Origin of the sequence: Clostridium sp. DL-VIII, assembly GCF_000230835.1 — a bacterium.
GTDB lineage: Bacteria > Bacillota > Clostridia > Clostridiales > Clostridiaceae > Clostridium.
The window spans coordinates 5,646,965-5,704,635 of the sequence record NZ_CM001240.1 but is presented as its reverse complement, the minus strand read 5'-3'; the positions used below and the strand labels follow the sequence as shown (position 1 = coordinate 5,704,635).

46 protein-coding genes, 1 other RNA gene, 2 riboswitches and 1 other annotated feature (2 of these 50 running past the window's edge) are annotated in these 57,671 nt (G+C 28.6%); of the genes, 41 read left to right on the top strand and 6 right to left on the bottom strand.

Going from position 1 to position 57,671, the window contains the following annotated elements; all coding sequences use genetic code 11:
- The 12 genes from rnr to clpB form a co-directional block, all read left to right on the top strand.
- Nucleotides 1-545: the final stretch of a ribonuclease R gene (rnr, locus tag CDLVIII_RS25955; protein ID WP_009172465.1), read on the top strand. 1,639 nt of this gene lie to the left of the window's left edge; only the last 545 of its 2,184 coding nucleotides appear in the window; its start codon lies beyond the left edge, outside the window; the stop codon is at nucleotides 543-545.
- A gap of 295 nt (nucleotides 546-840) precedes the next feature.
- Complete coding sequence (gene smpB, locus CDLVIII_RS25950; RefSeq protein WP_009172464.1) at nucleotides 841-1,308, top strand: SsrA-binding protein SmpB; 468 nt, start codon at nucleotides 841-843, stop codon at nucleotides 1,306-1,308.
- A gap of 420 nt (nucleotides 1,309-1,728) precedes the next feature.
- Nucleotides 1,729-4,989: a 5'-nucleotidase C-terminal domain-containing protein gene (locus CDLVIII_RS25945; RefSeq protein WP_009172463.1), complete on the top strand. Its 3,261-nt coding sequence runs from the start codon at nucleotides 1,729-1,731 to the stop codon at nucleotides 4,987-4,989.
- 311 nt (nucleotides 4,990-5,300) lie between these two features.
- Nucleotides 5,301-5,415, top strand: a riboswitch (SAM riboswitch).
- A 149-nt stretch (nucleotides 5,416-5,564) separates the two neighbouring features.
- Nucleotides 5,565-6,530, top strand: coding sequence for a methionine ABC transporter ATP-binding protein (locus tag CDLVIII_RS25940; protein WP_009172462.1), 966 nt, complete (start codon nucleotides 5,565-5,567; stop codon nucleotides 6,528-6,530).
- Complete coding sequence (locus CDLVIII_RS25935; protein ID WP_009172461.1) at nucleotides 6,530-7,168, top strand: methionine ABC transporter permease; 639 nt, start codon at nucleotides 6,530-6,532, stop codon at nucleotides 7,166-7,168. Before CDLVIII_RS25940 ends, CDLVIII_RS25935 begins: the two co-directional genes overlap by 1 nt.
- A gap of 12 nt (nucleotides 7,169-7,180) precedes the next feature.
- A complete protein-coding gene (locus CDLVIII_RS25930) occupies nucleotides 7,181-8,011 on the top strand; it encodes a MetQ/NlpA family ABC transporter substrate-binding protein (protein WP_009172460.1) in 831 nt (276 codons plus the stop codon).
- Between the two features lie 355 nt (nucleotides 8,012-8,366).
- Nucleotides 8,367-9,329, top strand: coding sequence for a DUF1232 domain-containing protein (locus tag CDLVIII_RS25925; RefSeq protein ID WP_009172459.1), 963 nt, complete (start codon nucleotides 8,367-8,369; stop codon nucleotides 9,327-9,329).
- A 65-nt stretch (nucleotides 9,330-9,394) separates the two neighbouring features.
- Nucleotides 9,395-10,339 (top strand): ribonuclease H family protein, encoded by a 945-nt coding sequence (locus CDLVIII_RS25920; protein ID WP_009172458.1) that lies wholly within the window; start codon nucleotides 9,395-9,397, stop codon nucleotides 10,337-10,339.
- 120 nt (nucleotides 10,340-10,459) lie between these two features.
- Entirely contained in the window at nucleotides 10,460-10,636 is a 177-nt protein-coding gene (locus CDLVIII_RS30925; RefSeq protein ID WP_009172457.1) for a hypothetical protein, read from the top strand.
- A gap of 257 nt (nucleotides 10,637-10,893) precedes the next feature.
- Nucleotides 10,894-12,195, top strand: a complete 1,302-nt coding sequence (locus CDLVIII_RS25915; protein WP_009172456.1) for a tetratricopeptide repeat protein — start codon at nucleotides 10,894-10,896, stop codon at nucleotides 12,193-12,195.
- Nucleotides 12,196-12,230: 35 nt separating this feature from the next.
- The gene (locus CDLVIII_RS25910; RefSeq protein WP_009172455.1) at nucleotides 12,231-13,493 is read left to right on the top strand and encodes a helix-turn-helix transcriptional regulator; all 1,263 of its coding nucleotides are present in this window, start codon (nucleotides 12,231-12,233) and stop codon (nucleotides 13,491-13,493) included.
- 464 nt (nucleotides 13,494-13,957) lie between these two features.
- Nucleotides 13,958-16,567 carry an ATP-dependent chaperone ClpB gene (gene clpB, locus CDLVIII_RS25905; protein ID WP_009172454.1) on the top strand — a complete coding sequence of 870 codons (2,610 nt, stop codon included), beginning with the start codon at nucleotides 13,958-13,960 and terminating at the stop codon, nucleotides 16,565-16,567.
- 61 nt (nucleotides 16,568-16,628) lie between these two features.
- Here clpB and CDLVIII_RS25900 read toward each other — a convergent pair whose 3' ends face one another.
- The 3 genes from CDLVIII_RS25900 to CDLVIII_RS25890 form a co-directional block, all read right to left on the bottom strand.
- Nucleotides 16,629-17,597, bottom strand: coding sequence for a P1 family peptidase (locus tag CDLVIII_RS25900; protein WP_009172453.1), 969 nt, complete (start codon nucleotides 17,595-17,597; stop codon nucleotides 16,629-16,631).
- 110 nt (nucleotides 17,598-17,707) lie between these two features.
- Nucleotides 17,708-18,298 (bottom strand): ECF transporter S component, encoded by a 591-nt coding sequence (locus tag CDLVIII_RS25895; protein ID WP_009172452.1) that lies wholly within the window; start codon nucleotides 18,296-18,298, stop codon nucleotides 17,708-17,710.
- Between the two features lie 141 nt (nucleotides 18,299-18,439).
- A complete protein-coding gene (locus CDLVIII_RS25890; RefSeq protein ID WP_009172451.1) occupies nucleotides 18,440-18,664 on the bottom strand; it encodes a PspC domain-containing protein in 225 nt (74 codons plus the stop codon).
- Nucleotides 18,665-18,880: 216 nt separating this feature from the next.
- Nucleotides 18,881-18,990, top strand: a riboswitch (TPP riboswitch).
- 171 nt (nucleotides 18,991-19,161) lie between these two features.
- Here CDLVIII_RS25890 and thiF point away from each other — a divergent pair.
- The 5 genes from thiF (at nucleotide 19,162) to CDLVIII_RS25865 (ending at nucleotide 23,403) form a co-directional block, all read left to right on the top strand.
- Nucleotides 19,162-19,968: a sulfur carrier protein ThiS adenylyltransferase ThiF gene (thiF, locus tag CDLVIII_RS25885; RefSeq protein ID WP_009172450.1), complete on the top strand. Its 807-nt coding sequence runs from the start codon at nucleotides 19,162-19,164 to the stop codon at nucleotides 19,966-19,968.
- Between the two features lie 217 nt (nucleotides 19,969-20,185).
- Nucleotides 20,186-20,836, top strand: a complete 651-nt coding sequence (locus CDLVIII_RS25880) for a thiamine phosphate synthase (RefSeq protein ID WP_009172449.1) — start codon at nucleotides 20,186-20,188, stop codon at nucleotides 20,834-20,836.
- A gap of 231 nt (nucleotides 20,837-21,067) precedes the next feature.
- A complete protein-coding gene (locus tag CDLVIII_RS25875; protein ID WP_009172448.1) occupies nucleotides 21,068-21,934 on the top strand; it encodes a tRNA 2-thiocytidine(32) synthetase TtcA in 867 nt (288 codons plus the stop codon).
- 85 nt (nucleotides 21,935-22,019) lie between these two features.
- Nucleotides 22,020-22,208 carry a DUF4250 domain-containing protein gene (locus tag CDLVIII_RS25870; protein WP_009172447.1) on the top strand — a complete coding sequence of 63 codons (189 nt, stop codon included), beginning with the start codon at nucleotides 22,020-22,022 and terminating at the stop codon, nucleotides 22,206-22,208.
- A 320-nt stretch (nucleotides 22,209-22,528) separates the two neighbouring features.
- Nucleotides 22,529-22,761, top strand: a binding site (T-box leader).
- A gap of 120 nt (nucleotides 22,762-22,881) precedes the next feature.
- The gene (locus tag CDLVIII_RS25865; RefSeq protein ID WP_009172445.1) at nucleotides 22,882-23,403 is read left to right on the top strand and encodes a tryptophan transporter; all 522 of its coding nucleotides are present in this window, start codon (nucleotides 22,882-22,884) and stop codon (nucleotides 23,401-23,403) included.
- 64 nt (nucleotides 23,404-23,467) lie between these two features.
- Here the strand turns inward: CDLVIII_RS25865 and CDLVIII_RS25860 are convergent, their stop codons facing one another.
- A complete protein-coding gene (locus CDLVIII_RS25860; RefSeq protein ID WP_009172444.1) occupies nucleotides 23,468-24,190 on the bottom strand; it encodes a polysaccharide deacetylase family protein in 723 nt (240 codons plus the stop codon).
- A 258-nt stretch (nucleotides 24,191-24,448) separates the two neighbouring features.
- On the opposite strand from CDLVIII_RS25860, the gene CDLVIII_RS25855 reads away from it, so the two are divergent.
- The 3 genes from CDLVIII_RS25855 (at nucleotide 24,449) to dut (ending at nucleotide 30,824) form a co-directional block, all read left to right on the top strand.
- On the top strand, nucleotides 24,449-29,737 hold the full coding sequence (locus CDLVIII_RS25855) for a diguanylate cyclase (RefSeq protein ID WP_009172443.1): 5,289 nt from the start codon (nucleotides 24,449-24,451) through the stop codon (nucleotides 29,735-29,737).
- 88 nt (nucleotides 29,738-29,825) lie between these two features.
- Complete coding sequence (locus tag CDLVIII_RS25850; RefSeq protein ID WP_009172442.1) at nucleotides 29,826-30,248, top strand: prealbumin-like fold domain-containing protein; 423 nt, start codon at nucleotides 29,826-29,828, stop codon at nucleotides 30,246-30,248.
- 135 nt (nucleotides 30,249-30,383) lie between these two features.
- Nucleotides 30,384-30,824, top strand: a complete 441-nt coding sequence (gene dut / locus CDLVIII_RS25845; protein ID WP_009172441.1) for a dUTP diphosphatase — start codon at nucleotides 30,384-30,386, stop codon at nucleotides 30,822-30,824.
- Between the two features lie 666 nt (nucleotides 30,825-31,490).
- Here dut and CDLVIII_RS25840 read toward each other — a convergent pair.
- Nucleotides 31,491-32,048: a class I SAM-dependent methyltransferase gene (locus tag CDLVIII_RS25840; RefSeq protein ID WP_009172440.1), complete on the bottom strand. Its 558-nt coding sequence runs from the start codon at nucleotides 32,046-32,048 to the stop codon at nucleotides 31,491-31,493.
- A gap of 313 nt (nucleotides 32,049-32,361) precedes the next feature.
- Here CDLVIII_RS25840 and CDLVIII_RS25835 point away from each other — a divergent pair, with 313 nt between their 5' ends.
- The 10 genes from CDLVIII_RS25835 (at nucleotide 32,362) to ssrA (ending at nucleotide 43,806) form a co-directional block, all read left to right on the top strand.
- A complete protein-coding gene (locus CDLVIII_RS25835) occupies nucleotides 32,362-32,919 on the top strand; it encodes an accessory gene regulator B family protein (protein ID WP_009172439.1) in 558 nt (185 codons plus the stop codon).
- 191 nt (nucleotides 32,920-33,110) lie between these two features.
- Entirely contained in the window at nucleotides 33,111-34,367 is a 1,257-nt protein-coding gene (locus CDLVIII_RS25830) for an ATP-binding protein (protein ID WP_009172438.1), read from the top strand.
- A gap of 239 nt (nucleotides 34,368-34,606) precedes the next feature.
- Nucleotides 34,607-35,497: a sulfide/dihydroorotate dehydrogenase-like FAD/NAD-binding protein gene (locus CDLVIII_RS25825; protein WP_009172437.1), complete on the top strand. Its 891-nt coding sequence runs from the start codon at nucleotides 34,607-34,609 to the stop codon at nucleotides 35,495-35,497.
- Nucleotides 35,497-36,888 (top strand): NADPH-dependent glutamate synthase, encoded by a 1,392-nt coding sequence (gene gltA / locus CDLVIII_RS25820; RefSeq protein ID WP_009172436.1) that lies wholly within the window; start codon nucleotides 35,497-35,499, stop codon nucleotides 36,886-36,888. The genes CDLVIII_RS25825 and gltA overlap by 1 nt, the downstream gene beginning before the upstream one ends.
- Nucleotides 36,889-37,414: 526 nt before the next feature.
- A complete protein-coding gene (locus CDLVIII_RS25815) occupies nucleotides 37,415-38,149 on the top strand; it encodes a membrane protein (RefSeq protein ID WP_009172435.1) in 735 nt (244 codons plus the stop codon).
- 482 nt (nucleotides 38,150-38,631) lie between these two features.
- The gene (locus CDLVIII_RS25810) at nucleotides 38,632-39,018 is read left to right on the top strand and encodes an ATP-binding protein (RefSeq protein WP_009172434.1); all 387 of its coding nucleotides are present in this window, start codon (nucleotides 38,632-38,634) and stop codon (nucleotides 39,016-39,018) included.
- Nucleotides 39,019-39,066: 48 nt separating this feature from the next.
- A complete protein-coding gene (locus CDLVIII_RS25805) occupies nucleotides 39,067-41,052 on the top strand; it encodes a methyl-accepting chemotaxis protein (RefSeq protein WP_009172433.1) in 1,986 nt (661 codons plus the stop codon).
- A 10-nt stretch (nucleotides 41,053-41,062) separates the two neighbouring features.
- Nucleotides 41,063-41,347: an STAS domain-containing protein gene (locus CDLVIII_RS25800; protein WP_035301933.1), complete on the top strand. Its 285-nt coding sequence runs from the start codon at nucleotides 41,063-41,065 to the stop codon at nucleotides 41,345-41,347.
- A gap of 472 nt (nucleotides 41,348-41,819) precedes the next feature.
- Entirely contained in the window at nucleotides 41,820-43,325 is a 1,506-nt protein-coding gene (locus tag CDLVIII_RS25795) for a SpoIIE family protein phosphatase (RefSeq protein WP_009172431.1), read from the top strand.
- Nucleotides 43,326-43,450: 125 nt separating this feature from the next.
- Nucleotides 43,451-43,806: a transfer-messenger RNA gene (gene ssrA / locus CDLVIII_RS30290) on the top strand.
- 539 nt (nucleotides 43,807-44,345) lie between these two features.
- Here ssrA and CDLVIII_RS25790 read toward each other — a convergent pair.
- Nucleotides 44,346-45,818 (bottom strand): IS66 family transposase, encoded by a 1,473-nt coding sequence (locus CDLVIII_RS25790; RefSeq protein WP_009172430.1) that lies wholly within the window; start codon nucleotides 45,816-45,818, stop codon nucleotides 44,346-44,348.
- Nucleotides 45,819-46,153: 335 nt separating this feature from the next.
- Between CDLVIII_RS25790 and CDLVIII_RS25785 the strand changes: the two genes are divergently transcribed.
- The 11 genes from CDLVIII_RS25785 to CDLVIII_RS25735 all read left to right on the top strand — a co-directional run.
- Nucleotides 46,154-47,509 (top strand): radical SAM protein, encoded by a 1,356-nt coding sequence (locus CDLVIII_RS25785; RefSeq protein ID WP_009172429.1) that lies wholly within the window; start codon nucleotides 46,154-46,156, stop codon nucleotides 47,507-47,509.
- Nucleotides 47,510-48,024: 515 nt separating this feature from the next.
- Nucleotides 48,025-49,050, top strand: a complete 1,026-nt coding sequence (locus CDLVIII_RS25780; RefSeq protein WP_009172427.1) for a radical SAM protein — start codon at nucleotides 48,025-48,027, stop codon at nucleotides 49,048-49,050.
- A gap of 5 nt (nucleotides 49,051-49,055) precedes the next feature.
- Nucleotides 49,056-49,550, top strand: a complete 495-nt coding sequence (locus CDLVIII_RS25775) for a hypothetical protein (RefSeq protein WP_009172426.1) — start codon at nucleotides 49,056-49,058, stop codon at nucleotides 49,548-49,550.
- Entirely contained in the window at nucleotides 49,550-50,398 is an 849-nt protein-coding gene (locus CDLVIII_RS25770) for a PqqD family protein (RefSeq protein WP_009172425.1), read from the top strand. The genes CDLVIII_RS25775 and CDLVIII_RS25770 overlap by 1 nt, the downstream gene beginning before the upstream one ends.
- Nucleotides 50,399-50,427: 29 nt before the next feature.
- On the top strand, nucleotides 50,428-51,801 hold the full coding sequence (locus CDLVIII_RS25765) for a radical SAM protein (protein WP_009172424.1): 1,374 nt from the start codon (nucleotides 50,428-50,430) through the stop codon (nucleotides 51,799-51,801).
- A 219-nt stretch (nucleotides 51,802-52,020) separates the two neighbouring features.
- The gene (locus CDLVIII_RS25760) at nucleotides 52,021-52,827 is read left to right on the top strand and encodes a TraX family protein (protein ID WP_009172423.1); all 807 of its coding nucleotides are present in this window, start codon (nucleotides 52,021-52,023) and stop codon (nucleotides 52,825-52,827) included.
- Nucleotides 52,828-53,028: 201 nt separating this feature from the next.
- Nucleotides 53,029-53,739 (top strand): ABC transporter ATP-binding protein, encoded by a 711-nt coding sequence (locus CDLVIII_RS25755; protein WP_035302572.1) that lies wholly within the window; start codon nucleotides 53,029-53,031, stop codon nucleotides 53,737-53,739.
- The gene (locus CDLVIII_RS25750) at nucleotides 53,736-55,313 is read left to right on the top strand and encodes a hypothetical protein (RefSeq protein ID WP_009172421.1); all 1,578 of its coding nucleotides are present in this window, start codon (nucleotides 53,736-53,738) and stop codon (nucleotides 55,311-55,313) included. Before CDLVIII_RS25755 ends, CDLVIII_RS25750 begins: the two co-directional genes overlap by 4 nt.
- Nucleotides 55,314-55,779: 466 nt before the next feature.
- Complete coding sequence (locus tag CDLVIII_RS29495) at nucleotides 55,780-56,835, top strand: ThiF family adenylyltransferase (protein WP_009172420.1); 1,056 nt, start codon at nucleotides 55,780-55,782, stop codon at nucleotides 56,833-56,835.
- A 14-nt stretch (nucleotides 56,836-56,849) separates the two neighbouring features.
- Nucleotides 56,850-57,278, top strand: coding sequence for a hypothetical protein (locus CDLVIII_RS25740; protein ID WP_144005393.1), 429 nt, complete (start codon nucleotides 56,850-56,852; stop codon nucleotides 57,276-57,278).
- A gap of 352 nt (nucleotides 57,279-57,630) precedes the next feature.
- Nucleotides 57,631-57,671: the 5' portion of a DUF6119 family protein gene (locus tag CDLVIII_RS25735; protein ID WP_009172418.1), read on the top strand. It continues 1,552 nt past the right edge of the window; the window shows 41 of its 1,593 coding nt (coding positions 1-41); its start codon is at nucleotides 57,631-57,633; its stop codon lies beyond the right edge, outside the window.

The window sequence follows — 57,671 nt, the reverse complement described above, 5'->3', positions numbered from 1 at the left end:
GACTTGCAGCACAGTACTATTGTCACTTTACGTCTCCAATTAGAAGGTATCCTGATTTACAAATTCATAGAATTATCAAAGAATACCTTCATGGAGAAATGGATGAGAAGAGGATAAATAAGTTAAAGAATATAGTTGGATATGCAGCAAAGCAATCATCAGAAATGGAAAGAAAAGCTCAGGATGCAGAAAGAGAAGTTGATGATCTTAAAAAGGCTGAATATATGCAAGAGCGAATTGGTGAAGAATTTGAAGGAGTTATATCTTCAGTTACATCTTTTGGTGTATTTGTTGAATTGCCTAATACAATTGAAGGTTTAGTTCACATCACTGACTTAGATGATGATTATTATATCTTTAATGAAGCACACTTAAGCCTTATTGGTGAAAGAACTAAAAAGTTATATAAGCTTGGAGATAAAGTAAAAGTAGAATGTGTTCATGTAGATATAACAAATAGAGAAGTATTCTTTAAGATTACTCAGGAGCCTGAAAGAGAAGCAGTAGAAGATGAATCAAAAGATCAAGTGCTAGAATTAGTATAATTTAATCCACAAATATTAATTCTGATTGATTTGCAAAGATATGTATAATATAATTTTGTTATATTAATGTTATAAGCTAAATTTATAATATATAAGTACTAATTAATAAATTTAATTAGTACTTATGAGTTAAATATTTTAGAAATTCTGAAGGAAAAAGTGAGATAAGTGAGATTCCAATGATAGTTATTCGAATTTTCTCTTTCAGAGCTTCAGCATAAACTGTTAACTGTAAATTGTCCACAGGATACCCTAAAGGGCATGAACTGTTAACTGAACAAAGTGGGTGAGTAAAATGGCAAGAAAAAAGAATGAGAATTCATTAGCTGAAAATAGAAAAGCAAGACATGATTATTTTGTTGAAGAAGCAATGGAAGCAGGCTTAGTTTTAGTTGGAACAGAAGTTAAATCTATAAGAAACGGGAGAGTAAATCTTAAAGATTGTTATGCAGATATATATAATGGTGAAATATTTATAAAAAATATGCATATTTCACCATATGAACAAGGAAATATATTTAATGTAGATCCGCTTCGTGAAAGAAAATTATTATTGCATAGAGATCAAATACGAAGGCTTGATGGTTTAGTATCTCAAGATGGATATACATTAGTACCGTTATCACTATATCTAAAAGAAGGTAAAGTTAAAGTGGCTCTTGGAGTGTGCAGAGGTAAGAAGAATTACGACAAGAGAGATTCAATGCTTGAAAAAGCACACAAAAGAGATATTGATAGAGCAATGAAGGAAAAATATAAATAGTAATTATGCACATGAAAATAAATAACGAGTCCAAAATAGCCTTGCAAGGTGACGTTATATTTATTTGATAGTGCCTAAGTCTGAAGTTGGTATAGATATTTTATATCTGACAGGAGACAAATTTACTTAAAAGAAGTATATATACAGTTAAGCTATCTAGGAAATTCATAAAATTGATTTCTAGGTAGTTTTTTAATTGTTAATAAATTTTACTGTAATAGAATATAGAAAAGTGATATTTACATTATAACCCAATCAATATGATAAATAATAACCATATTAGAGCAATTGTTCATAAATTTAAGAATTATATTACACAATGTTAAAAGTGAAGTATAAAGTTTTAATGAATATTTTATATAATTCATAATATAGAAAAATATACATATTATGTAATAATAAAATTAGGAGGGGTTATTATTGAAAAAATTATTAAAGGGGAAAAAATGTATAGCTTTTTTAACTAGCTTATTCTTAGCAATTACATTATTTACAGCTTTTCCATCAGTGGGATATGCTGCAAATACTGAAAAAAACTTTGATATTATTGAGGTTACAGATTTTCATGGAACCTTAAATGATACTTCAGGAAATCCAGTTGCAGGAGTTTTGGCAGATAGATTAAGCAACGTAAAAAAATCTAATCCTGATAGAACCTTAATATTAGGAGGCGGGGATTTATATCAGGGATCTGCAACATCCAACATTATGAAAGGAGTCCCAGTTCAGGAAGTCATGTCTAAAATAGGCATGGAGGTAACTACTCTAGGTAATCATGAATTTGACTGGGGATTAGACACAACTTTAAATACAACTATGAAGGGTGCAGCATATTCAATAGTGTGCAGCAATTTATATGATAAACAAAGTGGGAAGAGAGTATTTGATCCGTATAAAATTATAAATAAAGATGGAATCAAGATTGCAATTATCGGAGGAATAACACTAGAAACAGAAACAAGTGTATCACCTAAGTATGTGAAAGATTATGAATTTAAAGATTTGGCAAGTGAAATTAATTCAGTTGCAGCACAAATAAAACAAAGTAAATTAGCAGATGTAATAATAGCGTTAGTACATGAAGGTGATAAAGGTGACAATGCTACAGGACCAGTATTTGATTTAGCCAATAAACTTCAAAATGTAGATGCGGTGTTTGGAGGTCATAGCCATACTAAAACTGCAGCAATAGCTCAAACTACTAAAATTCCAGTTTATATTGGCGGTTCTAATGGGAAAGGATATATAGATGCAAAATTTGAAATAACTGGTGATAAAAAAGTTGTATTTGATACACCAAAACTTGAATCAAGTTACGTAGCTTTAGATAATGAACAAGGATATAAGGCTGCTAAACCACAAACTGATAGCGATGTTGATAAAATTGTTAAACAGGCTAACAAAGAGATAGAGCCCATGACTAGTGAAGTTATTGGATATAATACAGAAAGCGATTTAACAAGAACATTGGATGTATCTCCTTATGGATCATCAATACTTGGAAATTGGGCATCTGATGTTACAAGGAATGCAGTTAAAGCTGATGTAGGCTTTCAAAATAATGGAGGCCTTAGAATAGATATACCTAAAGGAAATATTACAGTAGGTACTATGTGGCAGTTTATGCCTTTTGATAATACGATATATAAATTAAGCATGACAAAGTCTCAATTAATAGAAGTTTTAGAACAGGCAGTTGCAGATAACAGTAAGGGGTTACAAGTATCAGGTATTAAGTTTACTTATGATTCAAAACTTCCATCAGGGCAAAGGGTTAAATCTATAACAAAAGAAGATGGAAGTGAAATTAGTGATACTGAAAAGCTAACTGTAGCAGTTCCAGATTTCGTGGCTCAAGGTGGAGATTCATTTACAGCATTTACAAAGTACGGCGGATTAGATGTGGCAAATGACACTCATACTTTGGTAAGAGATGCATTTATAGACTGGTGCAAAGCTAATAAAGATAAAAATGATAAGAATACAATATCTAATGTGGATATTCCAAGAATGATTAACACATCTAGTTCAATAACTTTGCTCGCAACAACAGATGTTCATGGCACAGTTTTAAATTATGATTATGCAACAGGAAAAGCACCAGCTAAGGCACAGGGCTTAGCTAAAGTTTCAACATATGTTAAAAGTGTAAGACAAAATAATAAGAACGTTATGTTAATTGATAATGGTGATACAATTCAGGGAACACCACTTTCGTATTATTACGATATAATGGATACAAGCTCAGAATATCCAATGGCTAAAGTCATGGGAGCAATGAAATATGATTCTTGGACTTTAGGAAATCATGAATTTAATTATGGCTTAGACGTATTAAATAGAGTGATTGGAGATTATAAAAAAGAAGGAATAGCAGTACTTGGAGCTAATATATATAAGCAGGATGAAACAAATTTTGTACAACCATATATAATTAAAAGTTTTAATATTAATGGAAAAGATATAAAAGTTGCAGTTATAGGATTGGAAAATAAGTGCATACCAAGCTGGGAAGATCAAAAGCACTACGAAGGCTTACATTTTAATGACCTTGTAGATGAAGCTAAGAAATGGGTAAATGAAGTAAAAGGAAAAGGAGCAGATGTAATTATAGTTTCAGCACATAGTGGTCAAGAAAGTGCTGCAGATGTTTTGCCAGAAAATGAAGTTAATGCAATAGCAACTCAAGTTAGCGGTATAGATGCAATTGTTGCAGGGCATACTCATCTAAAGGTTAATGACTTAACTAAAAAGAATCCTGAAGGTAAAATCGTTCCAATAGTTGAATCAACTAAAGGGGCAACAGGAATTGCACAAATAAATATCAATGTTGATTCAAATGGGAAAGTTTCTGGGCTTTCAACAAAGAATGTTGATATAGATAATAGTATACAAGATGATCCAGACATAGTTAATTTAATCAATCCATATGAAGATGCTACAATAAAATATGTAAACACAAAGATTGGAACTTCAACTGGAGAATTTACTGGAAAGGATCAAACTAGTAAGCCGACAGCAATTATGGAATTAATTAATGAAGTTCAAAAAGAAAGTGCAGGAACACAATTGTCTATAGCAGCACCATTAAGTGAAACTGCATATATACCAAGTGGTGATATTACCATTAAAGATATGATGGCGGTTTATGTTTTTGAAAACTTTTTATATGGAGTTAAGATGAACGGCAGACAGTTAAAAGATTGGATGGAATATTCAGTTAGGTATTATGCCCAAACAAGTGGAAATAATTCAGCAATAACTAAAGATTCAGTATTAAATATTCCTGATTATAACTTAGATCAACTATATGGTGCAACTTATGATATAGATTTAACTCAGCCTGCATGTACTGTTGATAAAGAAACTGGAAGAGTTATTTCAGGAAATAGAATAAAGAACTTAAAAGTCAATGGAGTAGAGGTAAAAGATTCAGATGAATTTACTGTTGCAATCAATAATTACAGATATAATGGCGGTGGCGGTTTTATGAAGGCAGCAGGATTGAGCAATACTGATCCAAGCATAGTAACTTATGATTCTGGCAAGGCTCTTGGTGATGATGGACAGGTAAGAAGCTTAATGACAGCATATATAAAAAAACATGTAGAAATATCTCCTAAATGTTCAGCAAATTGGAGCACAGTAACAAGTATAGCCAAAGAAAAAAATGTAGCTTAAATCACATGAAACAATAAAAAAGATGATAGAATAGAAAGCCATGCATAAACAGATTTCTCTAGTATATGCATGGTTCTATTTTAGAAATTTATAAGTATTTACTTTGAAATAATCGTTTGTATTGGAAATTATTTTAAATTAGGAAAAAGTTCTTGCAAAATAATTACAGAATATATATAATAATTATAGTAATCCGAGCATAATGCTTTGAATTGAATAAATTAATTGGATTTTGTGGTTGGTTTTTAGATGTTGACAAATGAAAAAATTGTTTATATAATCATTTAAGAAACTAAATTAAATAATCTGATGTCTTATCAAGAGTGGTGGAGGGACTGGCCCTATGAAACCCGGCAACCGAAATATTGTTTATCTCAATATTTATATGGTGCTAATTCCAGCAGCAGAGTAGCTGAAAGATGAGAGGATAAATTTGAGTGGTATTTATGCGCTGGAGATTTATTCTCTGGCGCTTTTGTTTTGAGGTGCATTATTAAAGTGATTAATAATTATTTTATTTTGCTGCCTTAGTTATCCGGAAACTAACAAAACAAAGTCAAAGGAGGAAATGTGTTTTGATAGAAATTAAACACGTAATTAAAAATTTTGGGGAAGCACAAGTTATAAAAGATGTATCGCTAAACATTAAAGAAGGCGAAATTTATGGAATAATAGGTCATAGTGGTGCAGGAAAATCTACATTACTTAGATGCATTAACGGTCTTGAATCTTATGATGGAGGATCAATAAATGTAATGGGGAAAGAAGTTTCTTCATTAGATGGCAGAAGTTTAAGGGAATTTAGAAAAGATTTGGGGATGATTTTTCAAAATTTCAATCTTATGCAGAGAAAGAATGTTTTTGATAATGTAGCTCTTCCACTTGAAGTGTGGGGATATAATAAAAACGAAATCAAGGACAAGGTATCAAGATTACTGGATTTAGTTGGATTAAAAGATAAAAAATTAAGCAAGCCATCCGAGCTTAGTGGTGGTCAGAAACAAAGAGTAGCAATAGCAAGAGCATTAGCATTAGATCCTAAGGTATTACTTTGTGACGAAGCGACATCAGCTTTAGATCCTAAGATTACAAAAGATATTTTGGCATTACTTTCTAAGATAAATAAAGAACTAGGAATTACAATAGTCATGGTTACTCATCAAATGGAAGTAATAAAAGAAATATGTGAAAAAGTTGCATTATTAGATGGTGGAGAAATAAAAGCAGAAGGAAGAGCAGAAGATTTATTCTTAAAGCCTGGAAAGTCTCTTAAGAAATTCTTGGGTGAAGAAGATGATGAATTATTACCTGATGAGGGAGTTAATATTAAGCTATTCTTCCCAAGTGATTCATCAGAAAATGCGCTTATAACCAAAATGGCAAGAGAACTCGAAATAGATTTTTCAATAGTTTGGGGTAAGCTTGAAAGATTTAGAAGTGAAGTACTAGGGGGGCTTGTAATAAATATTAAAGAAGAAGATAAGGACAAGGTTATAAAATATCTTGAAAATAGAGATATCTTATTGGAGGTAATTGAATAATGAATGCGATAATAGTAAAAGCTTTAATAGAAACATTAGAGATGGTTTTTGCATCAACTATTGGTTCACTTATTTTAGGATTCATACCTGCAATAATCTTAACAGTTACTGCAAAGGATGGATTAAAACCTAATAAAGTTGTTTATACTGTTTTAGATTTAATAATTAATATATTAAGAAGTTTTCCAGTTATCATATTAATGGTTGCAATAATACCTTTAACTAGATTTATTGCTGGAAAATCAATAGGGACAGAGGCAGCTATTGTTCCACTTACGATTGCAGCAGCTCCATTTGTAGCAAGAATAATAGAATCAGCACTTAGAGAAGTTGATAAAGGAATGATTGAGGCAGCAAAATCCTTTGGGGCATCAAATACTCAAATTATATTTAAGGTTATGCTTAAAGAAGCAATTCCTTCAATAGCATCTGGAATAACACTTACAATAATAAGTATTGTTGGGTATTCAGCAATGGCAGGAACAATTGGAGGCGGAGGACTTGGTCAAGTAGCGATAAGCTATGGTTATCAAAGATTCCAAACAGATTATATGGTAGTAACATGTATTGTCTTAATTATAGTGGTACAAGGACTACAGCTTATAGGCAATTATTTTTACAATAAATTATCAAAGTAGGGGGAAATAAACATGAAGAAAAAATCAATTTTATCAATAGTTTTAGCGGGAGTAGTTACACTAGGATTAGTAGGCTGCGGAAATGCTTCTAATACAGGAAGTTCAGATTCTAAAGAAGATAAGGTAATAAAAATTGGTGTTACACCAAAACCACATGAAGAAATAGTAAATGTGGCTAAGCCATTACTTGAAAAAGAAGGATATACAGTAGAAATAACAGAATTTAATGATTATAATCAACCTAACACTGCTGTAGAAGAAGGGGATTTAGACGCAAACTTCTTCCAACACACTCCATATTTAAATGAGCAAAATAAAGCTCAAGGATATCACTTAGTTTCAGTAGGAGCTATACATTTAGAACCAATGGGATTATATTCTCATAAGATTAAGAGCATAGATGAACTTAAAGATGGTGCTACAATTGCTATTCCTAATGATCCATCAAACGAAGCTAGAGCATTAAAGCTATTAGCAGGTAAGGGATTAATTAAAATTGCAGATGGTGAATTAGTTACACCAAAGGATATTACAGAAAATCCTAAGAAGTTAACATTTAATGAATTAGATGCAGCAACAGTTCCAAGATCAATAGAAGATGTTGATGCAGCTGTAATAAATGGAAACTATGCATTAGATGCTAACTTTAATCCAGCAAAAGATGCTATAATAATTGAAGATAAAGATTCAGAAGCAGCTAAACCTTATGCAAACATTGTTGTTGTAAAAGAAGGCAATGAAAATAAAGATAAAATTAAAGCTTTAATGAAAGCAATGACTTCACAAGAAGTTAAAGACTTTATAAATAAGGAATACAATGGATCAGTAATTCCAGTATTTTAGTTTTAGGCATATAGAATTGTTATCTATTTGATCGTGTCTTATAGGATGATTTTTGAAAGAGTACTCTGAATGAAAGAGTACTCTTTCTTTTATATATTGAATTCTTATTTAATTTATATAAATTTTATTATCATATTGCTAATTTAAATCATGAGTCTTTATTTATCCATATTAAATGTAATAGCAATTTATCATTGAAATTTATATAAGTAAGCATTTGCTCATATGAAGTTCATTATTGAAAACATATTTATTATTATAAGGAAGAGTGAAGAACTAAATCTTTAATAATTACCTGGAATAATGTATACTTTTAAGTATATTTAGGAAGATAATTTTAAAGGGGAATAAAAATATGAAGATATCAGAGGTAAAGGTTAAGTTACTTGGAAGTGATATATTAAGTATTATTAATGAATTCGTTAAAATTGAAGGATTAACATTAACAAGCATATCAATTAATAACGGAATATTATTAGAAGGAAATTTTAGAAAAAGAATTAAAATAGAATTTGCAGTAAAAGTAGAATTAATTGAATGTATGCAAAATAAAATTAATTTTAGAGTAGTTGAGGCAAAGATTTTAAACTTAGGAGTATTTAGGGTTTTTAGAAGTTTTGCATTAAAACAATTGTTAAAGTTATTTAAAGAATATGGGATACATAGTCAAAAAGATAGAGTGATAGTAGATGTTAACACAGTACTTAAGGATGTGCCTTTTGTGGAGCTTAATATTGATGAGATATTTATGAAAAGATCTGAGTTATGGGTGGAAGCTAGTAATGTTAATATTTCTATAGCAGGAAACTTGATAAAGAAGATAGAAGTGGAAGAGGTTAATGAAGAAGATGAAGAGGCAAAGTTAGCATTAGAAATTACGGAAAAAGTTGAAGACAGCTATTCAAAAGGAAGAAAAATTGTAGAGGACAAGCTTCCTGAGTTTACTGAGAAATACAAAGAATACATATTTATACTGCCTGATATAATTTCGCTGATCTATAGATTGCTTAAGGATAAACGAGTACCTATAAAGACTAAATTAATAATGTCAGCAGCTATAGGTTATGTAGCAATGCCAAGTAATTTAATACCTAATAAGATACCTTTTGTAGGAGCAATTGATGATATTGGAGTTATACTATTTGCACTAAATAAAGTTCTTAAGGATATTCCATTATCAATAATAGTAGAGAATTGGCAAGGTAGAAATGATCTGGTCATAGTATTACAAAAGGGCGTTGAATATTTAATGGATTTTACTAAAGCTGGAAATGTGGAAAGGTTATACTCTGTTATTGCAGAATTATCTACATTATAAAAGCTTTCTGATATTTAGGATATAATATTAGTTAGAGAATATCAAATAAGAAAGGGTAAATTACAATGGCTAAAAAAGTTTATGCTATACAATATGGATATGATTTAAAAAATGATAAAAAAGTAGAGAATATTATAGTTGCTACGTGGGGAGAATGTTTAGGATATGTTAAAGGCGTGAAGGGAGCTAAATATAAGAGCTTTGAAAACTTAGAAGATGCAAAAGCATATTTAAGTGAAGGAAATAGAATGTTAAAAAAGAGCGATGAGAATTATCCTAAAGACTGCCTTCATGCTTATGTTGATGGAAGCTATAATTCTTCAGATGGAAGATACTCATATGGTTTAGTATGTGTAAATAATAATGTAGTAGAATACATAGAAAGTAATGCGGAAAAGAATTCATCAGAAAAAAACATAAGACAAATAGCAGGTGAACTTAAAGGAGCTCTTAAAGCTGCTCAATATGCTTTAAGGCAAGGTCAAAAGAAATTAGTTATATTTCACGATTATGAAGGAATAGCTCATCATGCTACTGGCTCTTGGGAAAGAAAAGAAGAATCTTCAATGGAATATTATGAAAATATGCAAAAGCTAATGAATTCTGGTATTGAAGTAATATTTGTAAAAGTAGATAGTCATACTGGTGATTTATTTAATGAGCTTGTGGATGAGAAATGTAAGGAAGTTCTAGGAATACCTTCTGATAAAGCAGTAGAAAAATTACTTAAAAAAAACATTATAGAAGTTTCTAGTATTGAAGTAAAAAATCAAATATTAAGTGTAGCGCCATCTTCTGATAATCACATAATTATAAGTGGTAGTGATAATAAAAATGAAATCTTAGATGAAATAATAGAAGAAAATAGTGAAGAAGCTGATGAGCAAAGTAGATTTGAAGAAATTGTAAGCTTGCATAAAAATAATTCTAAAGAATGTAAAAAAATAGTTTCAAAATTGTTAAGTAAGGAAAAAGAAAAATTTATTTTATATTTATTGGAACAGCTTTAGGGGATTTCATCTTTAATTTGAAATAAGAAGTAATCATTCAATAAATTAACTTGGATAACTTCTTAATTACTACATAATCTACTTATAGAAAATTAAATTAATATTAAAGAGGTGTTGATTATGGAAAGATTCTCAAAAGGAATGATGGCAGGGATTTTAATAGGAGTGGCTGTTGAAATGGCAATGATGCCATACTATGATGATAGAAGCCCTCAAAGAACAATGAAAAGAGCAGGAAGAAGAATGAGAAGTATGGCTGAGTCTACTTATCATGGAATTCATGGCTGGATGAGATAATAAATAGACTAACTACAAAAAATTGAATTTTAATAATGCTACATTTTGGATAAAAAGACATGAGTGATTTTCATGTCTTTTTATTTTTTGTTTATTTTATTTATATTTTTTTGCATAAAAATGGATAATACAATTAAATTATATAAAATTTGGGGTACGTTTATATTTTTGTGCAGTTTTTTATAAATTTATGTTATAATTAAGGAAAAATATATTAATCGATTAAAGAATTTGTTGAATAGAGAAGGATTGAAAAAATGGAAATTCTATCACTAGGAGAAAAAATCAAAAAACGAAGAAAAGAATTAAATATGACATTAAAAGATCTAGCTAAAGACAGAATAACTCCAGGACAAATTAGTTTGGTTGAGTCTGGTCGCTCAAATCCATCAGTTGACTTATTAGAGTACTTAGCAAATGCACTAAATACTACAGTAGAATATTTAATGGAATCGGAAGAAAGCCAAGCAGAAAAAATAAGCCTATACTATGAGCAAGTAGGAGAATCTTGTATATTACAAGGCGACTATGAAAAAGGACAAAGATATATTGATAACGCTTTATATTATTGCGAAAAGTATAATTTGGAGTATAGGAAGGCAGTAATATATTTTATTACAGCAAAATCTTATATGTATAAAAAAGATTTCCCTTTAGCTCAAAAATTTTTCTTGTCTGCAAATGTTATTTTTGTTAAAAGTAATAACTATGAACAAATAATAAAAACCTTTTTAAACCTAGCTAATATAGCTTTAGAATTAAAAGCTTATCATTCTGCCAGCAGTTACTTAAAGCAAGCAGAAAAAGTTTACCTTGATAATAAAGTTGTAGATGATTTCTTAATGGGAGAAATCTATTATAATATGTCTAGAACTTATTATGATGTGGAAGATTTAGAATTAGCATTAAAATACTCATATTTAGCAAAGGAAAGATTTGAACAAATATATAATGATGAGAATTACGCAAAAAATTTATTTGGCCTAGCAGAAGAGTTTAACAAAAAAGGTGATTTGATAAATGCTATAAAATACTCAAAGAAAACGTTAGAGGTATATAAAAAAATACAATATAACAAGAGCATAGTAAATATAGAGCATAACTTAGGTAAATTATTTTATGAATTAGGAGATTTAGAAGAATCAATCAAACATTATGAGATATCTAGAAATGTTAGTGCTCAAAATCACGTAGGTCATATCAATGATATATTAATAGATATATGTACATGTTATTTAAAATTAAAAAATATTGAGCAATGCAGTAAAATATTAAAAAATATAGAAAACAGTATTGATGAAGATGACGTTGATAGAAAAATAAAATGTAAGTTAATTAAATATACTTTGTTTAATATTGAGGACAAAATTGAACAAGCAGAAACTGTATTAATTGATACGTATGTTCTAGCAAAAGATAGTGGAAGATTAGCTAAAGCAGGAGAATTAGCTATGAGGGTCGGGAAATATTTCATAGATAAAAAAGAAGAAGAAGAAGCAGCCTATTATTTGAATCAAGGAATAAAATTATTTAATGAAGCTGAGAAATTAGAAAATTAAAATGCAAAAAACTAAGAGTAAATGGGTGATATATTTTGGAAATACTGTCTACTGGTGAAAAAATAAAAAGAGCTAGGATATTTAAGGGAATTACATTAAAAGAATTATGTGAAGATAAAATATCAATAGCTAAGATGAGCTGCATAGAGAATGGAAAGATCAAAGCAGATAAGGAATTACTCAAATATATAGCGAAAAAAATTGAAATTGATTTAGAATATTTAATAGAAGATGTTTATGAACAAATATCTAATAACTTAAAAATAATGAAAAAGAATGTTTCATGTGATACTGATTCGGAAAATAAATTAAGAGATAATTTAAATTATGCACTTAAGTATAAGTATTATGATTTAGCTTTCGACCTAATACATATATTATTCTCTTACTATGTAGAGGAAAATAAGGTCGAAAATATTCAATTAATAGTGTCTCAATACTATGATTTATATCAAAGAGATAATACAGAAGAAAATACAATAATATATTTTAAAGACATGGCTAGATATCTTTCTCAAAATGGAGAATATATAGAAGCAATTTCGTATTATAGTAAGCTCAGAGAAATGTTCGAACAGAAAAAAGAAATGGTTATTAGTGAATATTGCTTAATAAGCTATAATGAAGCTTTATGCTATCAAAATTTAAATAAATTAGATGAGGCTTATGCTATTCTCTCAGGAATTATAGAATATGTTGATAATCTTAAGAGTGATGAAAGTAAGGGGAAAATTTATCACATATACGCAGCTATATGCATTAAATTAAAAAAAGACTGTGTAGATAAATATAAGAAGAAAGCTTTCGAATACCAAAAGTACAATCCTATTCTATTGGCACTATCTCATGGAAATTATGGAAGGTATTATTTTGAGGTTGGTGAAAAAGAAAAGGCAATTAGGGAAATAGAGGAAGGAATTAAGATATTCCCAAGAGATAATATTGAAAAGAATGTGGAATTTTTAAATTATTGCACTGGAATTCTTATAGATGATTCAGAGTACGAAATAGCATGTAAAATAACAGAAGAATCATTAAATAAAGCAATTATTACAAATAATATAAAATTAATTGAAAAATCGTATTATTTAAAAGGAATAATACTTCAAAAAATGGATAGATACCTGGAAGCTGAAAAATACATGAATTTATCTTTAGATTCATTATTTAAATTTGGTACAAGAGAAGAAAGAAAGAATCGTTATATGGATATGGGAAAGCTTTATTATAAATTAGGATCAACAACAGATTCATTAAAGTATTTTAATTTAGCTTTTTCTGTAGATAAGAAAATTTAATAGTAGTTATATAATTAGGCACTATCAAATAAATAACAAGTCCGCTTGCAAGGCTATTTTGGACTCGTTATTTATTTTCATGTGCCTTGTTAGTGTAAGCTTTCGTTAAATATATTGTGAGAGAAAGAAATTTTATAGAACTTTACGTGATAGGTTAGATTGAACATAATTTATTAATAATATGAGATGATAATTTTATATTATTAAGTTATGGAGAAAGTAACCTGTCATTTTTATTTTATTGAAAAAAATAAATTAAATTAATTTCAAATACACTTTGACTTTCTTTGACCAATATATTATTATATATACAGAAGAAAAACTATAAACAGTTTGCAATTAGCAGTACACAGTTTAACTTCCTTTTTAAATCATAAGTTATAACTGTAAGTAGTATAATCTAAAAATTACAAGTAATAAATCAAGTTATTGATTTGTTTATTTATAAGATTGGAGGAATAGATATGAATATTGATAAAATGACATTAAGAGTACAACAGGCATTAAATGACGCTAATGCTATAGCAGTTAAATTCAATCATCAACAAATAGATTTAATTCATCTTTTTTCAGCATTAGTAGAACAAGATGATGGATTGGTACCAAATATTTTTACCAAAATGGGCGTACCTATGAAGAATATAAAAGATTCTATAAATAAAGAATTGGATTCCATGCCTAAAGTTCAAGGAGAAGGTATTGGTAATGTATATATTACTAGAAAAATAGAAGAAGCTTTAATTAAAGCAGAAGAATTTTCAAAGCAATTTGAGGATTCATATGTAAGTGTTGAACATTTAATGCTTGCTATCATGGATGTAGGAAAGAATAGCCAGGTTTCAAAAATATTAAAGGATTATGGTATAACTAAAGACAATTTTTTGAAAGTTCTTTCAGAAGTAAGAGGAAATCAAAGAGTTGAGACACAAGATCCAGAAGGAACATATGATGCTTTAGCTAAATATGGAACTAACCTAGTTGACCTTGCTAAAAAGCATAAACTTGATCCTGTTATAGGAAGAGATGAAGAAATAAGAAGAACCATAAGAATTCTTTCTAGGAGAACAAAAAATAATCCAGTATTAATAGGAGAACCTGGAGTTGGTAAGACAGCAATTATTGAAGGATTAGCTGAAAGGATAGTAAGAGGTGATGTTCCAGAAGGCTTAAAAGATAAAATCATTTTCTCATTAGATATGGGATCATTAATAGCTGGAGCAAAGTATAGAGGTGAATTTGAAGAAAGATTAAAAGCAGTATTAAAAGAAGTTCAAAGCAGTGAAGGTAGAATACTATTATTTATTGATGAGATTCATACTATAGTTGGAGCAGGTAAAACTGATGGAGCTATGGATGCTGGAAATTTGATAAAGCCATTACTTGCAAGAGGAGAACTTCACTGTATTGGTGCTACAACCTTTGATGAATATAGAAAATATATTGAAAAGGATAAGGCTTTAGAAAGAAGATTTCAACCAGTAATTATTGACGAACCTACAGTTGATGATACAATAGCAATACTTAGAGGATTAAAAGAAAGATTTGAAATTCATCACGGGATTAGAATTCATGATTCAGCAATAGTAGCTGCAGCAAAACTATCAGATAGATACATTCAAGACAGATATATGCCAGACAAAGCAATTGATCTAATTGATGAAGCTGGAGCAATGATAAGATCAGAAATTGATTCGCTTCCAACAGAGCTTGATGTAATAAGAAGAAAGATATTCAAATTAGAAATTGAAAAAGAAGCTTTAGTTAAAGAGAAGGATGAAGGCTCACAAAAAAGATTAGAAGATCTTGAAAAAGAACTTGCGGAGCTTAAAGAAAAAAATGATGAAATGACTGCTAAATATACAAAAGAGAAAGAGCAGATTACGGCTATAAAAACCTTAAAAAGTCAGCTAGACGATGCAAGGGGAGAGATAGAAGCTGCTCAGAGAAACTTTGATTATAATAAAGTCGCTGAAATTCAGTACAGTAAGATTCCTGCACTAGAAGAGCAAATTAAGCAAAAAGAAATTGAACTTCGAGATAATTATGAGGGAGCCTTGCTAAAAGAGGAAGTTACTGAACAGGAAGTTTCAGCTGTTCTTTCAAAATGGACTGGAATTCCAGTAAGTAATTTACTTGAAGGAGAAAGAGAGAAACTTTTAAGATTAGAAGAAGAAATGAATAAGAGAGTAATAGGGCAGGGTGAAGCAGTTGAAGCTGTAACTAATGCTATACTTAGAGCAAGAGCAGGGCTTAAGGATATTAATAGGCCAATAGGTTCGTTCATATTTTTAGGACCAACAGGTGTAGGAAAAACAGAGCTTGCAAAGACTCTAGCTAGGAATTTATTTGATTCTGAAGAAAGCATTATTCGTATAGATATGTCAGAGTATATGGAAAAACATTCTGTATCTAGGTTAGTTGGAGCGCCTCCAGGATATGTAGGTTATGATGAAGGAGGACAATTAACTGAAGCAGTAAGAAGAAAACCATACAGTGTAATTTTATTTGATGAAATTGAAAAAGCACATGAAGATGTATTTAATATATTCCTTCAAATATTAGATGATGGTAGATTGACTGATAACAAAGGTAAAACAGTTGATTTTAAGAATACTATAATAATTATGACTTCGAACATTGGAAGTGAATACTTGCTAGAAAATAAAAATGAAAATCATGTTGAAGAAGAAATTAAAACAAAGGTAATGAGTGTTCTAAAATCAAGATTTAAACCAGAATTTTTAAATAGAGTAGATGATACTATAATGTTTAAACCATTGACTGAAATTGGTATAAAGAGAATTATAGATATATTCTTAAAAGATGTAAGTTCAAGATTAAAAGATAAGAATATAGAAATAGAAGTTACAGATGAAGCTGAAACAATAATGGCGAGAGAAGGCTATGATGTAGTCTATGGAGCAAGACCACTTAAGAGATATATTCAAAACACCTTAGAAAACAGACTTGCAAGGATGATAATAAAAGGTGAATTAACTTACGGTTCAAAGGTTAGAATTGATAGAAATGGTGATGAAATTGTAATAACACCAATATCATTAAAAAATCAATAATATATAATTAATCCGGTTATTTAAAACAGCAGCGTTTTAAATAACCGGATTAAATTTTTGACTAATTATTTATATCTGAAAAACTAGGAACATTAAATAATCCCTGTGCAGATTTAACGCCACGGATTATAGCTTTTTCCATGACTTTAGCAGCTAACATGCCTACAGTTGTGACGTCACACTTAACTTTATTTGTTGCCATTGTAAATATAGTATCTCCATCAAACATTGTATGAGCAGGTCTCATAGTTCTTCCGTAACCATTGTGAGCCATTGAAGCCACTTTATTTGCTTCAGCTTTTGTAAAATCTGCATTTGTTACTATAACACCTATGGTTGTGTTTCCCTTAAATGGATTTTTGGGATTTTGAAAATTCTCAAGAATTAAGCGTTCAGTATCTAAAAAAACTTTATTTTTACTATCATATGCACCGGCAATAATGCTAAGGTTAGAAGGATCAATTACATCACCTAAGCAATTTACAGCTACTATGGCACCAACTTCAAGCTCGCCGACTTTTATTGCATAGGTTCCAAGTCCACCTTTCATAGAGTAAGCAGGACCGAGAAATTTACCTACAGTTGCACCGTATCCTGCACCGATATTTCCATTTATATCATCAGTATAGATTTCAGAATTAATACATGCTTTAAATCCCATTTCCTTATCTGGTCTTATTTTTGGATCACCAAAGGCTAAATCGAATAACACAGCTTCACATACAATTGGAACTTTAGCAACAGTTACATCAAAGCCTATATCTTTCTTTTCTAAATATTCCATTACGCCAGAGGCAGCATCTAATCCGAAGGCACTTCCTCCAGACAAAACTACAGAATGAACTTTATCTACCATTTCCATTGGATCAAGCAAATCAGTTTCACGAGTTCCAGGTGCTCCACCACGAACATCAACACCACCAGTAGCACCTTTTTCACATATAATAACTGAGCAGCCAGTACCACCTTCTCTATTTTCAGCATGACCAAGCTTAATACCATCTATATCACAAAACTTTATTTCTTTCATAAATAAAATGCTCCTTATAATAAAAATTTATATAAATAAATGACCAAGGATAATAAAGTTAATTAAAATCATTGGTCATCATTAAAGAGTAATAATTAAATATTATTACATTATTTTTTCATTTTTTGTATAGCAACTATAACAGGAATACATATTACAGCACTTACTATGGCTTCTGGAATTCCGTTTGTGACTCCGATTGTAGCAATAGTAGTTCCGGCAATTGCTCTATCTATTCCAAGAGCAGCTGAATATCTATCTAAGTAGATTAAATAGGCTAATCCTAAAACTCCGATTGTATTTGTTAAAGTCGCACATAATGCGGCAATACCGATACTAATACTCTGTTTTTTAATTGCATTTTTTAAAAGAATATACACATAATATGCTACAACTCCAATTAAAATCCTAGGAATCAAAGCTATTATAGGATTCCAAAAAAGGAATGATGTTGGTAGTGGAGTTGTAAAAGCTTGATACATTGAAAATAATCCAAAGACTAGTCCAACTAAAGCACCTACAATTGGACCTTCAACAATTGCACCTATAATTACAGGAATATGCATAATAGTAGCTTTTACAGGTGGGATTGGAATAAAACCTAATCCTGTTAATCCTAAGAAAATAGAAATGGAAGACAACATACCTATCATTGCTATCTGTCTAACTGAAAATTTTGGTTTAATATTACTTCTTTCCATTAAAATACCTCCGTTCTTATTCCGTAATGTGGATATAATTCGGAAAAATCTATATACGAATTTCCGTTCAGTTTCTATAAGGAATACCGACATCTAGTATTTTACCACTTTTGAAAAAAAGTTCAATAATTTTAATGAAAGTTATTGGTTTGGACTTTGATCCTTAAAGATGTCTTGTTTATCAGGCATAATGAGTGCACATATAAAGTAGATTACAATGCAGACAGGAAGAAATTTTATAGATAATAAGATAAACAATATGCGAACTAAGGTAACATCTCCGCTTATATAATCAGAAACCCCAACAAGTACTCCGCAAATCTTTTTTCTTGAAACATCTTTATATAGTTTTTTATTTTCAAACATTATATTTATCCTCCAAATTATATTCTAATTTTAATAAAGGTGATCTATTGTTAAATATATTATAAACACAGAAATTTTTAATTAATAGCAGGTTTCGGATATCTTTATATAAAAATAAGAAAATAATAAGTTTTCTTTACCTGCTATTCCTATATAAATAATTTGAATTGTTATTAATAAAATGATAATATAAAATTAATATAATAAGTAAAAATAAATAGAGGCTAGGGGTGCCAAATAAAATTGGCTGAGAAAAGCTATATTTGCTTTAACTCTTTTAACCTGATGTGGCTAATACCACCGTAGGGAAGCAATAAATGAATTTAATTTATTTAATAAATAGAAATTTAGAAGACTTTTCCTAGGGAAGAGTCTCTTTTTATTTTAAGAGAAATCATAAGGAAGTTAAATCGGTGAACAAGTTATTTTATTACGGTTTAACAACCAGGAAGGATAAAAAGTAAAATATATTACACTAAATTTAGGAGGGATTAGTTTTGAAAATAATAGTAAATGAAAAAGAGGTTTTGGAAAAGGAAAATGCTACTGCATTTGAAATTAGAGATAAAATAAAAAGTGATGCCGATATAGTTATATTAAATGGATTTCCTATTAAATCAGACTACACTTTGAGCGAAGGAGATAAGCTTACATTAATTAAAAGAGGAGAAATTCCAAGTAAAGAGGAATTAGAGGCTTTAATGGTAAGCAGACATACACCTAAAGTGCACGAAAAGGTAAAGCAGGCTAAAGTTGCGATTGCTGGACTTGGAGGGCTGGGTTCAACAGTAGCATTGGCTCTTGGACGAATTGGTGTTGGACATTTGAAAATAATTGACTTTGATGTTGTTGAACCTAGTAATTTAAATAGACAGCAATATTTTATTAAGAATATTGGCATGAAGAAATGTGATGCTTTAAAAGATATTCTTGATGAAATTAATCCATTTATAGAAGTTCAAAAAATTGATGCTTGTGTAGGACCTGATAATATTAAAGAATTATTTGAAGACATGGATATAGTAATTGAAGCCTTTGATGGAGCAGAAAATAAAGCCATGATAGTAAGGGAAGTTTTACTTCAAACTCAAAGACCAAAAATAATTTCAGCATCAGGTATGGCAGGTTATTATTCTAATAATTTGATAGTCAGTAAAAAGATGAACTCCAGATTATATATGTGTGGAGATTTTGAAAATGAAGCAAAAATAAATGAAGGATTGATGGCACCTAGAGTTGGTATTGCAGCCTGTCATGAAGCGAACATGGCACTTAGACTGATTTTAGGCGAAGAAGAAGTTTAAAGCAGCTTACAGTTATGAATTATAAGTTATGAGTTGGTTATAAAATCGCAGTAATAGATTTATAAAATAATATTTTGAAAACTCTATATGTTTTTCCTTTAACTTTTAACTTATAAAATTAATTATTTTAGATAAATTAGTGTTTTCAACATATTATATAAATGTTTTGTAAGTTTTAAATATTGAAGAAAATATATAGTAAGGAGAAAATAAAGTTATGATTATAATTGGAATAACTAATAGAAAATTATGTTTAGATTTTTATGAACAAATAAGAAAAATAGCCAAATCGAAGATAAATTATTTAATGATAAGGGAAAAAGATTTAGAAAGTGGAGAATTATTGGAAACAGCTTTAAAAGTAAAAAAGGAACTTGAGAATACTGATATAAAAGTAATTATAAATTCAAATGAAGAGGTAGCAGAACGAGTAAATGCAGATGGAATTCAACTATCATTTAAAGATTTTTTAGGTATTAACGAGAAGTTTTATACAGAAAATCTAAAAAGTATGGAAGCAACAGGGGATAATTTTAGATTTAGAGGGAAAGAATATAAGAAATATAAAATGATAGGTGTTTCAATACATAGTTTTGATGAAGGGATACAAGCCTATAATTTGGGAGCAGATTATGTTATTTATGGCCATGTATTTAAGACTGATTGCAAGAAAGGGGTTCCTCCTAGAGGGATTAAAGAAATAGAAAAGCTTACTAAAGAAATAGATATTCCTGTTATTGGCCTTGGTGGAATAGATAAGAGTAATTTTAAAGAAGTAATAAATTCAGGGGCAGGTGGGATTGCTATTATGTCAAGTCTTATGGAAGCTGAAAGTCCTAAAGCTTTAATTGAGGAGATAATTGGATAAGGCACAATTAAATAAATAACAAGTCCTTTTACATCCTTGCCTAATGAAAAATATTCAAGGCAACTTTGGAGCTGTTATTTATTTTCATGTGCCTAATTGCAAAAGTACTTGTAAATTCTATATGTTCATTATAAACTTTTTAAGTAAAGATAATTATTCAGTTAACAATTTAAATAAAATAATTAGTATGAATATTGGAGTGCTATTAATATAATAAGGAGAAATAAAATAATGAGTACAATTGCAGGAAAAGGATGCCCTAGGATTATACCAGAGGGAGAGAAAAAACCACTACAGGATATTGAAAAAAGTATCATTAAAGGTTATAGAAAACATATATGGAGCAAGTTTATAAAAGCTGTTAAAGACTATAATTTAATTGAAGAAGGAGATAAGATTGCTGTCGGTATATCTGGAGGAAAAGATAGTATATTAATGGCAAAATTATTTCAAGAATTGCAAAGACATGGTCAGGTGAAGTTTGAATTAGTATTTCTAGCAATGGACCCAGGCTATCATCCAGATATAAAAAAATTATTAATAGAAAACTGTGAACATTTGAATATTCCAATTCATATATATGAATCTGGTATTTTTGATGTAGTTGATAAAATGGCTAAAGATTACCCGTGTTATTTGTGTGCAAGAATGAGAAGGGGATCTCTTTATGCTAAAGCACAGGAATTTGGGTGCAATAAGCTTGCATTAGGTCATCATTACAATGATGTAATTGAAACAACTATGCTGAATATACTATATGGAGGTAATTTTAAAACAATGCTTCCTAAATTGAAGGCAAAAAACTTTGAAAACTTAGAGTTAATAAGACCAATGTATTATATTGAAGAAGAGGATATAAAGAGATTTATAAATTATAGCGGAATATGGCCGCTAAACTGTGCATGTATGGTTGCAGCGGAACGAATAGGAAACAAAAGATATGAAATAAAAGATTTAATTAAAGAATTAAAGAAAAATTTTAATGGAGTAGAAAAATCTATTTTTAAAGCAGCAGAAAATGTTAGTATGGATTCTATATTAGGATGGCAAAAAGGTGAAGAAAAACATTCGTTTTTAGACTTTTATGATGAAGAATAAGAGAGTGTGTATGAAGGTATTTATTAATCTTGGAATTTATGATATATTATAGTTAATATGTGGATAGAAGAGAGGAGAATGAGTTATGGATAATGATTCTATAAAAATTATGGATCCAATTATACTGCTGAGTATGGTTAACATGAAATTAAGAGATCAATATTCTTCTCTTGAGCTTCTTTGCAGTGATTTGGAATTAAACAAAGAGGATATAGTTAGCAGACTTGGAGAAGTAGGATACAGCTACGTCGAAAAGGAAAATCAGTTTAAATAAGGTACATAATAGAAAATTATAAGTTTAATACTGCCTAGAGTATATTTAAGCAAGGTAAAAAGACGAAGAAGGATTAATTTTTTTAAATGTGCCTATAATAGTATTTATATTTAGGTTAAAAAGCTTAGGAGGGTGTTACATGCAAATAAAAAAGACAGGAAAAATAATTACTGTTGTAGCAGCAACAGCAGCTTTGATAGTATCATTAGTTAATGATAAAAAATCTAAGAACATAAATAAATAATGGTAGATTAGCTAATTATTTAATTGTTTAAATGTATTGACAAATAATAGTCTAGTGTATATGATATAAGTATAAAATAAATCCGTTGAAAAGGGATAGTAGTCATGAGACAATGTTAAAGAGAGCTGAAGATGGTGAGATTTCAGTACGGCAGTTAGTGATGAATGGGCCTTTGAGGAGCGATATGAAATCTTTTGAGAGTAGTTTAGCCGTAAGTCGCACGTTATAGCGAATAAGATATGTTAGTATCTGAAATGAGAGGCATTTTGTGCAATTTAGGTGGCAACGCGGATAATCTCCGTCCTATTTATAATAGGACGGAGTTTTTTTTATACTTTTTTATAATGGGGTGTGATGATTATGTTGTGAAAGGAAAGAATTTTAATATAGCAATAAATAAAAATAAAAATTAGCAGGGGGATATTTGAAATGAATACAAAAAGAATGGTAACTAATGCAATTTTAATAGCAATTGGAGCAATACTACATCAAATTACACCACCAATAGTTGGAATACAAGCAGATCTTTCACTGGCAATGCTATTTATGATAGTAGTATTTAATAAAGATTATAAGACTACATTAATATGTGGTATCATTATAGGAATTTTTGCAGCCCTTACAACTAAAACACCAGGAGGTTTAATTCCTAATATTATTGATAAATTTGTAACATGTAATGTTGCGTTTTTAATATTAATGCCATTAAGAAATAAGATCAGTAAATTAAAACAAATATCAATATTATTACCTTTAGGTACTTTAATAAGTGGAGCAACATTCATAGCGGCATTAGCAACTATAGCAGGATTACCTGCAGGATTTTCGGTTGGAACTATATTTGTATTTACAGTTATTCCAACAGCTGCAGTTAATACAGTGTTAGGAATTATTATATTTAAAATAGTTGAAAAAATTGCAGTATCTAACGGAAGTTACGCAATACAATAGGATTTTTAAACAATAAAAAGGAAAATGTATCCTATGAGATGAAGGAGCATTTTCCTTTTTTTAGTTATTGTTGTTTCTTTATAAAATGAAATTCTTCAGGGGTATTTTCATCTATTATCTTAAATTCATATCCATTATCTTTGTAATATTTAATTATTTCAGGAAGAGCTTTTACAGAGTTTTTACTCATATATGCGCAATGCATTAATAGTACAACAGGACTCTTATTGCTCTTTGAATTTTTTATAAATACACTAGGACTGGAACCAGGATGTGCACCATCTCCACTATCAGTATTCCAATCATAAATTTTTAGATTATTTTTATGTAATAAATCAACCATAGATTGAGAGAGTTTATAACAGTTATTATTGCAGCCAAAAGGAAATCTTAAAATAGTAGGTTTAAAGCCGACTATAGAATTAACAGCTTCTTGAGTGTCTAGCATTTCTTGCAGAAATATTTCATTAGATGAATAAAGGCGGCTTCGTTTATGACTCATGCTATGAAGTCCTAATGCATGGCCTTCATCATACATTCTCTTAACCAAGTCTTCCTGACCCTTAATTTGTTCTCCAATCAGAAAGAAAGTTGCGTGAACAGACTCATTTTTCAGTATATCTAAAACATTTTTTGTGACTTTTCCAGCAGGACCATCGTCAAATGTTAAGTAAATAACTTTTGTTTCATCGGCATAAACATTAAAATTTGTAAAATTTAAATAACTAATAAGCGTTGTAATTATTAATGTAAATAGAATAATTTTTTTAAAAAAGTTTGAATTCATATAATCACCTTCATAAATATTTTGTATAAGAGTATTATGTCCTTCAATTAAATTTATATTATAAGAAAAGAAAATATCCTGATAAGTAAATAAATCAATGTAAAATAATTTGGTAAAATAAGATATATATGTAATAGAAGTAAAAAATAATAAAATAAATTAAAATTAAACATAATATACTCTGGTATAATGTTAAAAAATGGTATATTATAAATGAATAGATAAGCAATATTCATATGGAAAAGGGATGAATTAATATTGAAAACTGTTAATAATAAATATCTAATTGAACAGGAATTGAATATTGAAGAAAATTTTTTAAATTACCTTGTATTAGACTCTGAAAAAAATGAGAGGTATATATTATGTGTTTTAAAGAATAATTTTACATATGAAAAAACAAGAGAATATTTGTTGAGCAGATTTAGGACAATTAAGAATTTAAATTTTGATTATATTGTTAATATAATTAGAATTGAAATAATTTATAGTCTAAATGGTATAAAATTAGATAAGCCTCAATATGGTTACTTAATGGAATATGTCCCACCTAAAGCGGATATTCAGGTGTATTTTAAGGAATGTACTTCAAATAAAAAACTTGATATATTAATGGAATTATGTGCGGCTATAAATACACTAAATATGCAAGGGTATATTTTTGAAGATATTACATTAAGAGATATAATGCTAATCTCTGATTATAAAACAGGTATTAGAATAAAAATAAAAAACTTATTGCAAAATGAACTGAGAAAGTTTAACTTATTAAATTCATCCGTAAATGCATTACCTTATCAATATAACTATGAGAATAGAAATGAAGGAAGTCTTCAAAAAGATAATATTGGACAAGTTATAAATTTATTCAATGAAATATTCACAGATGAAGAAATTGAAAATAATCTAAAAGAACTAAAACATATAAAAAAGACATACAATCAGGTTAATACAATAAATAAGTATTTTAAGCTTAAATATTTTATAAAAGATATTAATGACAGAATGCATAAAAATTATAAAATCTTTATTAAGGATGCATTAAATAAACTTCAAACTGATTTAGATATGATTGGGATGGAAGAAGAGATAAAAATAGTAGAAAAAAACTTCCAAAAAATACTTGAGAATAAAGAAAAATATAAAATAATAGCTTTTAGAGGAGAAGATGGAAGCGGTAAGAGCAGGTTCTTACAGGAGATTAAGTATCGTATAGAAAACAAGTATTTTAAAGATTATATATATGTCCATGATTCGGAAGTCAGTGGTGGAAGTGAAAATAGTATATATAATGATCTCTTGAAATCTTTTTTTAAAAAAGCCGACAAAAGTTTAAGAGATAAATACGAGGTTTATATAAAAAAATTTATATCAATGTTAAGTGATAAAGATCATAGTAATTGTGAAAATAAGCAAAAACTTCAGCTGATTAATAGAATTGGAAAGTTTATAAATGAGTATACAATGACTAGGTCTTTAGTTATATTGATAGATAATTTGGATCAAAAAAATGAGTTTTTTAAGTTATTTATAAGATATATTTCTTTAGTTAGTAATAACTTAGAAAATGTGATGATAGTATTCACTATGAATGAAACTATAAGTGATATAAATTTTTTAAGATATATTAAAAATCTTAAAGAATTAGAACAATATGAGGAATACAGAATAAATTATTTTAATCAATACAATACTGATAAAATGATTAAAGGAATGTTAAATACCAATAAAGGGATTAATAAACTAGTTGTAAAAGTATATTCTGAGACACTAGGAAATCCTCAATATATCAGCAGCGTAATAAAAGAATTATATGAGAATAAAAATTTATATTTTGATGAAAATACTGGAGAGTGGAAGACAAAAATCAGAGTAAAAGACATATTAATACCAAGAGCCTTGGAAAAAAGATTAGAAATGAGTTTGTCTTCTTTAGAGAGAAGAGAAGTAAGAGTTTTAAAAAAAATGTCTATTTTCGAAGCACCATTATCTGAAAAAATAATATTAAAATATATAATAACAGATTTTGAGGAAGAAGTTTATAAAAAATTAAAATCTAAAAAGTATTTAATTGATAAAATAAGTGATCAAGGCATACTTGTAGGATTTTCTAATAATTTATTAAGGAATATGCTGTATTTAAAATTACATGAAGAAGAAAGAATGGAGATGCATTGTAAAGCATCTGAATTTATGGAAGAAGTTTTATATGAAACAGATTATTATATAGAAGAATTTTTATTACAATTGGAGAAAAGTAAGAATTATGAGAAAGCGTATTTTTATGCTATAAAATATGCAAAAGTACAAGAGATTTCCGGAGGTTCATTGAAATCAAAAATGTATTATGAAAAAATATTAAAGTATCCATGTAACTTAGGCAAAAGTGAAGCAGCCATATGTATAGCTGAGTTATATGAAAAGAATTCAGAGCATGAAAAAAGCTTTGAATATTTTGAAAAAGCTAATGTATATGCAATACAAAATGATGAACTTGAGATTGAACTGTATACATTGCTTGAAATGATAATTATAAAGATTAATGATATTACAGATACTGATACGGGAATCGATTATGCGCTTAGCTGTGTAAGAAGATTACTAGATAAAATTTATTATCCTAAAGGTGAGATTTACTATTATTATGCGATTTCACTAAAATATATATTAGAATATAACTATGATTTAGCTTTAGAGAATGTGGAGAGAGCAAAAAAGTTATGTGAGGAGAATAAAATAAGGGAAGATATATATGGATGGATAATAACTGTAACAGCTAAGATGTATGCAAGAAAAGAAAATTATGAAGAAGCTAAAAAGTTATGTCTATATGCTACAGACATATTTACAAAAAACAATAATATTAATGGACAGCTATTTGCAAGGCTAAAGTATGTGGAACTCTCTAAAGAAGAGCGAGAAGAAGATGAAGTAATTTTAATAAAATATTTAGAGCTAAGCAGATTAAGTAATAAACATAAGGTTTATAAGAAAGAGATACTCAGTTTAATATATATTGCAAATATATATAGACAAAAGGGAAAGTATATTGATGCAGAGAAGTATCTTTTAAAAGCATTAGAAAGGGAAAAAGAAGAAGGAATAAATTTTTATTCTTTTAATATTTGCAATGAACTTTGTATGATATATATAAAGTCTGGAAAAATTAATTTAGCAGTAAAATACTATAATATGATTAGGCAAATGCAAAAAGCGATTAAGCTGCCAGAAGAACAAATTATAAGTTTTAATTATACATATGCACTATATAATTTATTAGTTTGTAATTATGATATGGCATATGACTATTTAAAAGAAGTATACGGTTTAATATTTAATACTAATAATTTTTATCATAAAGTTATGATATGCAAATATTATGAGCTCATATTATATAAATGTAAGTGTGATGAGGATATTAAAAATGTATATAGTAAGTTAAATAATAAAATTGAATTACTTAATAAACCTGATGTTGAACTTGAAATAAGGTTAAGTGCAATTAAAAGAATATTGAACCTTGGATATAAAGAGCTAGCTAAGGATCTGTTTTTTAAAATTAAAGAATACCCTAGAGATTATAATGTAGAAGGAGTTTATATATACTTAGAGTTTAACTTAAAAGATAAAAATTGTTATAATTTTCTTATTAACAAAGCTTTAAAGGTATGTGCATTTATTAGCAATCAAGAGACTAAGGCAGATTTATATGCTGCAGTCGGAAAAAAATATAATGAACTTAAATGTTATGATTTAGCAATTAACTATTATTATGAGGCTATATCTTTGCATATGGATGTAATTAATTCATTACCGGAATATGATAAATTATCATATATAAATAATAGTGATTTGTTGAAGCTTCGAAGTTTATTTGCAAGATGTTTAAACTATGATTTAAATATGAGAATGAGTTTTAAAGAGACGCATTTTATAAAAAATACTGAAGAGATAAATAGAATTTTAATGGAATTAAATTTAGAGAATATATTAAAAAATGAAGAATTTTTTAAGCTGGCGCAAAGATTATATGAAAAATGCTATTATAATGATTTAAATGATGCGTTTAAAGTGTTTGAACAATTTTCAGGTGACACAATTAAAAATATGGAAAATATAATTAAATATATATCCAGGTTGGTTTTGGCTGATAAGGCGATGATTATTACAGAAAGCAATGAAGGTGGAAATGATATTATATGCACCTATAGAATTAATGATAAGAATGAAATTAATAAGTATTTTTCATTAAAAGTTGATACAGAAGAAGATGTTTTTATTATTTGTAATAATGATACTAGGTTCTATCAGCTGGATAATAAAATATTAAAAGATGGAATAAAGTCTTGCATGTATATGAAAATTATAAATAGGGAAGAAACCATGAATAATAGACGGGGAGTTAATGCAAGATTAATTCTAATTGCAGATAATGCAATTAATTATATTAATAATCAATCTAAAATAACTATAGAAAAATTTAAGCCATTTTTAATATTTCTATTAGAGAAATATTATCTAACAATAAACTCTGCATTAGATAAGCTTACAGAGGTATATAATAGAAAATATTTTGAAGAAGCTTTACTTTTCTTATTAGATAAGGAAAAGTTAGAAGAAAGTAAATTTGCTGTGATGATGTTTGATATTGATGATTTCAAAGGAATAAATGACACATATGGACATCAAACAGGAGATGAAGTGTTAGTAAGGCTTGTAAAAGAAGTGAAGAAGTGTATTGGCAAGGATGACATTATTGGAAGATACGGTGGAGAAGAATTTATAATACTTTGTCCAGATATCAATGAAGAAGAAGCAATTAGAAAGGCAGAAAATATTAGGCTTAATGTTGAAGAAGCGAAAATTTTAGGTGATAAGAGAAATGTTACCATAAGTATTGGAATAGCAATGAGCGTTAATGAATTATTAAGTAGTGATGAAATGATAGGAAGAGCAGACCAGGCTTTATATAAAGCAAAAAATGAAGGTAAAAATAGATATGTGCTTTGGGAAAAGGAGGAAAGCATCAGTCGTAATATTAATAATGAGCTAGCAGGAGTACTATCAGGTAATATGGCAAAAGATTATAGTTTTGCATTAGATCTTAAAGGAGTAGCTAATTTAGTTAAATACAAAGGGGATAAAATAGACAAAATATATATATTTATTTCAAAAGTAATGCAGGTAATTGAATGCGAAATAGCTACGGTATTTGAGGTTAAAGATAAGAAAATAATTAATAATTATAGTAAACTTAGAAATGAAGATGGCTGGTATACAACTGAAAAGTTTAATTGGAATTTAATTTATAAAGTTATTGAAGAAGAAAAGGGAATGTATTTAATTGATTGGGAGACAATGGGAAACTATAATCAATATGGTATGCCAGAATGGAAGTCTATCTGCATAGCTCCAATAATATGTAATGGAAATATTTTGAGTGTTTTATATCTTTCTATCCCAGTGAATAAAAAGGAGTTTGGATGTAATGAATATAACTTGTTAAATTGCTTTGCAGAAGTAGGTACTCCAATATTTTTAACATAAATCTTAGAAATATAAAAATCATAATCACATAAGAGATTTTTTATCATATTATATTAAAAGAGAAATAATATTTGAAGAGGAATTTCTTATGAGTGATACCACTTCTAAAGATAATAATGAGAAGAGTGAAAATATTGCTGATATAATGTCAGAGCAAAATGAAGAAGCTAAAGTTCTTAATAGCGGTGAAATTATAGTTATATCAATATTAGAATGTGGAGAAAATGAATATTTGCAAGGGGTAAAAATTAACCTATATAAGATAAATGGATTATCTCCAGTTTTAATTGAGTCTAAAGTGACCAATGAAGAAGGTAAGGTTATTTTTTCTAGAGTTGAAGAAGGTTGTTATCGAATAATAGAAATTATAGATAAAAGGTATTTTGAAAAACCTAAATACATTAGTTGGAATGAAATAATTATAGATAACAATAATAAAAAGCAAAAAGTTGTGGTAGTCAATAAAATAAAAAATAATATATCACCTAATAAACATAAACATTGTATATAACTATGCAAAGGCTATATTTAAGATTATGATTTTTTCTTAGATATAGCCTTTATATATACTATTTAGATAGTAGATTTTTATATGTAAATTAAGATATAATCATAAATAGTATAAATTTTAAAAGTAGGTGTTAAAATGAACAATTATATATTAAAGATAAAAAGAATTCATGACAAAGCAATAATACCCAATTATGCTCATGAAGGTGATGCGGGATTGGATTTATATTCAATAGAGGAGCTAGTTTTAAATCCTGGAGAAAGAGGATTAATACATACAGGAATACAAATGGAATTACCTGCTAATACAGAAGCTCAAATAAGACCAAGAAGTGGTTTAGCATTAAAAAATGGTATAACAACATTAAACAGCCCAGGAACAATAGATGAGGGATATAGAGGAGAAATAGGAGTTATTTTAATTAATCATAGCAATGAAGTTTTTAAAGTAGAACAAGGAATGAAAATAGCTCAAATGGTCATAAAACCAGTATTTAAAGTTAATATTGTAGAAGCATCCGAATTATCAGACAGCGAAAGAAGTGAAAATGGCTTCGGATCTTCTGGAACAAGATAAACAACTTTAAACTTAAAATTATGTGGTAACTTATCGAAATAACATACATTTTTATTCCACAGGACTTATGAAATTTTCGCTGGAAAGTTCTAAGTGAAATGTTGTGCCCATTTCTGCATGTTCCTCAAACAAGTTGAGGACAAGCAGCAAATAGAACAACCTTTAGAGGAAACTCGACTCACGTTCGTTCGCTGAGTAAGTGATTCACACAAAATCATAGATTTTGGTTCTCTACTTAACAACTTTCATAAGCTTAATTTCAAATGCCTGTTTCATAAAAATGTATGTTATTTCTAGTATAAGTACACACAAAAGTTTGGCTAAGATGAAAAATTATTCTATGTAGAAGTAAAATTTATGAATTGTTTATAGATATCCAAATTAAGAAATAGATTTGTAGAATGAAATATATACTATACCAGAAAGGAAAGGTACTCTTTTATGCAGTGTTACATTAGAGAATTGGTTGTAGGTATTTCTTCATCAGAAGTTGTTCCATTTTTGCTTGTCACGAGCTTGTCTTGGGAGCATGCTAAAATGGTGCAACTTTTGATGTTAGAAATCCACAACCAATTCTCTTGAGTAACCGAAATAATAGAGTACCTTTCCTTTCGGTTAGTTATCACATAACTATAAGTTTAAAATAGTATATCTATAAGGTGCAAATTATAATTTAAGACAAACATTGAATCTACATGGATTGTAGTATCCGTCTATGATTTTCCAATCTTGAAAGTCTTTTTTATCATAAAGTAAGTGTTCTTCTCGATGAGAAGTTATAGGTAAGTCCCCAATAAAGATTGCTTCTTTAGCAACTCTTTTTAATTCAGCAATCGCTTGTTTAGCATATTCTTGATTCGGGAAATAATGAAATGCTCCAAAACAAAAGACTTTATCAAAAGTTTTATCTTTAAAAATTAAATCATTTGCTTCACCATGTAAGACTGAATTATTAAGTAGTTCTATATGCCTTTTTACAAGGGATGTAGAATAATCTACCCCAATATATTCACCACATTTTATATATTGAGCTAATCCACCGGCTCCGCAGGCTACCTCTAATACTTTATCGGTTTCTTTGATGTCTAATTCTTCAACAATTTTTTTCGCAATTTCCTTTACATTAGCAGTAGTATCTTCATATCCATCTAATTCTTCCAGTGAAGTAGTGTTGCCATTACCTTTTCTCTCCCAAACTTCTTTCCAATAAGACATATCTTCCATAATACACATTCCTCCTAGTTTTATATTTTTAGAATTAAATTCTTAAACAAAAAAATGTATATGTTGCAATTGTAAACTGTACATTGGGAATTGCAATATATATAAATAAATTAGCTACAAGGTTCAAATAATGAACAAGATTATATTATCATCGTTCAATGTTCACTACAATAAGTTCACGGAATAAGTTTAATAATCAGTGTATTCTGAATCTTTGTGAATCTGCAAGTTAAAGTAGAAATATGTTGAAAAGCGATAAAAAACGGTTTATAATGAGTATATAATTAGAAAAATATATAAAAGAGAGATAAATATGGTAAAAAGCATTTGCAAAAAAATTATAAATAATATTGCAATTGATGGAAAATATAGTGGGGAACAACTTGAGCAAATGGAATATGTTTTGGTGACTATTGTATTTGAATTGATAAAGATAATTTCAGTAATAAGTATTTTCTCATTATTTGGATATTTTGATAAGGTTATCATTATTATCGTGGTAATGTGTGTAATCAAGCCTTTTATAGGAGGATATCATGAAGATACCCAGATTAAGTGTTTTATAGTTACACTGTTAGTTACATCTGGAATTCTAATTTTAAGCTTACAATGTAATCTTAGTTTTATAGGAAATTGTATCCTAATCTTTTTGAGCATATTTTGTATATGGAATCAAGCTCCAATAATAAATCCAAGAATGCCAATAACACGCCCACAATTAATCAAAAACAATAGAATTAGAGGACTATATACTTCAATAATATTTGGATTATTGTCTATAATCTTATATAATTATAGTAGTTATTATGCATTAATAACGTGGACTATGTGTATTGAGACAATGTTAATGTTTAATAAAAGGGAAAGTTAAATCTATTTTTACTAATTTAAAAATACAAGTTTTTCATAAAAGGTTAAAATTATTACATAAGTTAAAAGATATAGGGGCGCTGGGTCACGTTGGAACCAGCATTATTTTTGCGCTCATGTGTTGAAAAATACCAAAATTAGTGAAGAAATTAAGATGAAAGTATGGTTCAAAATAAGTTAGGGGGGCACAAATTGGCGTTAATTAGCATTTGTATGATGACTTCGATATTTCAGTCAATAGCATGTACATATACAATATTCAGATGTGTGGATAAAAAAGAAGAAGAAAATAAAAAGAAACTAGTTATAATAGCATTGTTATTTTTTTTAATAAGTCAATTTTTTATGGAATCATTTAAAAGTAATCCAGAGATAACTATATTTTCAACTCATATAACAGGTTTAATTTTGCTGTCCATATTATATAGAAAGAATATTTGGGGTGCATTAACAGCATATACAATGACTTATTTTATTTTAGGAATATATTATGTCATATTTGGAAATGTGATTTTTAGATATGTAAAAATGATATTGCCACAAGAGTATATAAATTATGAAAAAATATTTATAATTTATATTCCAGCATGGATACTGTTATTAATATATTTTAAGTACATAAGGAATGTAAAACAAATTTATAAGTTTATAGTTTATGAGCAAATTTCTATATTATTCTTAATAATGAGTTTTATTATAGACTTTATATTAGGTTCCTATTCAGTTGAACTTACAGAAAAAAATCAATTGATAAAAAACATTGTTTATATGATATTCTTTATATCATTTATAGTAACATTAGTTTATTTTTGGAAAGTTCATCAGAAATCTATACAGATATATAAATTAAATGAAGCTTTAGAAACTAAAAATAATGAACTTAGAAAAATAAAACATGATTATGGAGCACAGATTTCTTATTTATATGGACTTTGCCTAATGAAAAGATATGAAGATTTAAAGAAATCCTTAAAAGATATTATAAATAATAATGAATCAACACCAACGGCAGTAGAAGTGAGTATGGATAATAAATCAGTGCTGTCACTTGCGCTTAAACCAGCTATAGATCGAGGAATACATGTAATAATTGAAGAAAATTGTGATTTTTCATTTATAAAAATGAATGAGATTGAATTTTATAGAGTGATATCAAGTATAGTAAGTAATGCAATTAGAGCGATGAATGGAGAAGGTGTAATAATTGCGAGAAGCTATGAATATTTAGGACATATAGTAGTGAGGATAGAAAATAATGGGCCTAAGATACCAGAAAGCCACTTAAGTGAAATTTTTAAAGCTGGATTTACAACAAAAGAAAACAGTGATAACAATCGCGGATATGGATTGAGTATAGCAAAAGATTTGGTAGAAAGCTATAATGGAAAAGTATATGTTAAAAGCAATGAGTCTACTACCGAATTTAAAATAGTACTACCTATTATATAGAGTTAAGAAAATTACAAGAGACAAGAAATTAATATAAACCTAAATAATAAAGAGGATTTGAATATTATAATCTTCTTTATTATTTAGGTTTATTATATTTTAAAAAGAAAAATCATGATTTGTAATTAGTTTATCCAAGTTTAGATAGAAAAATAAAAATTATTTTGAAAATTCAGAACAATAGTTGTAAAATTATAGTATAAGAAATAAAAATTAACAATTAGGAAGGGGTGTTATGCATGTATAAGATAACTAATAAAAAAAGCCTTACAAATAATATATTTCTTATGGATATAGAAGCTCCAAGAGTAGCTAAAGCTGCGAAGCCTGGACAATTTATCATTATAAAAGACGACGAAATGGGGGAAAGAATTCCTTTAACAATCGCAGATTATGATAAGGAAAAAGGAACAATAACAATAGTTTTTCAAACTGTTGGCCAAAGTACAAAGAAATTAGCAGAATACAATTCAGGTGAATATGTAGCTGATTTTGTTGGGCCGCTTGGTAAACCAAGTGAATTTATACATGAAAGTGTAGAGGAGTTAAAGAAAAAAAAATTTATATTCATAGCAGGTGGAGTTGGCGCAGCACCAGTTTACCCACAAGTAAAATGGATGCATGAAAATGGAATTAAAGTAGATGTTATATTGGGGAGCAGAAGCAAAGATTTATTGATATATGAGGAAGAATTAAAACGTGTATCAGGAAATCTTTATGTAACAACCGATGATGGATCTTATGGAGCTAAAGGGACTGGATCAGATATGCTTAAGGAATTGATTAATAATCAAGGAAAAAAATATGATCAAGCTGTTATTATCGGACCAATGATAATGATGAAATTTACTTCTATGCTGACTAAGGAATTAAATATTCCGACTACAGTAAGTTTAAACCCTATAATGGTTGATGGTACAGGCATGTGTGGAGCCTGCAGGGTAACAGTCGGAGGTGAAGTTAAATTTGCATGCGTTGATGGACCAGAATTTGATGGACATCTAGTAAATTATGATGAATCAATGAGAAGACAAGCGTTGTATAAAACTGAAGAAGGCAGAGCTAAGCTTGAAGCTGAAGAAGGAAATACACATAGTCATGGCGGCTGTGGATGCAGGGGTGATAAGTAATGGATATGAATGAAAGAATGGTTAGAGTACCAGTAAGAGAACAAGATCCAAAGGTTAGAGCCACAAACTTTGAAGAAGTTTGCCTTGGCTATAATGAAGCAGAAGCAACAAAGGAAGCTTCAAGATGCTTAAATTGCAAAGTGCCTAAATGCATAGATGGATGTCCAGTATCAATAAATATTCCTGGCTTTATAGCACATATTAAAGATGGCGAATTTGAAGAGGCAGCAAAGGAAATTTCAAAATATAGTTCGCTTCCAGCAGTATGTGGAAGAGTATGTCCTCAAGAAAAGCAGTGTGAGGGTAAATGCGTTATGGGAATTAAAGGAGATCCTGTATCAATAGGAAAGCTTGAAAGATTCACAGCTGACTGGGCTACGCAACATAATGTGGATTTAAGTGAAACAGAACCGAAAAATGGAATTAAGGTTGCAGTTATAGGAAGTGGACCATCAGGTTTAACTTGTGCTGGTGACTTAGCTAAAAGGGGATATGATGTAACAATTTTTGAAGCACTTCATAAAGCTGGCGGAGTATTAGAATATGGTATTCCAGAATTCAGGCTTCCAAAAGATAAAGTAGTTAAAAATGAAGTAGAAAATATAAAAAAACTTGGTGTTAAAATAGAAACTAACGTTATAATTGGACGAACTATAACATTAGATGAATTATTTGAACAAGAAGATTTTAAAGCTGTGTTTATAGGATCAGGAGCAGGTCTTCCAAAATTTATGGGTATACCAGGAGAGAATGCTAATGGAGTTTGCTCAGCTAATGAATTCTTAACAAGAGTAAACCTTATGAAGGCAGCAGTAGACGGATATAGTACCCCAGTAAGAATAGGAAAGAAAGCTGCAATAGTTGGTGGTGGAAATGTTGCAATGGATGCAGCAAGAACTGCATTAAGACTTGGAACTGAAAGCCATATAGTTTATAGAAGAGGAGAATCTGAGCTTCCAGCAAGAGCAGAAGAAGTTCATCATGCTAAGGAAGAAGGAGTAATATTCGATGTTCTGACTAATCCAACAGAAATATTAGTAGATGAAAATGGATGGGTTAAAGGGATGAAATGCATAAGAATGGAACTTGGTGAACCTGATGCATCAGGTAGAAGAAGTCCTGTTGAAATTCCAGGCTCAGAGTTTATTATGGAAGTAGATACCGTGATAATGTCTCTTGGAACCTCTCCAAATCCACTAATCTCGTCAACAACTAATGGACTCGAAATTAATAAGAGAAGATGCATTGTAGCTGAGGAGGAAACAGGCCTTACTACTAAGGAAGGTGTATATGCAGGTGGAGATGCAGTAACAGGAGCAGCAACAGTAATCTTAGCTATGGGAGCAGGCAAGAAGGCTGCAAAAGCTATTGATGAACATTTACACAAGTAACAAAGTATTCAAAAGAACATTTTAGAATAAAGATATATATTGGACATTTATTATAGTAAGAATTTTAAGTGGAAATTCTAAGTTTTACTTATTAATTAGGCACATGAAAATAAATAACAAGTCCAAAGTTGCCATGGATATTTTTCATCAGGCAAGAAGACAAATTGCCCTCATAGCAGGCTATTAGGTTAATTTGTCGACGTAGGATGATGGAAAATAGGCTGGCAATTGACTTATTATTTATTTGATTGTGCCTTAACTAGGTAAGTGTCCTTTTTAATTAAATATATCAATAATATCAGACATAAATTATTAATATCGTTATTTATAATTAATTTCGAGTAAATTTGATTTTTTTCTTTGACAAAATAATATTAATAATATAAAATACATATTGTTAATAAAATAACATAGTAATTTTATATAGTATACATAAAACATTTACATAAATAAATGTTAAATGTTTTAGGCGGAGTTTAGTTGTAGTAATAATAGTAGAAAAATATGTAGTAAAGGAAGAAGAAAAATGAACAAAGCAATTAATTTAGTAAAAAGGTTAATTCTATTTTTTGTTGGAATGAGTATAATTCAATTTGGAGTTGCACTATTTTTAAAAACTAATATAGGTTCTGATACGTTTACTGTATTCACTCAAGGTCTGGCAAAGTCATTAAACAATACATCTTTAAGAGATTTTGCTTTAGTTAGATGGATAGCTGGTGTTCCAGAAGTAACTCCAGGGATCGCCAATATGATTATATTGGTTACATTATTTGTAATTATACTTATAGTTGAAAGAAAAAGAATAAATATAGGAACATTAATCTGCGTAGTTGGTGTAGGGCCTATAATAGATCTTGGAGTAAAGGTAGTTTCATATTTCCCAGTAGATTCTTATAATTATATTGTAAAAGCAATATTAGTTTTAATAGGATGTTTTATAATCGCTATAGGTTTTTCAATACAATCTGCAAGTAATTTGGGCGTTGCTCCAAATGATATAGTTCCATTTATAATTCAAGGAAAAACTAATATGCAGTATCGTTGGATTAGAATAGGATTAGATGCAGGATACTTAATAATTGGATTTATTCTTGGAGGAACAATTGGAATAGGAACAATATTAGCACTTGCATCAACAGGACCGTTCATACAATTCTGCCTTCCTTATGGAGAAAAACTGGTTAAGTTAATAGTAAAAGAAGATGCTGAAGAAAATCAACAAGAAAATGCAACTGTTAATGCACAAGTAAATTATTAATATATTTAAGGTTTTAAATACGAGGCTGTTTAAAGGAAATTTACATTTATCTTTAAATAGCCTCTTTTATGTTTTTATATATAGAAAGTTGTCAAAGTAATCATCTACATACATTATTAATGAAATATTTTGGATAAATATAGAGAATAACAATCATTACCTGTGTTGAAAATTGGAATGAAAAGTGTAATAATGTAATTGTCATAATTGATGTTATTAATGTAATTAAGTGTATTAAAATGCTAACTTATGTAACATTTAAATTTATATATATGTTACAATAATAAAATTATATTTAGGATGTCTATCCGCTAAGTAAATATCTAAATGTTAAATGTACAAAATCAATTGCAACATATATATGTAAATCAATAATTATATATTTGATGATGAAGTTTATAAACAATAGGTTAAGGCATTTATTATTATAAGTTAACCTAATATTAAAAGCTGGTAATGCTAGGTAAGGGGGGATATTAAATATGCGAAATGCAGAAAATGAGATGATATTTTATGGCTTAGATAATATAAATAATAAATTGGATGAATTAGTAGAAACATTAAATTTAAAAAGCCAGTGCTTTGAAATAAAGCTAATTGTATCAGAAGCACTTAACAACTCATTTGTTCACGGGAACAAAAGTGATAAAAATAAACCTATATATATGAAATGGGAATTAGATGAAAAAAAATTAATATTAACTGTAACAGATTGTGGAAGCGGAATTGAAAATCTAGAATCACATAAAGAAATAAATGAAGATAATATTCTAGAAGAGAGTGGACGAGGGTTGTATATTATAAGATGTTATACTGATGAAGTAGAATTTAAAGACAACTCTATAATTATGAAAAAATATATTTCATAGCAAAATAATAAATTTTATTATTTTTTTATAAGCAGAGGAGGAAGTCTAGTGAAAATTTCTTTAAAAATAAAATTAATGATTGCATTTTTTTGTATGATTACTATACCAATGGGGGTATTAGGAGGTATATCATATGAGATGTCAAGCAAATCCATACAAGCATCAGTTCAGCAGCAATTAGATGAACAGGCATTGAGTACAGGAAATTTAATTAATGATAAAATAGATTCTTTAAAACGTACTTTAGAAGTAGCTAGCTTAAATGGAGATATTAATAATGCACTCAAAAATTTAAGCCCAGAAAATAAGGAAAAGGCCTATAATTATATCAAAACTGTTCAAGATAAAAACAAAGATAATATGGAAGTATTAATTATTACTGATATAGCAGGAGATGAAGTTATTAATAATCAGTCAATAGAACCTGACGTAGATTTAAGTGACAGAGCATACATAAAAGAGGCACTTAGTGGAGAAGAAACCGTTAGTGATGTATTAATATCTAGAACTACAGGAAATGAAGGTATTTCTATAGCTTATCCAATTAAAGATGGAGATAAGATCATTGGAACTTTAGTTGGAAGTATAAATTTTGAAAGCATTTCAAATTATGCATCTAAAATAAAAATTGGACAAACAGGATATGCATTTATTACTGATAAAAACGGATTGTATGACTATCATCCTGATAAAAGTAAAATTTTAAAGGAAAGTGCAAGTAATGATTTAATTTCTATGATTAATCAAGTGAAAGATGGAAAGGCTGTTGATGGATTTTATAATTCAGATAATGTGAAAAAGTACGTTGTTTTTCAGTCAGCTGATAAGTGGATAATTGGGCTTACAGCAGATTATAATGATTATATGTCACCAGCTCTAAGCATTAGAAATTATACAATTGGCATTATGCTAATATCTATTATTTTAGCTATGTTATTAGCATACTTGTATTCAACTAAAGGAATAATTAATCCTATTAATAAACTGGAAGCTCTAATGAAGCTTGCAGGAGAAGGAGATTTAACTGTTAAAGCTAAAGTAGATAGAAATGATGAAATTGCCGAGCTTGAAAAATCTTTTAATAACATGATAGGGCATCAGGATCACATAGTCAGAAATGTTTTAGAGGCGTCAGAGCAATTAACGGCAGCCTCAGAAGAAATGGCTTCATCTTCAGAAGAAATAAGCGCCACTACTGAGGAAATAACTGCAACCATAAATCAAGTTGCAGAAGATGCAGAAAAACAAAATGCATCTATAGTTGAAATCTCAACAGTTTTAGTACAATTGTCAAGTTTAGTACAGCTTGCACAAAATAGAGCTGAAGCAACAACTTCAAATGCAACTAACACAATGAACGTGGCTGAGTTTGGAAGAGGAAAAGTAGAAGAAACAGTAAAGGCAATGAATGTTATTAATAGTGGAAGCCAGGAGACAGCAGAAGCACTTGAAGCTTTAAATGGATTATCTGCTAAAGTTGATGGAATAGTAAATACTATAAATGATATTGCAGGGCAAACGAGTCTTTTAGCATTAAATGCATCTATAGAGGCAGCCAGGGCAGGAGAACATGGTAAAGGCTTTAGTGTTGTAGCTGAAGAAGTAAGAAAATTATCAGAAGAAACAAATGATAGAGCAAAGGAAATAGCTACATTAGTTAGTGAAATGATTAAGCAAACACAAAATGCTGTAAGTTCAATGGGAAGAGCAAAGGCTGAAGTTGATAATGGAGTAAGAATAGTATCAGAAACAGATAAAGCTTTTGTAGATATAAGAAATGCTATAGAAAAGATAGTTAAACATGTTGGTGAAATACTTGAGATCACAAGTGATGAAGTTGCATCTTCAGATAAAGTTGTTAAATTAATCAATGAGATAGCCACAGTAACTGAAAGTAATACTGAAAATTGTGAGAATGTATCTTCAGCATCAGAAGAACAGGCAAATGCAATAAATAATTTCACAGCAACAGCGCAGGAGACAAGTGCAATGTCTGAAGAATTAACTAAACTTGTGGAAAGATTTAAACTATGAGGTGATAATGATGGAAAATAGTACAGTTATAAATATACCTAAAAATTTCATTGTAGATGAAGTAGCAAGCTTTAGAATTGAAATAAATAAGTTGATAGAAAAAGGGCAGAAAAATTTTGTTTTCAACTTTAGCCAATGTGATTTTATAGATAGTACAGGCCTTGGCGCATTAGTATCTATTTATAAAAAGTGCGTAGAAAAAGGTGGAAGCATTAAATTAAAGACATTAAGACCTGAAGTAGAAAAATTATTCAAATTAACAAGATTAGATAGAGTATTCGAAATATGCCCTTAGTTAGTACATAAATATAGATATCCAACTTTATAGGTAAACAACTTTGATTTTAGAATTAGGTGGTGGCTTACCGAAATTACATACATATTTGTTCCAGCGGACTTATGAAATTTTCGCTGGAAGGTTCTAAATGGGAGCTTGTAACCATTTCTGCATGTTCCCGAAGCAAGTTCGTGACAAGCAGTAAATGGAACAAGCTGCAGAGGAAACTCGACTCACATTCGTTCACTGAGTAAGTGATTCACACAAAATCATAGATTTTGGTTCACTACTTAAGAACCTTAGAGTAGCTCAATTTCAAATGCCTCTTGCACAAATATGTATGTAATTTCTGGTGTAAGCATACACAAGAATTCAACAACTATGAATAATTAGTCTGTATAATAAGGCTAATGTATAGTTTGTTTATCTATATGTTTATATGTTTTGTAGTAAAAATTAAGATAAGTAATGTTGAAAGGATTTCTAGTTTATGTGTGAGGAAAAAGACGGAACCGAGGCTTTGAATTTGAAGAAAAGTGAAAAAAATTATAATGTCACAAATGCTATTACGAGCAGGGAACAGCAGCTATTGGAAAAGGAGATAAGTGGGGTACTTAATGGAATTCCAGATATAATAAAAGTGTATAATCCTGATTATACAATAAGTTTTTTTAATGAAGCTGGGTATAATTTTTATAGTAAAGTGCCAAGTGAAATTAAAGGTAAAAAGTGCTATGAAATTTTAGGAAGAAATGAAAGATGTTTAGATTGTTCCTTTGAAGAAGTTGTAGAAAATAAAAATATGATATCAAAGGAAAAATATATTCCAGAATTAAATAAATTTATGGATGTCTGCTATAGTCCAGTTTTAGGTGAGAACGGAGAAATACTATATATTGTAGAAAGACTTAGGGATGTTACAGAAAAGAAAATATTAGATAAAATACGTAAGGAAAGTGAAGATAGATATAAACAAGTTATCAACAGCATACCAGATGCTGTAGTTATAATTGTGGATAATTTAATTGTTTTAGCAAATCAGGAAGCATATAATCTGCTAAACTTACTTAATGTAAAGCATGTTGGAATAATAGGAAGTAATATATATAAGTATTTTCAGGAAAAGTACGTGAAATCTCTACATAAGAAATTTAGAAATATATTATTAAATAAAAAATTAAAAGAAATCTCAGATTACGAATTTATTTTCCCAGGTGATAAGATAGCAAATCTGCAAATTTCTTATAGTTACATATCTTATGAAGGAAATCCAGCTATTATTGCAATAATAAGGGATATAACGGAGTTTAAGAAAGAATTAAATAAAGCAGCCGAATTTCAAAGAAAGACTTTGCAAAATGATTTTCCGGCTAAAGATAAAGTTAATATTGCTACAACATATATGCCAGCTAAGACAGTCAGTGGTGATTTCTATCGCATTTATAGAATAGATGAAAATTTAATAGTTGGAGTGCTTGGAGATGTCAGGGGGAAGGGAATTTCAGCAGCACTTAGTATATCTGCATTTGATATGTTATGTGCTCAGGAGATAGCTGCTACTTATGAACCAATGGAAATAGTGATGAATTTAAATAAAAAATTGATAGATTATTATGAAGAAAATTATATTGCAGTATGTTGTTTTAGTATGGATTTTAATAAAGGTGAGCTTAAGGCTGTTGGTGCCGGAATAAATCAATTTATTTTTCAAAGAGATGAAGTTCAGGAAGAAATAGTTGAAGGAACTTTCTTGGGTATGTTTGAAGATAGCGAGTTTTCTGAGAAAGTTATCAAATTTAAACAAGGAGATAAGTTTATATTTTTTAGCGACGGATTAGATTTTATATTAGATGAAGATAAGATTGTGCAAAACTATATGAAAGATGTAAATATTTTTGAATTTAAAAATTACATAGATCAGTTTTTGGATGATACCATATTAGAATTTGGAAATCTAAAGGATGATTGTACTATGGTTGCAATAGAGATAAAATAAATGGTTTCATTTCAAACTGAGTTACAATGTTCCAGTTGACAGTATGCAGTGATTGAGATAGAATAGACTATGCAAGATGAACATTCTTTGAAAATTGAATATGTTATTAAACCATCTTAAACCATGGGGGCGTTTTGGCTTCGACGGGGGTGGGATGGGTTTATTAAGCGAGTCGAGGGAAGCATGTATCCTCGTTAATCAAGTATGCATTAAATGTAAACGCAGAAGACAATTTTGCATTAGCAGCTTAGTTTAAAGCTACTCATCAGCCCTTGCTGCCTACGGCTTGGATAACTGGTGTCATTAAGTAGGAAACGAAGTTTAGCAAAGCTTTGAGCTAAAGGGGTATTTATGAAGCTACCGGAAAGTATAGCTTGTCTAATGGCGATGCTTTTGGGGAATCTTAAAAGTTAGACTGCACTCGGAGAAAGGTAAATTCAGCTGCTTTCGGACAGGGGTTCGACACCCCTCGCCTCCACCAATAAACCCACGAAAATCATTTTATTGGATTTTCGTGGGTTTATTTATGTTTTCTAATAATTTTGAATTATAAATGATGAGCCGATTATAAATAAGTGTGAAATTTAATAGAATATTTAGATAATAGAGAAGAACCAAGTTCAGATGGATGCGGTTTTTCTCTTTTTTGCTTTACGACAATAAGAGTGATTATAACTCTTGTAAATGTATATTTAATAATGTCAGCGAAGCTCTTAAAAATTATTCATCTTTGATGTATGTTTATAATATTGCAAATGAGCCTTTATATTTTGGATTTATATTTAATTATTAAAAAATATCTCATATGGGTGGTAAGATTTTCATTATATGTTTTTTATTGTTTAAAATTTGTAGACAAAAATAGCCAAAAGTGGCATTATTCTATAAAACAGGATGTATATTCTAAATATAAGAATTTTGTAACTATTCAGCTCTAGTAATTTAATTTTTAGTAAGTATAATTTTAGATATGACAAATAAGTGTATCAACTTAACTAATACCCCATGAAAATATCTTAGTTACACTAAGGTCGGATCTAGAATATTTGAAGTAAATGCTGATTTTATACAATCTAGAGCGTTTAATCCATTTTTTCGAACAGTGGATACATATCCACGAATTCTAGTAAATGCTTTTGCACCATCTTTACTTCTAAATGTTCCAGAGATTTTTTGTTTAACTTTAGTCATGCGCAGGTCTCGCTCTGCAAGATTATTATCAAAAGGTATATCAAAGTCATACATAAAGGCAAGTATTTGGTCTTTATATTTACTTAATCTATTAAGTAGATTAAGGCTAGTACTTTTCTTAGATTTCTCTTTGGAGTATGACTCACTATTTGCAATATAATCTTCTTTGAAGCCATCTGCTAGTACGTTAGCATATCTTTTTTCAAAGGTTTCAATTTTATCTAAGGTTAAAGCATTGGCTGTATTCCAAGATAAATTTACTTCTTTTTTTATTTCTATCAATAGATTTTTCATTGGTTCTGCCCATTGTTGTTTTTCTAACTCAGATATACCATTTAACTCTCTTAAAATGTGAGCGTTGCATAAGGCATGATCACAATTAGAATATTGGTGATAAGTCTTCCAGCAGTCGTGAACTGCTGTTCCGGTAAAATTAGATAGAATATTTATATCATCAACTGCTTCTTTACCACGTTTTTGATGTGCTTCATAATATGTATATCTATCATTGGAAGCTACGTGGAGCCATTGACGTTTTTTATCTATAGATATTCCAGTTTCATCAAAATGAACAGCACCTTGAGAATTAATTATTGAGTTTTTTATATTGTCCTCAACGGTTTTTAAGTTCTCATGGCAATAATCATTAAAATTAACCATTGTTCCTTGACTTAAGTTAATACCAAACATATCAAAAATTAATTCTGAACCCCTTTTATATGGAATCAGCTGATATTGAGTTAAATAAACTGATACAGCTTTTACTTTCTCTCCATATTGAAAACTATTAGTTATTCCATCAGGGAATTTACCGGTATTTTTTCTTCTACACTTTGGACATTTTTTCACTTCGGCTCTATGCTCAGTAACTTTAACTTTTATTTCTGGTATGTCCACAACTTGGCGAATAATGTGTCTTTCCGGAGATACATCCTGTAAGGATTCTCCACAAATATCACATTTATCTACTATATGTATTATTATTTCATCTGGATTATCACTAAGTTCAAGAGTTTTACCTTCATGACCTTTCTGACCACCTGGAGTTTTACCAGATTTAGTTCTTAGACTTTTAGTTTTCTTTTTGAAACCATCTGACGATGGTGGTTTGCTACTATTATTACTATTTTTATTAACTTGATTTTCTAACGATTTGACACGCTCATTTAAAGCTTTATTTTCCTTAGAAAGCTGATCTATATTTGCACTTTGTTCCTTTATTTGATTGGATAGTTCTTTAATCAAACCTATAACCTCAGATATTCCTTTGTTATAGATTTCAATGATTTTGCCTTCGCTCACGAAAGTCACCACCTTATCATTAGTTTATACAAGATGTGTTTATAATAACAAAAACTAATGATAATAGAAAGGGTTTTTAGAAATTAATAATACCACTTATATTAAAATTCTTTAATAGCTGAATAGTTACAAATAGAATAGAATTATTAATTATTTCCATTTATGTATGTTTTTATGCGTTTTATTCTATAAATATTTACTTTATTTTATTATTATGTAAGTATGTAATTGTAAGTAGCTGAATAGTTACAGAATTTTTATAAAAGGTTAAAAAATACAATAAATTCACTATTAAGGAGGAAAGGATATTATTTTATAAATATCTTGAATTGTATATGAAAGTAACGGTAATTAGTATGCCTGTTTATCACAAGGTAGACAAGCCTGGTATGGCAATTATACCACCAACAGCAATATACTTGTTGGGAGAAATTTTACGTATAAATGGTCATGAAGTTGACATAATTGATCCATTCTATATAAGGAAACTAAATCCAGTTGAGGATGAGAATTGTGAAAAGCTAATTGATTTTTTTAAGAAGAGATTGAAAAACACAGATTTAGTGTCAATTTCAAGCAATACTTTCAATTGGTCTATGACTGTAATAGCTATAAAAGTGATTAAAAAAATTTACCCTAATAAAAAAATCGTAGTAGGAGGTTTACATCCAACTTATTTCTATAAATATGTATTGGCTAGTACAAAAGCAGATTTTGTACTAGCTGGTGATGGTGAAAAATCATTGCTTAAGTTAGTTAATACAATTGAAACGAATGGAGAATATGCGAATGTGTTAGGCCTTGTCTGGAAAGAGGGTGGTCAAATTGTTAAAAATGGAGAAGCAGAAAGATTAGATAGAGAAGAGATAAAAGAGTTACCGTATCCTAATTTTTCTTATGTACCTAAAGATGTGTATGGGATAATTCCTATAGAGACATCAAGGGGATGTAGATATGGTTGTAGATTCTGCTCAATACCGCATAAGCATAATTGGGTTGGTTATGATGCTGATTGGGCTGCTGAACGTGTATTAAAAATAGTACATAAGTATAAGAAAAATTTTTTGCATCCATATGTATATATCGTAGACGATTGCTTTACAGTTGATAATGATAGAGCAATTAAGATTTTACAACATATATTTGAAAATAACAAAGATATTAGATTAACTATTGAAGCAAGAGCATCTGACTTGAAAAATGAAAAATTAATTGAACTACTAAGTTATCCACAAATTACAAGAGTGGCCATTGGAGTTGAATGTGGCTATAATGAAGGCTTAAAAGCAATTAATAAAGGTTTAACAATAGAATTGCTAGAAGAAAAAATTAAACTATTTGAAAAGTATGATTTAATGAAAAAAGTGTATTTTTCATTTATTATAGGATTCCCATGGGAAACTGTAGATAATTATATTCAGACTATTGATTATGCAGCAAGCATTGTAGAAAGATTTAGATATAAAAATGTAAATTTGAATTGGTTAAAGATATTCCCATCACAAATATGGGAAGAAAGAATGAAGTATGGTATAGATTTGGATGAAAGCGTTTATGACAATCATAACTTTAGTACTGATTTATATATTTTTAAGAGAACTCATCCTAGGGTCAACCGATATGCTAGAGATTTTATATTTGATTATTTAAAGCAATATGAAGAACGAGGCATTTGTCTATTTAATGGATAATAATAAATATAACAAATGATAAATCATTGGATAGACAAAAAATATATATAGATGAGTATAATTGATCTTTTAAAAGTGAATACAGATTAGAGAATTATAATGTTCATATTCGGTTCTCATTGAATAAAAAAACTTAAAGTAATCTGAGGTTTCATTAAAATTGGATCTATAATCAGTGCCTGTTGTTTCCAAAGAGGTATAAAAGATACTAGGAGATTTGAGTGATATAAAAAATTTAGGTCTTAAAGGTCTTGATATATAAGGGTTAAGAAATATGATTAGTCCTAAAAAATGGAAAGGAGGTGATAATTATGCAAAAAAAGAAATATGAAAAGCCTGTAGTAACACATTTAGGCGAAGAAAGAGTTCATGAAGCTGGACTTGTTGCAGTCGTTGTAGTTGTTGCTGCAGTTGTTGCACCAGACTAATGTAGAGTATATTCTCTATACATCCAAAGTTATTATTTGGATGTATAGGGGATATATAGTAATTTTGAAGTTATGAGGTGAATTTACATGAAGTTAATTAAATCGGCACAAATTGATATAACATATAAATGTAATTTTAGATGTAAACACTGTTTTAATTCAAGTGGTGAACATAATAATGGTTTAATAGAAATGACAGAAGACCAAATAATAAAAAATGTTAATGAATTTTTAGAATTGGGAGTCGATTCTTTATGTTGTTGTGGTGGAGAAGCACTTCTAAGAAAAGATATTGTTTACAAAGTGGGGAAAACTGTTAAAAATTATAATGATCAAATAAATGTAGCCCTAGTATCTAATGGGTATCTAATAGATGAAGAAGTGGCTTACAATTTAGCTGAGAATGGTATAAAAAGTGTACAAATTAGTATTGATGGCGCTAACTCTGAAGAACATGATTGGATGAGAAATATGCCAGGAAGTTATGAAAGAGCAATACAAGCAGTTGATAATTTGGTTAAAAATGGAATTAATGTGGAAACTGCATTTGTTCCAACGGAAAAAAATATAAAAGATCTGGGCAATGCTATAGATAACGCATATAATTTGGGAATTTCAAATTTTAGGATACAGCCAGCTATGTCTTTAGGAAGAGCTAAGAAAAATTTAAATGATTATCTTTTAGATTATAATGGCTTTATTAAATATAAAAGTATATTAGATAAAAAGAAGATTCAATATATAAATCAAAACTTTACCATTGAATGGGGAGATCCATTAGAGCACTTAAGATTTATTGATGGAGTAAAAAAATCTAACATTCATGTTGCAGTTAATGCATATGGAGATATTTTAATATCACCATATTTACCAATAGCATTTGGAAATGTAAAGAAAGCTTCTATAAAACAATATATGGATGCTGGATTAAAAGATGTATGGGATAATGAATTTTTAAAAGCTATTATATCTAAAATTCATTCAGTAGATGATATGGATTTAAGTCGTATTGGATTACCTGAAATTTACCTTGATAAAAATATAGATTTGGATTTATTAAATGATAACTATGAAGAAAAAACAAAGAAATTACTGTTAGAGTTGGGGTGGTGAGAATAATGGAAGATATTGAAGTAGTGCAATATTCAGAGGTAGAAGAAGCTTTCAAGTTAATAAAATCAAAAAAATTAGAAAAAAATGATGACTATTTTATTAGTTTTGAAATGGATTTAAAGTCATTTGATGAAACCAGTCTTAGAAGATTACTATTTGATTATAAAATTTTAATTTTTAAGGATGGGAAAGAGGAGAATGCTGACTTTATAATATACAAAGTTCCTGAATTGGAAGAGGATGAAAGTGAAATTACCATTTGGGCGTTTAATACGAAAAATATAAAGTTTTTATCTGATACAATCAACAAAATAAAAAAGGAATATTCTTTTTATTCATGGTCACGTATTAAATTAGATATCTTAAACTGCCAAAGTGATAAGATAAATTTAGATAATATAAAAGGCATTGGATTTGAAAAGGATTTAGTTATCAATAGTAATAAAGAAGAAAATAATAGGATATTATATAGATTATATTATGAAAGGGAGGAGCGTTAATGGAATATAAGCAATTTTTAGATAAGTTAAAAGATAAAGATTTAAATAATTATTATCCTATATTTCAAAAGGAAAAAATTGTAGTTGATGAAAAGAATTGTAACTATCAATTAGTTTTATCTAATTATGATGTTATTTACTTAAGTGAGGTTGCTTATGAAATTCTAAAATATTGTAATGGAGAAAATTCAATAAGCGAAATTATAGATATACTATTTAATATATATGATGTTGAAAAGATTAATTTGAAAAATGATATTCTAATAACTTTTTATGAGTTATGGAATAATACGGTAGTTGAGTGGAAGGATAAGAAAAATATTTTTAGTTCTTTATATATGTATTCCCCTAAGATAGGTGTTGAGTATAAAGTTCCAATATTTCAAGAAATAATTAAAAGATTAAAAGATGAGCATAGTAGATATATATTTAATTCTCATTATAATAAACTTGTTAAGTTTAGTAAACCTTATTTAGAAAAAGGAATTAAATTTTTAGGAACATTATATTTTGATTGTTATGATAATGACAAGTTAAAATTTTCAATAGCATATACACCAGTATACTCTTATCTAACAGGTAAAGAACTTTTAGGCTTTAATATAGAATATATTCTCATTTTAGATGATGATATAGAATTTGTAAAAGAAAACTTAGGAGAATTATTAAAATGGAGTATGACATTTATTAACCTTAATAGCTTAAAAGCAAGAACTGATAGATTGTTTTTCCAAATAGAGTTGTCAAGTGAAAATGGAAAAATAGATTTCCTTAGTTCATTAGGATTTAGTAAAAATCAATGTAATAAGGGAAGAAATATAATTATGGAAAAGTTAATCAAATACTAGTAAAGACTACTTAGAGATTGGAGGAAAATATGAATATTTTATTAACTTTTGTTCCAGCAATGGTTGCAAAAAAAAAATTTGAACTTTGGGAAGCACCTCCAATGGCTTTATATGTTTTAGAGACTGTTTTAAGACATGCTGGTAACAATGTGAAAATTGTAGATCCTTCTGAATATCTAGAGCTTAATGGAGAAGAGGAGCTACCACAAAAAAGTTTTGAGTTATTATCAGAAAAGCTTGAGGGTATAGATTTGGTAGCATTTTCAGTTAATACATTTAATTGGGGAATATCAAAAATAATTATTAATAATTTATCAAAGGAATTCCCTAATTTATTAATAGCATTAGGTGGTTTGCATCCAACAATTTTTGATGAATATGCACTAAATACAACAGGGGCACATTTTGTTATGAGAGGTGAAGGTGAAAAGACATTTCCTGAGCTAGTAAGCTGTCTAGAAAAAGGTGAATCACTAGATTATATAGAAAATCTGTCATATAAAAAAAATGGTAGGATCAAGATAAATAAATCAGCGAAAAGTTTGCCAGTAGAATTCCTAGAAACTTGTGAACAGCCAGATTATTCATTGATGTATCAAAAAGGAGTATATAAAGTTTACCCGGTTGAATCCTCAAGAGGATGTGCATTTAGTTGCGTATTTTGTTCAATTCCACATAGGAATAATTGGAGAGGGTATTCGCCTGAAAACGTAGTTGATAGGGTTGATAACTTAGTGGAGAATATAATAAATTTAGAAGATATTGACCACGTTTTATTTGTAGATGATTGTTTTTCGATAGATACGAAAAGAGCAGCTAAAATATTTCATAGATTATTTGAGAAATATGGAACAAAAATAAAGTACTTTATAGAAGTTAGGGTATCGAATATTATTAAAGGCGATTTATTTTATAATATTCCTAAAGATATGATTTCTGGAATGCAAATTGGGGTTGAATGTGGATATGATGAGGGACTTAAGTTAGTAGGAAAAGGCATTACAGTAGCACAGCTTTGTAAATCACTTGAAATTATGCATATAACTAGTTTTGCAAATAAGATTTTCTTATCTTTCATAATTGGATTCCCATGGGAGGATGAAGCAGATATTAATAAGACATTAGATACTGTTCAATATATAGCTCAAAGGTATAAAGTAGTTTGTAATTTAAATTGGCTTTTAATGTTACCATCAGATTTATGGAGTCAAAGAGAAAAATATAACATTGATGTGGATGAGACAATATATGATGATCCTTTATGGGTTAGTAGTAAAGAAATATTTTACAAAGTACATCCTAAGATTTCAAAGGATGAAGTAAAAAGAGTTGAAGAACGTATTATAAAATTAACAAAATTGAGCCATTCTCTAGTGCTTTTTAAGAAGTTGGAACTTGAATAAGTTAAAAGTTTAAGTAGGAATCTAAAAGCTGAGAGTTGAGTCAGAGATAATTAATACTGATTATAAATCTAGCAAACTGAGAAATATTTTCTATTTGTTTCGTATTTTTAAAAATTTGGTTTTAGGGTAGAAGTTATTGAAATATAAGATTGCATATTCTCATAAAAGCAAAGTTTCTTTTGGGGAGGCAATTACTAAAGTTTAGTAAGAGGGGAAAAAATGAATATATTTGTTTTAAAGATATTAGCACTTTGTTTTATGGTACTTGATCATTTAAATATGTATATGCCAGATATATTTCCAATAGAATTTAGATGGATTGGTAGAATGGCAGCACCAATATTTATATTTTGTTTAGTTCAAGGGATGATTCATACAAGTGCCAGAAAAAAATATATAATTCGTTTGTATGCGGCTTCAGTTGTGTTAGGAATTGAAGAAATAATTTTAATGAATATATTTCCAAATTCTCAACAACCTTTGATGAATTCAATGTTTGCAACATTATTTATAATAGGAGTTTTTATATACATAATTAATTCTGGATTATCTGTTAAAAAGAAGATAATAGCATTTGTAGGTTTTATACTAACTCAAACTATCATAGGATATATAATAACAATTTTATTTATACCAATTAATCAACTTAATACTTTAAGTCAAAGCTCATTGATTGAATATACATCAAAGTGTGAGTGCATCACAAATTTTTTACCTAATTTTATTTATTGTGATGGTGGCTTTCAATGGATTATATTAGGAGTGGGAATGTATTTATTTAGAAGTAACAAAAAGAAACTTACAATTATGTATTGTTTATATTCGTTATTTGAATTTACTAGTACAGCGCTTATAGGAATGACTATGAGTAATTTATTTTTTGTAAATTATCAATGGATAATGATAATTACAGTACCATTTTTATTATTATATAATGGAGAAAAAGGAAAAGGATTAAAGTTTCTATTCTATATATTTTATCCATTACATATAGGAGTAATATTTATACTTTCCAATATTATCTAAAATTAAGGCGAATTTTAATATATCATCATAAATTACACATCAGCAATGATTAAGTTATGATTGTTGCTGGTTTAAAAATTTAATTAAAGAAATGGTATAGTATAATTAACACATATATATATATAATCGATACAAATGTTTTTATTTTTAATTAAATATGGTATATATTTTAACAATTAGGAGGGTATTATGAAGAATGAAATTTTGGAAATTAAGAATTTTTCAAAAATGTATTTAAAGAACAAAGAGGCAGTATCAAATTTTAATTTAATAGTTGAATCAGGAGATATTTATGGTTTTATAGGGCATAATGGAGCAGGAAAAACAACTACAATTAGGTCCGTGGTGGGAGTACTGGACTTTGAAAAGGGTGAAATACTGATAAATGGCAATTCAATAAAAGAAGATCCTATAGCATGTAAATCTGTTTTAGCATATATTCCGGATAATCCTGATTTATATGAATATGTTACAGGTATTCAATATTTAAATTATATTGGAGATATGTTTAATGTAGATATAGAAATTAGAAAGAAGAGGATTGAAAAATATTCAGATTTATTTGAAATAACTAAAAATCTTGGTGATTTAATTAGTTCATATTCTCATGGGATGAAGCAGAAACTTGCTATAATTGCTGCGTTTTTACACAAACCAAAGTTATTACTTCTAGATGAGCCGTTTGTAGGGCTTGATCCTAAAGCAGCGTTTCAATTAAAAAATATGATGAAAGAATTATGTGCAGAGGGAAGTGCAATTTTTTTCTCAACTCATGTGCTAGATGTTGCAGAAAAGCTTTGTAATAAAATTGTAATAATAAAACAAGGTAAACAAGTGTTAAATGGAAATACTGAGGAAATTTTAGGGAATGATAGCCTTGAAGAAATTTTCCTAAAGGAGGAAGAAAAATGAAAGGTAGATATACACTTTTAACTAAGATGCAACTTTATAATTTGTTTGGCATTAACAGAATGATTCATAGTAAAGTAAAAAAAGAAAGAAATCATATAGTGTTTATAGGGAGCTTTTCACTTATATTATTTGCATTTATGTTGGTATATAGCACTTTATTTGTTAGAACTTGCATAAGGTTAGGACTTATTGATATTTTACCATCCTTTATGCTAACAATTTCATTTTTAATTACTTTATTTTTTACTTTTATTAAAGGTAGTAATATGCTCTTTGGTGTTAATGACTATGATATGGTTATGTCTTTGCCAGTAACTAGTACACAAGTAGTTTTAAGTCGTTTAACTAGTGTGTATATACTCAATATTCTTATTGGGGTTATTGCACTTGCACCAGCTAGTATATTTTTTGGAAATTTATTAAATGAACCTATTTCTTTTTATATTATGATATTATTTACATTATTTTTGTCTCCGTTAATTCCTATGATTATTGCAATAGCATTGAGTACAGTAATCACAATTTTTTCTAGTAAATTTAAAAATAAGAATATATTATCTTTAATATTTAGTACATTAGTAGTTCTTGTATTTATCATCGTATTGGGAATTTTTGAGGCGCAAGGAGAAGTGGCGATAGAGACTATTGGAATAACTATAGCTAATCTAATAAATCATATATATCCTTTAGCATATATAATTACAACTGCACTTTTAAAAGGTAGTTGGTTTCATTTTGGAGCATATTCAATTATTTCAGTAAGTATAGCTGGAATATTTGTAATGATATTAGCGAATTATTATACTAAAATTAATACAGCTGTTTCTTCTAATGGATCAAAAAGTAACTTTAAGTTAGGTGAAATAAAAAAGAATTCTGTATTTATGGCTATGTATAAAAAAGAACTTAGAAGGTTTTTGTCATGTACAATCTACGCACTTAATTCTTCAATATGTTTAGTTTTGTTAATTATAACTTCAATAGCACTGTTGATTATAGGTAAAGTTAATTTACAATTGGCAGGCCAAATGAAATTAATTTATGATTCTGGTATAAAAGCAGCTCCATTTATTAGTGCGTTATTGGTTGGATTATCATCTACGACCTCAGTAGCATTATCTTTAGAAGGAAAAAGTCGTTGGATAATGGCTTCTTTACCAGTAAGTTCTAAACAAATTTTTAAGTCAAAGATTGCAGTAAACTTAACAACTACTTTGCCAGTTATAGTAGTAAGTTCTATATTACAATGCATTGCATTAGATTCAAGCTTTATAGAAAGTATATTTATATTTATAATTCCTATTGCTTATGCATTTTATATTTCTATATTAGGAATGGGTATGGATGTGAAATTTTGTAGATACGATTGGACTAGCGAATATAATGCAGTAAAAGGTTCGATATCAGTTTTGATTGTGATGGGCATAGGGATAGCTTCAGCATTTATTCCAATGGTTTTATATTTAGCTTTTAATAAATACAATTTAATAATTTCAATTTTAACTATTATTATAATTACAATAATATCAGCAATCATATATAAGAAATTAGTTAATAAAAAAATATATGTGTAAGTGTAAAAGATTTAACGTCTAGCGAAAGCAGAATCTGTCTTTAGAAAATTATTATAGTAATTTAAACAAGAAGAAGTGCCATATGCAGTAAGCGCTTCAGAAAATATCGTATTAAAAAATTGTAAAATAATGTATAAAAAATAGCCAGCATAATAATAAAGTGTACCCCAAATGTTAGACTAAATATCTATCATATTGAGGTGTATTTTTATGTCTAAATATTCGTGTAAAGGTAAGCGTAAAAAAATTAACGGATAGATAAATGTAGGCCTCTTTTGCTAGAATTATAGCAGTAATTTTAACAAGGAAGGTGAAATTATGAAGATATCAGTTAAAAAAGTAGAAAATGTACAAACTACATGTCATGTAGATCAAAACTGTTAGTCAATGTTTGAAAATCAACAGGTAATTTGAGTATTGCCTGTTGATTTTTAATATTGATAGGTAGTATAAAGGAGAAATTAATATGAAAGTAATTATAAATCCAACTTTACCTTTGCATATAGATAAAAATCATGATGGCATACGTCTTGGTAATTTGCCAGTAACAGGAAAAATAATAGAAGGAATTGATAAAAATTTAATATTTTTATTGAAACAGTGTATAAAGCCTGTTGATGTTAATAAATTGATAAATTTGTGTGTTTTAGAAAGTAGAATTGATAGACAGAACATTAATGAGACAGTTAATTGTCTACTAAATGAAAGATATTTGGTTGATTATTCTGATTACTGTGATATATTACACAATGAATTATTTAATAGGCAGGTATTATTTTTTTCTATGTTCAATAGTTTTTCCAAAGCTACTAGTATGATAAAAGTAATGAAAGAGAAGAGAATAGTTATTTTAGGAGTTGGAGCAATAGGATGTAATGTAGCAAATCAACTTATAAAAGCAGGCATAAATAAATTAACATTAGTTGATTCAGATACAGTAGAATATACAAATCTGCATAGACAATTATTATTTAAAAATAGTGATGTTGGTAGTTTAAAGACAGATGCAGCAAAAAGAAATTTATTAGAAGTTAATTTAAATGCAGATATAAAAACTATTAATATATATATAAATAATGAAGATAACTTAGAACCAATAATTAAAGAATGCGATTTAGTATTATGTACAATGGATAAGCCAACTAGGAATATAGTAAATAACGTATGCGTTAGAAATGATAAATCTATTCTTTTTGCAGGATTTTCTGAATATGTTGGTATGATTGGACCATTTATCATTCCTCATAAAACTGCATGTTTAAAATGTATTGATAGTAGTATTAATAAGAATATTAATAAGAATATTAATGATATGTCTATAAATTCAGATAGAATAATTCCATCATTTGGACCACTTTGTAATTGCATTGCTAGTATAGCTACATCAGAAATAATAAAATATATTTCAGGTTTTACTGATTCGAAATTAATTGGATCAACACTAATGGTTGATTTAATTAATTTTAAAATGGAACTAACACCATGGCACAAAAATAATGAATGTACCATATGTAGCAAATAATTAGGTTAAAATTTATGAAAAAGGAATTGATAAGTATGTTTATGTCTATAGATAAATATTTAAAAAAAATAGATAAAAAGTTATTGGAATCAAAGTTAAATTATAAGAAATATATAATTGGAAAATCACGAAATAATAAGGATATTATATTATTTGAAATATATAATATGGATATAAATGCTATGTTTCTTGGTTTCCCACATCCTAATGAACCATTATCTCAGATAATAATAAATAATGTATTAGATTTAGCTTTAGAGATTCAGAATGGTGGAAATAAGAAATGGATGATTATTCCTGTGTGGGACGTAGATGGCGCAGAAATAAATGAAAAATGGTGGAAAAAAGATGATTATACTATATTAGATATAATTAAATATTGGTATAGACCGTCAACTTTATATGCATTTTTTAAACAACGTAGACTTAATGCAAATAAATAATTTTATAATATTTAAGAAAAATGGTGAATTTCAAAGGTCACGCCTCGCCTCCACCATAAAATCCACGACCATTTGTATGTGGCTTAAATAGCTGCTTACAGGTGGTCGTGTTTTTTATTGTCACGGGTAGTGCTACAATCAAACTCACAAAATCTAATTTTTGGATTTTTGTGGGTTGTTTATTTTTCATAAAGCATTATATTTTAGTACCAAACATAATATATTCATTTTATGAGGAAGAATCTAAACATGAAAAAGAAACGTCTAATATAATATAAAAATATAGTGAAAAAGTTAAAAGTTATTTAAAATATAGTATATAATGTATTATATGGGATAAGGAGGGTGAAAAGTGAAGTTAACATATTATTTATTTAAAAGCACAGTAAAGAA

Coding starts and splice junctions, on each gene's coding strand:
- smpB (WP_009172464.1), top strand. CDS start 841: ATGGCAAGAAAAAAGAATGAGAATTCATTAGCTGAAAATAGAAAAGCA.
- CDLVIII_RS25935 (WP_009172461.1), top strand. CDS start 6,530: ATGAATGCGATAATAGTAAAAGCTTTAATAGAAACATTAGAGATGGTT.
- CDLVIII_RS25930 (WP_009172460.1), top strand. CDS start 7,181: ATGAAGAAAAAATCAATTTTATCAATAGTTTTAGCGGGAGTAGTTACA.
- CDLVIII_RS25925 (WP_009172459.1), top strand. CDS start 8,367: ATGAAGATATCAGAGGTAAAGGTTAAGTTACTTGGAAGTGATATATTA.
- CDLVIII_RS25920 (WP_009172458.1), top strand. CDS start 9,395: ATGGCTAAAAAAGTTTATGCTATACAATATGGATATGATTTAAAAAAT.
- CDLVIII_RS30925 (WP_009172457.1), top strand. CDS start 10,460: ATGGAAAGATTCTCAAAAGGAATGATGGCAGGGATTTTAATAGGAGTG.
- CDLVIII_RS25915 (WP_009172456.1), top strand. CDS start 10,894: ATGGAAATTCTATCACTAGGAGAAAAAATCAAAAAACGAAGAAAAGAA.
- clpB (WP_009172454.1), top strand. CDS start 13,958: ATGAATATTGATAAAATGACATTAAGAGTACAACAGGCATTAAATGAC.
- CDLVIII_RS25900 (WP_009172453.1), bottom strand. CDS start 17,597: ATGAAAGAAATAAAGTTTTGTGATATAGATGGTATTAAGCTTGGTCAT.
- CDLVIII_RS25895 (WP_009172452.1), bottom strand. CDS start 18,298: ATGGAAAGAAGTAATATTAAACCAAAATTTTCAGTTAGACAGATAGCA.
- CDLVIII_RS25890 (WP_009172451.1), bottom strand. CDS start 18,664: ATGTTTGAAAATAAAAAACTATATAAAGATGTTTCAAGAAAAAAGATT.
- CDLVIII_RS25880 (WP_009172449.1), top strand. CDS start 20,186: ATGATTATAATTGGAATAACTAATAGAAAATTATGTTTAGATTTTTAT.
- CDLVIII_RS25875 (WP_009172448.1), top strand. CDS start 21,068: ATGAGTACAATTGCAGGAAAAGGATGCCCTAGGATTATACCAGAGGGA.
- CDLVIII_RS25870 (WP_009172447.1), top strand. CDS start 22,020: ATGGATAATGATTCTATAAAAATTATGGATCCAATTATACTGCTGAGT.
- CDLVIII_RS25865 (WP_009172445.1), top strand. CDS start 22,882: ATGAATACAAAAAGAATGGTAACTAATGCAATTTTAATAGCAATTGGA.
- CDLVIII_RS25860 (WP_009172444.1), bottom strand. CDS start 24,190: ATGAATTCAAACTTTTTTAAAAAAATTATTCTATTTACATTAATAATT.
- CDLVIII_RS25850 (WP_009172442.1), top strand. CDS start 29,826: ATGAGTGATACCACTTCTAAAGATAATAATGAGAAGAGTGAAAATATT.
- dut (WP_009172441.1), top strand. CDS start 30,384: ATGAACAATTATATATTAAAGATAAAAAGAATTCATGACAAAGCAATA.
- CDLVIII_RS25840 (WP_009172440.1), bottom strand. CDS start 32,048: ATGGAAGATATGTCTTATTGGAAAGAAGTTTGGGAGAGAAAAGGTAAT.
- CDLVIII_RS25835 (WP_009172439.1), top strand. CDS start 32,362: ATGGTAAAAAGCATTTGCAAAAAAATTATAAATAATATTGCAATTGAT.
- CDLVIII_RS25825 (WP_009172437.1), top strand. CDS start 34,607: ATGTATAAGATAACTAATAAAAAAAGCCTTACAAATAATATATTTCTT.
- gltA (WP_009172436.1), top strand. CDS start 35,497: ATGGATATGAATGAAAGAATGGTTAGAGTACCAGTAAGAGAACAAGAT.
- CDLVIII_RS25815 (WP_009172435.1), top strand. CDS start 37,415: ATGAACAAAGCAATTAATTTAGTAAAAAGGTTAATTCTATTTTTTGTT.
- CDLVIII_RS25810 (WP_009172434.1), top strand. CDS start 38,632: ATGCGAAATGCAGAAAATGAGATGATATTTTATGGCTTAGATAATATA.
- CDLVIII_RS25800 (WP_035301933.1), top strand. CDS start 41,063: ATGGAAAATAGTACAGTTATAAATATACCTAAAAATTTCATTGTAGAT.
- CDLVIII_RS25795 (WP_009172431.1), top strand. CDS start 41,820: ATGTGTGAGGAAAAAGACGGAACCGAGGCTTTGAATTTGAAGAAAAGT.
- CDLVIII_RS25785 (WP_009172429.1), top strand. CDS start 46,154: ATGAAAGTAACGGTAATTAGTATGCCTGTTTATCACAAGGTAGACAAG.
- CDLVIII_RS25780 (WP_009172427.1), top strand. CDS start 48,025: ATGAAGTTAATTAAATCGGCACAAATTGATATAACATATAAATGTAAT.
- CDLVIII_RS25775 (WP_009172426.1), top strand. CDS start 49,056: ATGGAAGATATTGAAGTAGTGCAATATTCAGAGGTAGAAGAAGCTTTC.
- CDLVIII_RS25770 (WP_009172425.1), top strand. CDS start 49,550: ATGGAATATAAGCAATTTTTAGATAAGTTAAAAGATAAAGATTTAAAT.
- CDLVIII_RS25765 (WP_009172424.1), top strand. CDS start 50,428: ATGAATATTTTATTAACTTTTGTTCCAGCAATGGTTGCAAAAAAAAAA.
- CDLVIII_RS25760 (WP_009172423.1), top strand. CDS start 52,021: ATGAATATATTTGTTTTAAAGATATTAGCACTTTGTTTTATGGTACTT.
- CDLVIII_RS25750 (WP_009172421.1), top strand. CDS start 53,736: ATGAAAGGTAGATATACACTTTTAACTAAGATGCAACTTTATAATTTG.
- CDLVIII_RS29495 (WP_009172420.1), top strand. CDS start 55,780: ATGAAAGTAATTATAAATCCAACTTTACCTTTGCATATAGATAAAAAT.
- CDLVIII_RS25740 (WP_144005393.1), top strand. CDS start 56,850: ATGAAAAAGGAATTGATAAGTATGTTTATGTCTATAGATAAATATTTA.